This is a genomic window from Dokdonia pacifica (assembly GCF_900188275.1).
GTDB classification, from domain to species: Bacteria; Bacteroidota; Bacteroidia; order Flavobacteriales; family Flavobacteriaceae; genus Dokdonia; species Dokdonia pacifica.
Genome location: NZ_FZNY01000010.1, coordinates 57,672 through 115,342, shown reverse-complemented (window position 1 = coordinate 115,342; position 57,671 = coordinate 57,672). Strand labels below are relative to the sequence as shown.

General features: G+C 33.6%; 51 protein-coding genes (2 of these 51 cut by a window edge). 24 read left to right on the top strand and 27 right to left on the bottom strand.

Features of this window, described 5'->3' with window-relative positions:
- The 3 genes in view from CHB80_RS22275 to CHB80_RS22265 are tightly spaced (at most 56 nt apart) and all read left to right on the top strand, a layout consistent with a single transcriptional unit that may run on beyond the window.
- On the top strand, positions 1 to 2,045 hold the 3' portion of the coding sequence (locus tag CHB80_RS22275) for an acylase (RefSeq protein ID WP_089373736.1). It extends 145 nt beyond the left edge of the window; 2,045 of the gene's 2,190 nt are visible here — the last part of the coding sequence; the start codon falls outside the window, past its left edge; it ends in the stop codon at positions 2,043 to 2,045.
- 6 nt (positions 2,046 to 2,051) lie between these two features.
- On the top strand, positions 2,052 to 2,627 hold the full coding sequence (locus CHB80_RS22270) for a Crp/Fnr family transcriptional regulator (protein WP_089373735.1): 576 nt from the start codon (positions 2,052 to 2,054) through the stop codon (positions 2,625 to 2,627).
- Between the two features lie 56 nt (positions 2,628 to 2,683).
- Complete coding sequence (locus CHB80_RS22265; protein ID WP_089373734.1) at positions 2,684 to 3,076, top strand: hypothetical protein; 393 nt, start codon at positions 2,684 to 2,686, stop codon at positions 3,074 to 3,076.
- On the opposite strand, the gene CHB80_RS22260 is transcribed toward CHB80_RS22265, so the two are convergent.
- The gene (locus CHB80_RS22260; RefSeq protein ID WP_089373733.1) at positions 3,077 to 5,419 is read right to left on the bottom strand and encodes a choice-of-anchor L domain-containing protein; all 2,343 of its coding nucleotides are present in this window, start codon (positions 5,417 to 5,419) and stop codon (positions 3,077 to 3,079) included.
- A gap of 410 nt (positions 5,420 to 5,829) precedes the next feature.
- Between CHB80_RS22260 and CHB80_RS22255 the strand changes: the two genes are divergently transcribed.
- From CHB80_RS22255 to CHB80_RS22245, 3 genes are all read left to right on the top strand, one after another.
- On the top strand, positions 5,830 to 6,537 hold the full coding sequence (locus tag CHB80_RS22255; protein ID WP_143337224.1) for a hypothetical protein: 708 nt from the start codon (positions 5,830 to 5,832) through the stop codon (positions 6,535 to 6,537).
- A gap of 45 nt (positions 6,538 to 6,582) precedes the next feature.
- Positions 6,583 to 7,428 carry a 23S rRNA (adenine(1618)-N(6))-methyltransferase RlmF gene (gene rlmF / locus CHB80_RS22250; protein WP_089373731.1) on the top strand — a complete coding sequence of 282 codons (846 nt, stop codon included), beginning with the start codon at positions 6,583 to 6,585 and terminating at the stop codon, positions 7,426 to 7,428.
- 71 nt (positions 7,429 to 7,499) lie between these two features.
- On the top strand, positions 7,500 to 8,111 hold the full coding sequence (locus CHB80_RS22245) for a pseudouridine synthase (protein ID WP_089373730.1): 612 nt from the start codon (positions 7,500 to 7,502) through the stop codon (positions 8,109 to 8,111).
- Here CHB80_RS22245 and CHB80_RS22240 read toward each other — a convergent pair.
- The 3 genes from CHB80_RS22240 to CHB80_RS22230 form a co-directional block, all read right to left on the bottom strand.
- Positions 8,098 to 8,634: a DUF4251 domain-containing protein gene (locus CHB80_RS22240; protein ID WP_089373729.1), complete on the bottom strand. Its 537-nt coding sequence runs from the start codon at positions 8,632 to 8,634 to the stop codon at positions 8,098 to 8,100. The genes CHB80_RS22245 and CHB80_RS22240 overlap by 14 nt on opposite strands.
- A gap of 64 nt (positions 8,635 to 8,698) precedes the next feature.
- Positions 8,699 to 9,409, bottom strand: a complete 711-nt coding sequence (locus tag CHB80_RS22235) for a LytR/AlgR family response regulator transcription factor (RefSeq protein WP_089373728.1) — start codon at positions 9,407 to 9,409, stop codon at positions 8,699 to 8,701.
- On the bottom strand, positions 9,406 to 10,446 hold the full coding sequence (locus CHB80_RS22230; protein ID WP_089373727.1) for a sensor histidine kinase: 1,041 nt from the start codon (positions 10,444 to 10,446) through the stop codon (positions 9,406 to 9,408). Before CHB80_RS22230 ends, CHB80_RS22235 begins: the two co-directional genes overlap by 4 nt.
- A 200-nt stretch (positions 10,447 to 10,646) precedes the next feature.
- On the opposite strand from CHB80_RS22230, the gene CHB80_RS22225 reads away from it, so the two are divergent.
- The 3 genes from CHB80_RS22225 (at position 10,647) to CHB80_RS22215 (ending at position 13,467) form a co-directional block, all read left to right on the top strand.
- Positions 10,647 to 11,933 carry a hypothetical protein gene (locus CHB80_RS22225; protein ID WP_089373726.1) on the top strand — a complete coding sequence of 429 codons (1,287 nt, stop codon included), beginning with the start codon at positions 10,647 to 10,649 and terminating at the stop codon, positions 11,931 to 11,933.
- Between the two features lie 23 nt (positions 11,934 to 11,956).
- Complete coding sequence (locus CHB80_RS22220; protein WP_089373725.1) at positions 11,957 to 12,673, top strand: hypothetical protein; 717 nt, start codon at positions 11,957 to 11,959, stop codon at positions 12,671 to 12,673.
- A gap of 74 nt (positions 12,674 to 12,747) precedes the next feature.
- Positions 12,748 to 13,467 carry a head GIN domain-containing protein gene (locus tag CHB80_RS22215; RefSeq protein ID WP_089373724.1) on the top strand — a complete coding sequence of 240 codons (720 nt, stop codon included), beginning with the start codon at positions 12,748 to 12,750 and terminating at the stop codon, positions 13,465 to 13,467.
- Between the two features lie 63 nt (positions 13,468 to 13,530).
- Here CHB80_RS22215 and CHB80_RS22210 read toward each other — a convergent pair whose 3' ends face one another.
- The 5 genes from CHB80_RS22210 to CHB80_RS22190 form a co-directional block, all read right to left on the bottom strand.
- Positions 13,531 to 14,601: a serine hydrolase domain-containing protein gene (locus tag CHB80_RS22210; RefSeq protein WP_089373723.1), complete on the bottom strand. Its 1,071-nt coding sequence runs from the start codon at positions 14,599 to 14,601 to the stop codon at positions 13,531 to 13,533.
- A 112-nt stretch (positions 14,602 to 14,713) separates the two neighbouring features.
- Positions 14,714 to 15,466: a LytR/AlgR family response regulator transcription factor gene (locus CHB80_RS22205; protein ID WP_089373722.1), complete on the bottom strand. Its 753-nt coding sequence runs from the start codon at positions 15,464 to 15,466 to the stop codon at positions 14,714 to 14,716.
- Positions 15,466 to 16,449, bottom strand: coding sequence for a sensor histidine kinase (locus tag CHB80_RS22200; protein WP_089373721.1), 984 nt, complete (start codon positions 16,447 to 16,449; stop codon positions 15,466 to 15,468). The genes CHB80_RS22205 and CHB80_RS22200 overlap by 1 nt, the downstream gene beginning before the upstream one ends.
- A 166-nt stretch (positions 16,450 to 16,615) precedes the next feature.
- Positions 16,616 to 17,107, bottom strand: a complete 492-nt coding sequence (locus CHB80_RS22195) for a hypothetical protein (protein WP_143337223.1) — start codon at positions 17,105 to 17,107, stop codon at positions 16,616 to 16,618.
- Between the two features lie 188 nt (positions 17,108 to 17,295).
- Entirely contained in the window at positions 17,296 to 20,115 is a 2,820-nt protein-coding gene (locus CHB80_RS22190; RefSeq protein WP_089373719.1) for a VIT domain-containing protein, read from the bottom strand.
- A gap of 282 nt (positions 20,116 to 20,397) precedes the next feature.
- On the opposite strand from CHB80_RS22190, the gene CHB80_RS22185 reads away from it, so the two are divergent.
- Positions 20,398 to 21,495, top strand: coding sequence for a hypothetical protein (locus CHB80_RS22185; protein ID WP_089373718.1), 1,098 nt, complete (start codon positions 20,398 to 20,400; stop codon positions 21,493 to 21,495).
- Between the two features lie 59 nt (positions 21,496 to 21,554).
- On the top strand, positions 21,555 to 22,559 hold the full coding sequence (locus CHB80_RS22180) for an Ig-like domain-containing protein (protein WP_143337222.1): 1,005 nt from the start codon (positions 21,555 to 21,557) through the stop codon (positions 22,557 to 22,559).
- A gap of 29 nt (positions 22,560 to 22,588) precedes the next feature.
- Here the strand turns inward: CHB80_RS22180 and CHB80_RS22175 are convergent, their stop codons facing one another.
- Complete coding sequence (locus CHB80_RS22175; protein ID WP_179218248.1) at positions 22,589 to 23,731, bottom strand: serine hydrolase domain-containing protein; 1,143 nt, start codon at positions 23,729 to 23,731, stop codon at positions 22,589 to 22,591.
- Between the two features lie 56 nt (positions 23,732 to 23,787).
- Positions 23,788 to 24,597: an AraC family transcriptional regulator gene (locus CHB80_RS22170; protein ID WP_089373715.1), complete on the bottom strand. Its 810-nt coding sequence runs from the start codon at positions 24,595 to 24,597 to the stop codon at positions 23,788 to 23,790.
- Between the two features lie 213 nt (positions 24,598 to 24,810).
- Between CHB80_RS22170 and CHB80_RS22165 the strand changes: the two genes are divergently transcribed.
- The 5 genes from CHB80_RS22165 to CHB80_RS22145 all read left to right on the top strand — a co-directional run bounded on the left by CHB80_RS22165 (position 24,811) and on the right by CHB80_RS22145 (position 28,862).
- Positions 24,811 to 27,270, top strand: coding sequence for a zinc metalloprotease (locus CHB80_RS22165; RefSeq protein ID WP_089373714.1), 2,460 nt, complete (start codon positions 24,811 to 24,813; stop codon positions 27,268 to 27,270).
- Positions 27,271 to 27,314: 44 nt separating this feature from the next.
- Complete coding sequence (locus CHB80_RS22160) at positions 27,315 to 27,659, top strand: hypothetical protein (RefSeq protein WP_089373713.1); 345 nt, start codon at positions 27,315 to 27,317, stop codon at positions 27,657 to 27,659.
- A gap of 189 nt (positions 27,660 to 27,848) precedes the next feature.
- Positions 27,849 to 28,037 carry a hypothetical protein gene (locus CHB80_RS22155; RefSeq protein ID WP_089373712.1) on the top strand — a complete coding sequence of 63 codons (189 nt, stop codon included), beginning with the start codon at positions 27,849 to 27,851 and terminating at the stop codon, positions 28,035 to 28,037.
- Between the two features lie 37 nt (positions 28,038 to 28,074).
- The gene (locus CHB80_RS22150; protein WP_089373711.1) at positions 28,075 to 28,287 is read left to right on the top strand and encodes a hypothetical protein; all 213 of its coding nucleotides are present in this window, start codon (positions 28,075 to 28,077) and stop codon (positions 28,285 to 28,287) included.
- Between the two features lie 53 nt (positions 28,288 to 28,340).
- On the top strand, positions 28,341 to 28,862 hold the full coding sequence (locus tag CHB80_RS22145; RefSeq protein WP_089373710.1) for a DinB family protein: 522 nt from the start codon (positions 28,341 to 28,343) through the stop codon (positions 28,860 to 28,862).
- 484 nt (positions 28,863 to 29,346) lie between these two features.
- Here CHB80_RS22145 and CHB80_RS22135 read toward each other — a convergent pair whose 3' ends face one another.
- From CHB80_RS22135 to CHB80_RS22125, 3 genes are all read right to left on the bottom strand, one after another.
- Entirely contained in the window at positions 29,347 to 31,125 is a 1,779-nt protein-coding gene (locus CHB80_RS22135) for an ABC transporter ATP-binding protein (RefSeq protein ID WP_089373708.1), read from the bottom strand.
- A 73-nt stretch (positions 31,126 to 31,198) separates the two neighbouring features.
- Positions 31,199 to 31,927 carry a LytR/AlgR family response regulator transcription factor gene (locus tag CHB80_RS22130; protein ID WP_089373707.1) on the bottom strand — a complete coding sequence of 243 codons (729 nt, stop codon included), beginning with the start codon at positions 31,925 to 31,927 and terminating at the stop codon, positions 31,199 to 31,201.
- Positions 31,924 to 33,021 (bottom strand): sensor histidine kinase, encoded by a 1,098-nt coding sequence (locus tag CHB80_RS22125; protein ID WP_179218247.1) that lies wholly within the window; start codon positions 33,019 to 33,021, stop codon positions 31,924 to 31,926. Before CHB80_RS22125 ends, CHB80_RS22130 begins: the two co-directional genes overlap by 4 nt.
- A gap of 251 nt (positions 33,022 to 33,272) precedes the next feature.
- Between CHB80_RS22125 and CHB80_RS22120 the strand changes: the two genes are divergently transcribed.
- Positions 33,273 to 35,705 carry a TonB-dependent receptor domain-containing protein gene (locus CHB80_RS22120; protein WP_089373705.1) on the top strand — a complete coding sequence of 811 codons (2,433 nt, stop codon included), beginning with the start codon at positions 33,273 to 33,275 and terminating at the stop codon, positions 35,703 to 35,705.
- 5 nt (positions 35,706 to 35,710) lie between these two features.
- On the opposite strand, the gene CHB80_RS22115 is transcribed toward CHB80_RS22120, so the two are convergent.
- Entirely contained in the window at positions 35,711 to 38,146 is a 2,436-nt protein-coding gene (locus CHB80_RS22115) for a family 20 glycosylhydrolase (RefSeq protein ID WP_089373704.1), read from the bottom strand.
- 163 nt (positions 38,147 to 38,309) lie between these two features.
- On the opposite strand from CHB80_RS22115, the gene CHB80_RS22110 reads away from it, so the two are divergent.
- Both CHB80_RS22110 and CHB80_RS22105 read left to right on the top strand, forming a co-directional pair.
- Positions 38,310 to 38,735 carry an SRPBCC family protein gene (locus tag CHB80_RS22110; RefSeq protein ID WP_089373703.1) on the top strand — a complete coding sequence of 142 codons (426 nt, stop codon included), beginning with the start codon at positions 38,310 to 38,312 and terminating at the stop codon, positions 38,733 to 38,735.
- Positions 38,725 to 39,048, top strand: coding sequence for an ArsR/SmtB family transcription factor (locus tag CHB80_RS22105; RefSeq protein ID WP_089373702.1), 324 nt, complete (start codon positions 38,725 to 38,727; stop codon positions 39,046 to 39,048). Before CHB80_RS22110 ends, CHB80_RS22105 begins: the two co-directional genes overlap by 11 nt.
- Before the next feature lie 4 nt (positions 39,049 to 39,052).
- Here the strand turns inward: CHB80_RS22105 and CHB80_RS22100 are convergent, their stop codons facing one another.
- Together CHB80_RS22100 and CHB80_RS22095 are read right to left on the bottom strand one after the other, a co-directional pair.
- A complete protein-coding gene (locus CHB80_RS22100) occupies positions 39,053 to 39,583 on the bottom strand; it encodes a GNAT family N-acetyltransferase (protein ID WP_179218246.1) in 531 nt (176 codons plus the stop codon).
- Between the two features lie 15 nt (positions 39,584 to 39,598).
- Entirely contained in the window at positions 39,599 to 40,300 is a 702-nt protein-coding gene (locus CHB80_RS22095) for a leucine-rich repeat domain-containing protein (protein WP_143337220.1), read from the bottom strand.
- Positions 40,301 to 40,466: 166 nt separating this feature from the next.
- On the opposite strand from CHB80_RS22095, the gene CHB80_RS22090 reads away from it, so the two are divergent.
- Positions 40,467 to 41,717, top strand: a complete 1,251-nt coding sequence (locus CHB80_RS22090; protein ID WP_089373699.1) for a mechanosensitive ion channel family protein — start codon at positions 40,467 to 40,469, stop codon at positions 41,715 to 41,717.
- Positions 41,718 to 41,725: 8 nt separating this feature from the next.
- On the opposite strand, the gene CHB80_RS22085 is transcribed toward CHB80_RS22090, so the two are convergent.
- Both CHB80_RS22085 and CHB80_RS22080 read right to left on the bottom strand, forming a co-directional pair.
- Complete coding sequence (locus tag CHB80_RS22085) at positions 41,726 to 42,313, bottom strand: hypothetical protein (protein ID WP_143337219.1); 588 nt, start codon at positions 42,311 to 42,313, stop codon at positions 41,726 to 41,728.
- Between the two features lie 112 nt (positions 42,314 to 42,425).
- Positions 42,426 to 43,127 (bottom strand): hypothetical protein, encoded by a 702-nt coding sequence (locus tag CHB80_RS22080; protein WP_089373697.1) that lies wholly within the window; start codon positions 43,125 to 43,127, stop codon positions 42,426 to 42,428.
- A gap of 208 nt (positions 43,128 to 43,335) precedes the next feature.
- Here CHB80_RS22080 and CHB80_RS22075 point away from each other — a divergent pair, with 208 nt between their 5' ends.
- From CHB80_RS22075 to CHB80_RS22065, 3 genes are all read left to right on the top strand, one after another.
- A complete protein-coding gene (locus CHB80_RS22075) occupies positions 43,336 to 44,391 on the top strand; it encodes a VWA domain-containing protein (RefSeq protein ID WP_089373696.1) in 1,056 nt (351 codons plus the stop codon).
- Positions 44,392 to 44,501: 110 nt separating this feature from the next.
- A complete protein-coding gene (locus CHB80_RS22070; RefSeq protein WP_089373695.1) occupies positions 44,502 to 44,933 on the top strand; it encodes a hypothetical protein in 432 nt (143 codons plus the stop codon).
- Between the two features lie 143 nt (positions 44,934 to 45,076).
- Positions 45,077 to 45,478, top strand: coding sequence for a hypothetical protein (locus CHB80_RS22065; RefSeq protein WP_089373694.1), 402 nt, complete (start codon positions 45,077 to 45,079; stop codon positions 45,476 to 45,478).
- A gap of 8 nt (positions 45,479 to 45,486) precedes the next feature.
- Here CHB80_RS22065 and CHB80_RS22060 read toward each other — a convergent pair whose 3' ends face one another.
- The 3 genes from CHB80_RS22060 to CHB80_RS22050 are packed head-to-tail and all read right to left on the bottom strand — an operon-like array spanning position 45,487 to position 50,397.
- Complete coding sequence (locus CHB80_RS22060) at positions 45,487 to 47,040, bottom strand: family 20 glycosylhydrolase (protein WP_089373693.1); 1,554 nt, start codon at positions 47,038 to 47,040, stop codon at positions 45,487 to 45,489.
- A gap of 17 nt (positions 47,041 to 47,057) precedes the next feature.
- On the bottom strand, positions 47,058 to 48,269 hold the full coding sequence (locus CHB80_RS22055) for a class I SAM-dependent rRNA methyltransferase (RefSeq protein ID WP_089373692.1): 1,212 nt from the start codon (positions 48,267 to 48,269) through the stop codon (positions 47,058 to 47,060).
- Between the two features lie 34 nt (positions 48,270 to 48,303).
- A complete protein-coding gene (locus CHB80_RS22050; protein WP_089373691.1) occupies positions 48,304 to 50,397 on the bottom strand; it encodes a M48 family metallopeptidase in 2,094 nt (697 codons plus the stop codon).
- Positions 50,398 to 50,486: 89 nt separating this feature from the next.
- On the opposite strand from CHB80_RS22050, the gene CHB80_RS22045 reads away from it, so the two are divergent.
- Entirely contained in the window at positions 50,487 to 51,101 is a 615-nt protein-coding gene (locus CHB80_RS22045; protein ID WP_089373690.1) for a M15 family metallopeptidase, read from the top strand.
- A 70-nt stretch (positions 51,102 to 51,171) separates the two neighbouring features.
- On the opposite strand, the gene CHB80_RS22040 is transcribed toward CHB80_RS22045, so the two are convergent.
- From CHB80_RS22040 to CHB80_RS22020, 5 genes are all read right to left on the bottom strand, one after another.
- Entirely contained in the window at positions 51,172 to 53,673 is a 2,502-nt protein-coding gene (locus tag CHB80_RS22040) for a zinc-dependent metalloprotease (protein WP_089373689.1), read from the bottom strand.
- A gap of 105 nt (positions 53,674 to 53,778) precedes the next feature.
- The gene (locus tag CHB80_RS22035) at positions 53,779 to 54,726 is read right to left on the bottom strand and encodes a hypothetical protein (RefSeq protein WP_089373688.1); all 948 of its coding nucleotides are present in this window, start codon (positions 54,724 to 54,726) and stop codon (positions 53,779 to 53,781) included.
- A 9-nt stretch (positions 54,727 to 54,735) separates the two neighbouring features.
- Positions 54,736 to 55,695 (bottom strand): hypothetical protein, encoded by a 960-nt coding sequence (locus tag CHB80_RS22030; protein WP_089373687.1) that lies wholly within the window; start codon positions 55,693 to 55,695, stop codon positions 54,736 to 54,738.
- Positions 55,696 to 55,713: 18 nt separating this feature from the next.
- Positions 55,714 to 56,676: a hypothetical protein gene (locus CHB80_RS22025; RefSeq protein ID WP_089373686.1), complete on the bottom strand. Its 963-nt coding sequence runs from the start codon at positions 56,674 to 56,676 to the stop codon at positions 55,714 to 55,716.
- Between the two features lie 121 nt (positions 56,677 to 56,797).
- Positions 56,798 to 57,671, bottom strand: the 3' portion of a protein-coding gene (locus CHB80_RS22020) for a hypothetical protein (RefSeq protein WP_089373685.1). The gene runs 125 nt beyond the window's last position; 874 of the gene's 999 nt are visible here — the last part of the coding sequence; the start codon falls outside the window, past its right edge — the gene reads right to left on this strand; it ends in the stop codon at positions 56,798 to 56,800.

Genomic DNA, 57,671 nt, shown 5'->3' with positions numbered 1-57,671 from the left:
ATGTCTATGGAAAAACGGATGCCGATGCTGTTTTTGGATTACTCTATGCGCAAAGCGAAGATGATTTTAATCGTGTAGAACAAAACTATATTTGGGCGACAGGACGTCTTGCAGAAGTTGAAGGAGAAGAAGCTATCTATAGTGATGTACGTGCTAAATTGTATATGACACAAGAAGAAGCTATTGCCAATTATGAGCGTAGTCCTGAATGGTTAAAGAAATTATGTATTGCTTTTGCAGATGGGATTAATTACTACTTAGAAACACATCCCGAAGTGACGCCTAGAGTAATTACGCATTTTGAACCTTGGATGCCTATGTATTTTAGTGAAGGGTCTATAGGTGGTGATATAGAACGTGTTGCTACGAGAAAAATCAAAGCAATGTATGAAAGTGGTATGGAAATTCCGAAAGCATTAGAAGTGGCTATGATTCAAGAACAAGAAATGCAAGAACCACAAGGTTCTAATGGAATTGCGATTTCTGGAAAGCTTACCAAATCTGGAAATCCACTACTCCTAATTAATCCGCATACCTCTTTTTACTTTAGAGGGGAAGTACATGTTGTAAGTGAAGAAGGACTGAATGCTTATGGTGCGGTTACTTGGGGGCAGTTTTTTGTATATCAAGGATTTAATGAAAAAACAGGTTGGATGCATACCTCTACTTATACTGATGTGATAGATGAATTTGTCGAAACTGTAGAAAAAGATGAAAACGGAGCACTTGTTTATAAATACGGAGATGTATATCGACCTGTAGAACAGTACGAAATGACAATACGTTATAAGGATGGAGAAGAAATGAAAGAAAAAGTGCTTCCTGCTTATAGAACCCATCATGGTCCTATTACACATATGAAAGATGGTAAGTGGGTCGCTTCTGCACTCATGTGGGAACCTGTAAATGCATTAAAGCAATCTTATATTCGATCAAAACAAGATGGGTATAAAGGGTTTAGGGAAATGATGGATATCCGTACCAACTCTTCAAATAACACTGTCTATGCAGATGCCGAAGGGAATATTGCGTATTTCCATGGAAATTATATTCCGAAACGAGATACTTCTTTTGATTATACACAACCTGTAGATGGGAGTAATCCAAAAACAGATTGGCAAGGATTACATAGCGTAGATGAAACTATTATGCTTTTAAATCCTGAAAATGGATGGTTACAGAATTGTAATTCAACACCCTTTACAGCGGCTTTAGAGTTCAGTCCCAAAAAAGAAGACTATCCGAATTATATGTCTATAGACAGGGAGAATTTTAGAGGGGTACATGCGATTGAACTTTTAAAAGAAGGCAAAGACTATACACTAGAAAGCTTGATAGACTTAGGATATGATTCTTATCTACCCGCATTTGAGGCTTTAATTCCTGGACTGGTAGAAGCATATGACAAAATAGATCGCACCAAAGAGACGGGTGCTTATATAGAAGTACTTCGTAATTGGGATTATAGAACGTCTACAACATCTAAAGCGATGACACTAGCGCATTATTATGGTACAGCTTATTTTAGAAATGGAGAACGTCCAGAAGAGCGATTATCTGCTATGCACCTCCTCTCCTACTTTGGAAAAGAATCACCGCTAGAAGAACGTATGGAAATCTTTAAAACAGTCATTGATCAATTAGAAACTGATTTTGGAACGGCATTGATTCCTTGGGGAGACGTACATCGTTTTCAACGTATTAATGGAGATATTCGTCAACCCTTTAATGATGACCTTCCAAGTACGCCTGTTGGTTTAGCATCTGGTCGTTGGGGAGCACTTGCAGCCTATGGAGAGCGTTATAACAATGGTACTAAGAAAATATACGGTACTCGTGGGAATAGTTTTGTTGCCGTGGTTGAGTTTGGAGATAAAGTAAAAGCAAAAACTAGCCTTGCTGGTGGACAAAGTGGTGATCCAGATTCTCCTCACTTTGATGATCAAATAGAAGACTATGTAAATGGTGAATTTAAAGAAGTAGCGTATTACAAAGAAGATGTCTTAAAAAGAGCAAAGAAAACATACCATCCTGGGGAGAAATAATAGTGTATGCAGCAATTAAAAGATTGTATCACAAAACACGTATCAGTTCAAAACGAAACTCTTGAGACAATTGTATCATTCTTTGAACCAGTTACAGTATCTAAGGGAACATTTTTACTAGAGTCTGGGAGTATTTCAAATCAATTAATTTTTATTGCATCTGGTTATCTAAGAATGTATGACATTTCTGATGGGAAAGAAATTACGCTATGGATAGGAAGTCAAGGAAAGTTTATTACATCAGTATCTAGTTTTGTTTTTCAAACATCAAATTATTGGAATATTACGGCAATCACTAACGCCGAAGTATATATTCTAAGTAGAAAAGATCATTTTAATTTATGTCAAAGTCAACCAAAATGGTTAGAATTTGATAATCTATTATTAGCTAGTTCATTTGCGCTTTTAGAGCAAAAAATGTTTTCACATTTACATACTACGGCAAAACAACGATTTGAAAAACTATTCCAAGAAGAACCTTCACTTTTTAATCATGTACCATTACAATATATAGCCTCCATGCTAGGTATTACACCAGAATCATTAAGTAGATTAAGAAAAGGGTTAGGATCAAATTCTTGACAAATGTCAAGCGTTTTTATTTGTCTTAGAAATACTTTTGAATAAATTATTTTAAGATGAATAAATTACAAAAAGCATTAACTCTAAACGCTGTATTTTCCTCTTTATCAGGTCTCATTTTGATGATAGCAAATCAACGGATAGCACATGAATTTGGGACAGGAAATAATAGTGTATTTTGGATAATAGGTAGTTTACTATTATTTTTTTCGGCAACAATAACTTATGAAATATTCAAATTACGTAAGTCTGGTGTGATAGCTATTATCGTTCAAGATTTTTTATGGGTTTTAGGAAGTATTATACTCATCATTACAAATCCCTTTCATATAACGAATACAGGTATTTATAGCATTAGCATTGTTGCAATTATAGTATTAGGTATGGGGTTAAATCAGTATAAAGCTCTTATGCATTATACTAAAGAACATAAGAAAGGCATAGAATAATTACCCTCCTCTCTTAATCAAAGAAAAATGTCCTCTAAAGGTGCGTCCGTCTGTAAATGTAATGAGGTACCAATAATCATTAGAGGGCATAATTTTGCCTTGATAGGTACCATCCCACCCATTCCCCATACGACGACTTGAGAATAAGATTTTCCCATAACGGTCAAAAATCACAAATTGTTCTGTTGGGTTTAATGTATTGCTAGCTCCATCTATTTTCCAAGTATCATGGATACCATCACCATTAGGTGTAAAGAAAGTTGGAAAACCAATCACAGCCACTTCACCCGTTACAATCCCACATCCATTTCTATCTCTTACATATATGGTATGGAATCCAGAAGAAACATCTGTAAAAACAGGTGACTCCACATAAGGTCCAAATACATTATCTAATGCATATTCATAATCTCCTTCGCCAGAAACCGTCACTGTCACTGTAGTACTTTGGTTTTGATCATCTACTGTAATACTTTCTATAGTAGCTACATCTGAAGGTTGTACCGAAATACTGCGCGTTGCACTACACCCATTCGTATTGGATACAGTGACTACATAATTCCCAGGTTCATTAATAGCAATAGAAGATGTAGTTGCACCCAAAGTACTCCCATTAAATGTCCAACTATAGGACAGTCCGCTTGTATTTCCTAGAACACCACTATTAAGTATGATAGTACTAGGGAAATCATTTAAACAATACTGAAGTGATATATCTTCATCAAGTGCTGGTGTACTGAGTACTTCAAGCAGTACAGAGCTAATAGCAATACAATCAGTTTCACTAAAAACCCTAACAAAGATTTCTTGGTTATTTGCTAGTGTATTTATAAATGGAGTACTCAAACGATTTTCATCTAGAGAAGCATCATTCTGTGATTCATAATACTGTACAATGGCATCAGAAGGCAATTGACCATTAAAAGTGGTTGTAATCTCTGATAAAGAAAAACTAGCAAAACCATCTATAGGGATATCATCACATATCTGAAAAGGATCGATTTGTAAAGGTGTAACCGTAGTCGTTAAGGTAATTGTAACTTCAGCAATAGTAAAACACCCTGGTTGATTCTCTACTCTAGCAAACAATGTTTCACCAGGACTTGTGATCTCATAAGCAGTAGGTGTTTCTATTGGATCGATGTTTGACATAGCATCTGAAGCATCCTGAAAGAAGTTAGAAATAAAAATAGCGCTGTCATTATTAGTAACGGCATCATTCGTATCAAATAGATTATAGGTCAGGCTTCCATCTTGATCTATATCACACACCTCTACAGAAACATCTACTGCCATAGGTGTCTCTCCAAATTCAATAATAATTTCTCCAAAGGATTCACATCCATTTTGCAATGCAACCGTCACTTCATAAATACCTGGAGCATCTACTGTAAGCATTTCAGAAGTTTCTGAAGGCAATACAACCCCATCTCTAAACCAAGTATATCCTGTAGCATCTACTTCTGTAGCGTCTAAAACCAAGGTTTCATTTTCACACAAAGCATTTCCAGTACTTAATAATCTATTAGGGCCCAATTCTGTAGCCAACTCAAAACTTCCAGCTTCTAAGAACACTGCAGAGTCAAATCTAAAGTTTTGCTCATCGGCAATCACCAATTTCACTTCATAGGTAGTATTAGGAATAAGCTGTGCCGTGGCTTCTATAACTTTGGTCTGCCCATTAAAGTTAATAGGGACATTAGCACCATTAAAACTTTCAAAAAAGAATTCATTCTCCGCTGGGCATCCTCCAGGAATCTCTGGATGCACCGTTGTTACTTTTACAGGAGTTTGTGTATCTGGAACTAAGGCAATATTTTCATACTGTTCTTCTCCTAAAGGGCGTATTAAAAACCCAAAAAGATCAGAAAACTGGCATGTATTTGGGTTTCCTTCTTGATACTCTTCTGAAGCAAATATGTAACGAAAACTAATTTCTGAAGCCGATGAACTAAATTGAAATTCTAATATCGTAGCATTTGTAGTATTAGACTCATCAAGAACAATTTCTAAATCGGTATCTCCTATCCATCCAGGGGCATCATCATCACTTAAACTTGTATTCGGCCCTTGTGTATTTTGTAAACGTCCTGTACTAAGAACAATCCCTTCTTCAAATGGAAATGATGTATTGGTTGCATCAAAATATCCATAACTCTGATCATTCCCTCCAAAATCACCTCCTACTACATTTGTTACAACGACACTATCTATACAATTACTATCTATAAGAATATCTTCTATTAATTGTTGCGGAGTAAAGCTATTACTATCCACTTGTATACTTTGACCAAAGGCAAAGAGTGGGAAAAGAGAAAGTAAAAATAAAATTGGATGTTTCATTCTTTATAATAGCCCTGCAAAAATAAACAATCATACCCCTTTATATAGTATGAACTCCCATATTTTAATGTTAAGATATAGGTATACATTTATACTTTTTGATGTTTTAATATACGCTTTCGCGAAAGCGTATACTACTTTTTTACAATTTTAAAGACAAAATTGAGCACTATTTATCATTAAAAAATGTCACTTTTTACATAAAAAACCATCGTTTTCGCGATGGTAAAACCGTAACAAAAAGCAAAAAATACCATAAAATCGATGCGTTTTTTCCTTTTTTTGTAAGAATAATTAGCAAAAATTGTGGAGTTAAACGATTTTTTTCTTGCGGTTATCGAAAAGTGAAATAAAGATTAAAATTGAGCACTTTGTTTTCTCTAGTTTTGTCTCACCCAAATCTGATTAAAATGAAAAAGTCGCTTATATTAGTTATGCTAGCTGCTGCATCTTTTGCGCATGCTCAAATTGGAATTAACACAACAGATCCTACAAAAACACTTGATGTAAATGGTGAATTAAGAATTCGCAACACACCTGTCGAAGGATCTACACCAGCTACAACACTTGCTGTAGACAATAATGGAAATGTTGTAAAATCGAATAGATTATCGCTATACGATATTGCCACTACAGAAGCTGCAAATAGTATTAGAACTACACTTTCTGCTGGAACCAGTACTATAAATGATCTAGATATTGGATTATCTCAAACCATTACCATCCCTGCAAATTACGAAGCTGTAATCAAAGTGACATACTCTGTTCCTATGGGAGCTGAAGTAGAAGAAATACCACTAGGTACATACATGGGAATTCGTTTCTTAAAAAATGGTATAGAAGCTTCAGCTGGATCTAGAAAGTTTTCATTACCACTTCAAGGTGATGCCGCAGGGCATTCATCTCACATTGCAAAAATGAACACGCTTTCTGCATTATATACAGAAATACTTCCTGCCACTTCTTCAGATCGCACATTTACGTTTTCTTTAGATGGTTATATAGAACAAAATGCAGAAGTAGATGATATCACATACGTATTTAATAGATACGCTCAATCAGGAGCAAATTATAATTGGGGAAATGCAAATATGACGGTAGAGGTGTATATTAAATAATCTCATAGGTTATTGAGTATCTTGCACAAATAAAACACATCTATTTTGCATCCTAATAACCTTCATAACACTGCATATAATTTTGAAATATTACAAAAGCATACTCCCCTTTTAAAAGAGTTTGTTTTTGTAAATGAATATAACACTAAAACAATTGATTTTTCAAATGCGTTAGCTGTAAAAGCACTTAATAAAGCATTATTAAGTCATTATTATGATATCAAACATTGGGATATACCTGAAGGCTACCTCTGCCCTCCTATTCCTAATCGAGTTGATTACATACATTATATAGCAGACATTGTACATACAAAAGAATACTGTAGGGGGCTAGACATAGGGGTAGGTGCAAATTGTATCTATCCTTTACTAGCAACACAAATCTACAAATGGAATATGGTTGGGGCAGACATCAGTAAGTCTTCGGTTGCTATTGCAAAGCAAAATGCAACGGAGGCTTTCACTGATATCGAAATACGACTACAAGAGACACCAGCACATATTTTTAAAGGAATTATTCAAAGTGAAGAGTATTTTGATTTTACCATGTGTAATCCTCCATTTTATGCTTCGGCTCAAGATGCACAAAAAGCAAATACTCAAAAGAATAAAAAACTGCACCTATCAAAAACAATAGATAGAAATTTTGGAGGAGTGTCTAATGAGTTATGGTGTAATGGTGGCGAAGCATTATTTGTAAAGAGAATGATCAAACAAAGTCTTGATTTCAAAGATCAAGTTGGCGTTTTCACAACTTTAATTTCTAAAAAAGAAAACCTTCCAAAACTAGTAAAGCTATTAAAAAAACTCGCTGCTACTCATCAAATAATTGATATGCAACAAGGACATAAGAAAAGTAGGATACTCACTTGGAGTTTTAATGCGTACTAAAATTATAGATTTTAAAGTATTTAATAAATTAAAATACGTATACTTCTTTTTAATTTGCGATTCCAATCTATATGACAGAGCATTTCCATTTCAAACTCTATAAACCCTACGGTTACATTAGCCAAATGATGAGTAATGATAAGCGCCAAGCTCGGAAAAAGAAGTTCTTACGTACATTATACGATTTCCCGAAAGGGATTATGGCTATAGGACGTCTTGATGAAAAATCTGAAGGATTGTTATTACTTACTACTGATGGAAAATTAAGTGATACCATCAACCGATCTGGTATCGAAAAAGAATATTACGCACAAGTAGATGGCGCTATTACTCAAGAAGCTATTGAACAATTATCACATGGTGTTGTAATAGGATTTGACGGCAGAAAATATAAAACAAAGCCCTGTATTGTTTCAATACTAGATAGAGTTCCGGAACTTCCAGAGCGCTCAAAAAAACTACGTGATGATAGACATGGCCCTACTACTTGGATACGAGTTATTCTTCGAGAAGGAAAATTTAGACAGGTACGCAAAATGACTTCTGCGGTAGGATATCCTACCCTTAGACTTGTACGAGTACGTGTAGGTAATATAACTTTAGATGGATTGCAGCCCTCTGAAGTGAAAACAATCACTACAACCGATATGAACTCTCAGGTGATAGCTGTTAGCTCTTTGTAAGTAACGTTTCATCTATATATGCCATTGTTCCTCGATATCGAATTCCATCTCTCTTGGTACTATTTACAAAAATAGATGCATTCCCATTACTAAATACAGTCATACTTATATCGTATGTTTCGGAGGGTGATTTTGCTATAAATGTAATCACAGATGAGCGTTTTTTATCATTATGAACAACCTTAAAATCAGATACAGCTCCTTGATGCTGGATAGCTGTAGATTGGTTAAACCCTCCTCCTATTCGTACCACTCCAAAATATGGTAAATGTATTTTTACAGAATCGGCAGATGTAAATCTAATAATCCCAGGGTTATTAATTAAGTTGATTTGATTCATTGACCGAGGATATACCCAATCTGCATTAAAGAAAAAGGCGCCATCATCTAGTAATGACTTTACCTTTTCATACGCTTTGGTTTCTACTTCTATTTTTAGTGCTTTTTTTTCTGATCGTGATTGTGACCATCCTACTTGAGAAATGGTTAACAAAAAACTAATGGCAAGCAAATACGTTTTCATAAGCAATAAATTTATTCAAATTAATAATCAAAAATCATTCCTTAGTTATAAAATGAATTATTCTTTATAATTTATAGCTTTCTATTTTTTCAAAAAAGTTCTTTTTATAAGTATCACCTATAGGAAGTGCTTTCTCTTTTATATACACTGTTATAGAATCTGTTTTAATAATATGTTTTATTGCAACAATATATGATTTATGCACTTTTACAAAATGAGAATTCCCTAAAGACTCTTCAATATGCTTTAATGTATTATATGTAATCACTACTTTATCAAGTAGATGAACTGCTACATAATTCTTTAACCCCTCTATATAACAGATTTCGTTTTGATATACTTTTTCATAATTATTTTTCCCATCTGTTTTTACAAATAAAAAGGTGTCATTTGTGGTTACTTCTTTAGGAGTTTCATTTTTTCTAATCTTAAGAACAGCTTCGTAAAAACGCTCAAACTCAGAAGGCTTCAAAAGGTAATCTATAGCATGAAGATCATAACTTTCTATAGCAAATTGAGGGTATGCTGTTGTAAAAATAATTTTAGTTTTTCCTTTAACTATTTTAGAAACTTGTATTCCTGAGAGCTCTGGCATTTGAATATCCAAAAAAACTAAATCTATCTCTTGTGATTCAATAATCTGTAACGCTTCTAAAGCACTTGTTGTACTCCCTACCTTTTCTAGAAAAGAAACTTTTGAAATATAATTTTCTAAGAGTCTAATCGCCGGAGGTTCGTCATCTACAATGAGACACCTATATTTTTTAGTATTCATAATGGCATTTGTAATGAAGCTTCAAATATTGAAACTTCTTGTTTATTATTTAATACATATGACTCTTCAAATAACATATCTAATCTACGTTTTAAACTAGTATGTCCTATTCCGGATTCAGTATAATTTTCTGAAGTATTGATTTTATTCTTTGTATATATTTTAATAGTATCTATATCAACTTTAATTTTAATTTCTGCACGAACAGATGCATCATGGAGTATCCCATGCTTAAATACATTTTCTACAAAATGAATTAACATCATAGAAGGTACTTTTTGATTGGTTACTTCACCAGAGACTGTATAATCAACAAAAAAGTTTGTTTCAAATCGTTTTCTGAAGAAATAAATATAATCCTCGATAAATTTTAGATCTTTCTCTAATGATACAAAGTCTTCCTGTGAATCATAGGTTACAAATCGCAACAAATCAGATAATCGGTGAATGTCTTTTGCTATTTTAGGCTGATCTTCAATTAATTCCGAATAAAAACTATTAAGTGTATTAAATAAAAAATGAGGTTCTAATTGAGATTTCAAAAACCGTAATTCGGTCTTCTTATTTTCTAATTGTAATTGGAATAATTTTGTTTGATTCTCTATAAATCGAAATAGTAAAAATAAGGTCGTACTAAATAATATTGCTTTAATTGAATAATATGAGTTATCAAATATATAGTAATCAAACACCCTAGTACGATCTGCATAATTATGATTGCCAGTGATTGAAAAAATAATTACTTCTTCTAAAACATAACGTATGCCTGCAAATAAAAAAGTAAGTCCAATTGCTCCAATGATATAGGCAACATATTTTTTCTTAATAAGCGTATAAGGCGATAACCATGTGAAATTTATAAAATAAATAGAGAAAAAAGTAATGTACATTGAGCACACATATAAAAATCCTGGATATAGAAAGTTATTTAAAAAACCAGGTTTGTTTAGATATACATAATCACCATATAAATCTAATGCTATTACTAAGAATATTAATAATAGATGATATCTCCATTTCTGTTGTACAGGCTTCATAAAACAAATCTAGGTATTTGTAGGCTATGACAATAAATAGATCGTATTAATACTGAATTTCTTTATATCAAACCCTTAAAATACACAACCAATGTATTGATATAGTAGTTTTCTTAGTTGGTCAGATGAAATATCTGTTTGATGTAATCTCAAATATAAAAAGAAGACATCCATATAGATTTGTGTAAAACACATCTATTATGAAGTCAATTATCTATATTCTAAGTATTATATTTTTAATTTCTTGTAATCATAAAGAAACAGTAATAAATAAAGAAACTTTAGAACTTCCTATTCAACTTAGTGAAGCATACATCTCACAAAAAGCCGCATATTTCACTATTAACAATGGAACTATAAAAGGTGACGGACTTAACGTATGGAAAGAACTAATAACACAATCTCAATTTGTGGCACTTGGAGAACGGCATGATTCTGAAGCCACATCTCAACTAGTAGATGCAATACTTCCAATATTAGATACTACAGGTTATCATCATTTTGCAATAGAAGTTGGGCCTCATTCTGCAAAAAAACTCAAACAATTAAGTACCCCTATTGAAGATACAGAAAAGAATCTTACTGAGTTTATTGCAAAGTATGCCGGTAATGAAAGTTATTCTATACCTATTCCATTCTTCAGGGCTATTTCTGATGCAAAATTTTTAAAAACTGCAAGAAGCCACCATATGAACTTATGGGGATTAGATCAAGAATACTATTCTTCTAGTGAATATTTTATGGATGAATTACTCGTATACGCAACAGATCATCCAAAGTATGAAGAGATTAAAATGACCCACCAAAAAGTAAAAGCAATTATAAAAAAATGGTCCGATATTGATGATGATGAAAGTAGAGAGATAGATTTATTTGAAGAAATTCAGAAGGATACCACGGTACAGAGTTATCTATCTCATTTTCGAAAGATGGAAAATACACGTGAGATTATCAATGATTTAGAGATAAGTTGGGATATTTATTCTCGTTGGCGTGATGATTCTCATGCAGATCGTATTAGTTATATGCGTACAAACTTTATGAATGCATATACAAAAGCTTTAGAAAAAGAAAGCGAACCTAAAGTGTTATTAAAGTTTGGAAGTTTACACACTTCTAAAATTCTAACAGGTAATTGTTATGATCTAGGGGATTTAGTCACACAATTAGCCCTGAAGAATGGAACGCAAGCAACAACTATTAATTCTTGGAATAGATACTATATAGATGATGATGGCACTGAAATAGACTATCTAGAAAAATACAGCAATTATTATAACAGACTACAATCTTTTATGTCTCTTGCTAAAAAAGATCAATGGGTCATCATTAATTTAAAGAGTATACGTGATGACATCATTAACGGAAAAGTCATACTACCAAAAAATGGAGATTATCATCGAATAAAAGCACTGATAGACGGTTATGATTACCAATTAATTCTACCATTAGATCAAAAATCTAAAGGACTCGTAGAAAATTATTAAAAATCCATACTTAATTTACGATTATGAATGCAACTATCCAAGATGTTCGCACTACCAAAAGTGAACTAAAATTAACACTAAAAAACAGTATTGCATTTTTAGCATTACTATTCATGATGCATGAGGCGCATGAAATTGCCCATACAGCTATAGGGCGCTTATTATGTGGGTGTTGGGGTGAACGTGACTTTAATGTTTGGGGGTTATGTAATACGTGTGCTGTATCACAAGATTTAGGGTTTATTGCAACATTAGCAGGTCCTCTATTCTCCTTTCTCATGATGTGGTGGGGTGCTTCTTTATTAAAAAACACAAATACAACATCTCAAAAATCCATTGGGTATGCGCTCATATTTGCAAATATGCCATTTGCACGTTTATTAACGGCTATAGCTATGGGAGGCGGTGATGAAGTATATACCTTAAAGCACTTTATGGAAAATGACACTCTAGCATGGATTATTGGATCTATAATTATACTATGCATTTGTATATATCCATTATATAAAGCCTATACAGCAATTTCAAAAAGAAGATTATTATGGTTTTTACTATTTTTTATTGCCCCTACATTTATTGATGTTTTAATAGTTCTTGGAGGGATGAATACATTACTTACTAATGGTGTATTGGATACGTATTGGATTCTTGGATCTCCTATCCTAGTTACTGTTTGGACAGCAATTGTAATTCTTCTTTTTACGCTTTCGCGAAAGCATATATACACGCTTTTAAGATAAAACTGTAACATTCCACTTTTCTTAAGGTCTCTACTACAAACAAACACAAAACATCAATCTTAAAATTTATAGTTATGACTTTCAAATCAATTATCACCATCGTTCTCGTAAGTTTTTTAAGTATGCAAGCATTTGCACAGAAGCCTGTAAAACTTTCTTCAGACACTACAACAAAATCTTTTGATTACTCAGGGTATACACAATTAGATGTCGCTAGTGATTTTCATGTGAATGTTTCTTTGGGACAGCAAGATGCAATTACAGTAAATGCAAATAGTAATCTTATGGAATATGTAAATATCTATAAAGAAGGAAACACGTTATTTCTAAGATTAAAGAAGAATACTTGGTTTAAAGGAAAAATGATTTTAGACGTACAACTTTCTACAAATATGATTACAGATTATAACGCATCTTCTGATGCGATAGTAATACTAAATACACCGCTTACATCAGATACAGTGCGTATAAATTGTAAAGGAGATGCTGTATTTAAAGGAAACATTACTGCCGACACATTACTCGTTAATGCAAAATCTGATGCAGAAATAAAAATAACAGGATCTGCAAAAAAAATGACTGCAAATTTAAAGTCAGATAGTGAGTTTAAAAATAGAGATTTTAAAGTACAAGATTTAAAAATTGTATTGAATGGTGATAGTGAAGCCGTTGTTACTGTAACCAATACATTAGATGCTATAGCTAGCGGAGATAGCGAATTACGCTATGCTGGAAATCCTTCAAAGGTAAAGCAAATTGCTAAAGGTGATTCTGATATCACTGCTATAAAATAGAAACACTTCCACTATATATAGAAAGAGCCATATATCTAGCGATATACGGCTCTTTCACTTTTTTTAATTTCCTACTGAAAGAATGTATTGAAAAAACTCAATACCCATTTGTTCTCCGAAACCTGAATTTGTAAATAAAACAGCTCCCCATTTACTTTCTGGGATAAAGAAAAATAATGATGTAAATCGTTTGTTATTATTACCTCCGTGTCCATACACATCACCAAAAGGGAATGTTCCATTATAAAAACCTAGCGTAAGATGAGAAATACCTGAGGCTCTGTTTGGATTATCATCTGGGAGTGCTGTTTGTTTTTTAAATAACTCTGCATATCCATCATTGCTTAAGCCCTCTTTATTCATCCAAGCAATAATAAGTTTTGCCCAATCTTTTGCTTCAGAATTCACTCCATATGCAGCTCCAAATTCGTCTTTTCCTTGATTAGTAATTGGAAGCCACTCATTATTCTTAAAGGGTTGTGCTTTATTTTTTTGGTTTTTGGTATTGGGAATATATCGAGTTACATCAAGACCAAAGGGTTTTGCTATTTGTTTATGAAAACGTTTTTGAAGTCCTTTTGGGTCAGTTTTTAATAATTCTTGTAATACTAAAGCTAGATATTGATACCCTTCTCCTGAGTATTGAAATTGTGTGCCTGGTTCAAAATCTATGGTAAGTCCCGTTCTTCCATTTTCATTTCGCCAGTTAGGAAAGCCTGTTGTATGAGATAATACCATACGTGCTGTTATTTTTTTATAGCGTTCATCATGCGCAATATCCTTATAAGGAAGATAGGTGTACAAAGGTGTGTCTAAATCAAGTACACCATCTTCTACAAGTTGCATCACAAAAAAAGCAAACAGCGGTTTTGATAATGATGCTCCTTCAAAAATAGTCTTCGGACTTATAGGAGTATCAGGCGCACTGTAGCCTTTTACAGTATGATATACGATTTTTCCATCATTTATAATGGCTAAAGAAACTCCGGGAGTTCCTGTAGCTTCCATTTGTTTATCAAAAAAAGCGTTAATGTCTTCTACAGGAATATCCTGCCCTATTGGATTCTTAATAGTTTGACCAGATACAGAAAAGCTTATAAGCCCTATTATTGTCCATTTAATAAGTGTTGTCATAAGGTTGTTGATTTTTTGATTAATACACCAAAAATCAATAAATACATATTTATAGAAAAGTAAGAATAGATGAGTTAGGTTAAAAATAAGACAAAGTGGGGCAATCCAAATATTACCTATCTAGCCAAAGCCTAAAATTTGCAGTAGTTCCAGAGCTTGTCATCACTTTATCTTTCAAACCTTTCATGCTTAATACTAATCTATTTTTAAAGTGGCTTTCCATTTTAAGAATATAAGATAACTGTATCACTTGACTTCTATTGATTCTGAAAAACTGATGCGGATCTAGCACTGCATAGATATTGCCAATATTTTGAGAATATAAATGTGTATGACCATCACAATCTATCAGCTTACAAAAATCGCCTTCAGCATGAATTAAAGCAATCTGTGCACTTTCTAAAATATGCAATCCTTTTTTACTTTTAATAACAAATCGCTTTTTATAAGTGTCTTTTACATCTGATAACGTATGTTTTATATCCGTATATACTTGAGGGTTGATCTGTTCTGTAAATAAGGAAGTATACTTACTAAACGCCTGATTAATATCTTCTTGGGTATAAGGTTTTAAAATATATGCGATACCATTACTTTTAAAAGCATCTAAAAGAAAGGCATCATATGCAGAACAAAAAATAATAGGCGTTTTAAGAGTGGTTTTTTCAAAAACTTCAAATGAGAGTCCATCTAATAATTGAATATCGGAAAAGATAATACTATATGAATGTGTTTCTAAAAAATGATGTGTCTCTGTAATAGACCTAGCCCAATCATAGGTGAAGTCTCCTTTCAAATAATGAGCTATATACAAACGCAATTTCTCAAAAGCAGGTATTTCGTCTTCTATAATAAGAATATGCATTAGTCTATATTTGTTAAAGTTACCAGTGGTAAACGTACTTGAAAATGAGTACTTGTGTCTGTTATTAAAATGGTTTTTCCAACCAATAACTCATAGCGTTCTTTTAAATTTTTAAGGCCTGTTCTAGTAGATTCGGCTGGTTCTTTTAGAGTTGTATTTCCTTTGATATTTGTAAGTATAATAGCATCTTCTGTAATTCTAAGGGCTGTATGTACAGAGACGCCGTCTTTAATTTTATTATGCTTAACAACGTTCTCAATGACCGTTTGAAGTGCTCCTGATGGTATATACGCTTTCGCGAAAGCGGACTCCTCTACCACTTCAAATGTATATGCATTGCCAAATCGTGTCTCTATTAAATAAAAATAATCTTTGGCCATTTTCAGTTCTTCCTGTAAAGGAACAATATCATCCTCTTTTGTCTTTATAAAATAACGATATAAAGAAGATAATCTAGCGATATATGTTTTTGCTTTTTGTGTATCTGAATCTATAAGTGCATCTACCGTATTGAGGTTATTAAATAAAAAATGAGGGCTTAATTGTGATCGAAGTAGTTTTAATTCTGTATCCTTTTGTTGCTCTTTTGTAATGGCAAGCGAAGTTTGGTTTTCAAAATACTTTTTAATCATAATGATTAGGAAAGGTACTGCAAGATCTGCCGAAGAATAATAAAAACTGTGTACAAGAATATACCCTGTAGATGGCAAATCGCTCCACGTACGCCCTGAACCTAAATAATCCCGTAACAGATCAACAAAACCCGTAATGGTAAGTGCTGCGATACTAAATAGTATAAACAGTACGTATTGTTGTCTTTCTACAAAAAACTTTTGTGCAATCCAACGTATAAGAAATAAAGCCGCAAGTGTTTTGAGAACAATAATGGGAATATCAAATAGTATTTGTCCTAATGAATAGTTTTCGGTATAAAACTTTAAAAACAACCATATTACCATAGTTATGGTAAAAATGAGTATCATTTTATAATCCGATTTATTAAACTTGAGCGAAATCACAGTTTAAAAATAAGGTACTATTTTTCATTTTACTACAAATCTACCATAGTAAAACGATGAATAGGGTTAAAAAAACGTTCAATAGAATAGAGTGATGTATAACTTCTCGCAAATACATTAAAAAAACACATCAATTTCTGGTGTCAAAAACTCCTGTATACCAGATCTGAATACCATTTGTGCTCTCAATTTTGAGTTTAGGTTTTTCACCAAAAGCAATCTCTGTTGTAAAAGAATAACGTATGCCATCAACTATTCCTTGATAAGAGGCAGTCATTTTCTGACCGTTATCTGAAGTAATTACATAGTAATTTAATACATCAAAATCTTTGTTTAAGCGTATTCTCTCTCCTATTGTTTTATACCATGACACCTCATCCAGTTGACCTTTGTCTCCTCTCACATATAAGATACCAGCAGCAAAATCACTTGTATTTACATTTGAAGAAAGTACCTTGCGTATGGCAAAACCAAACTGTCCAATTTCCATAGCTTTTTTTTGAGCTTTAAATTTTGCTTTTTTCTTTTCAAGTTTGATTTCTTTTTTAGACTTCTTTTCCTGAGCCACCGTAGTATTTACAAGAAAAGTAGCCATACAAAGCAAGAGTATTATTTTTTTCATAGTGATTGGTTTGTTGTCATGGTATCATAAAAATATATGATTACTATATACCAATGGTAATTTCCTATAAATATTTACCTGTGCATTTAAGTAGATCACTTTCAAAATGCTATACCATTACTGGATTTATGCATACGCTTTCGCGAAAGCGTATACAACTAAATCTTTAGTAAATAACACACGATCTATCAGAATGTAAGCTTCGCTATAATGTCTTCATTGTCGGCTTTAGTAAGACGTAAAAGCTGTGTTTCTTTGGTTTCCTTACGAGTTCCATAATACTTAAAGATGGTTACCTTCATAAAAGTAGGATTTTCTACTTTCTGATATCGATCTCCATAATATCGAATTTTAATAAAGTAATCTCCTTTTATAGCCTTCTGAACGGTATATTCTTCTGGGCCAAATCCTTGGGTCATATCTTGAGACATCCTTCCTCCTATCGCTGTTTTATTATGACTATAATAACACTCTTCAAGATTCGGGTCTATGATATGTAGATCGATATCTGTATCATTATGATTCCAATCTACCACCACACGAATATCCATAGGACTCATATCCTTAAGAGCATTAGGAATACTATCTAATTTAAGCTCTTCTTTATATTCGTTTACTAGATGTTTAATTTCATTTTCAGAAATGGTTTTTACACCTTCAAAATTACGTCGTTGGTTATTTTTATAGATACTTCCATCTACAATAGGGAGTAATAAATCTAATGCTTCTTGGCATTTTCCAATGTTTTCATAAGCTAAAGCTAAGTCTCTATAAGATTGTGAATCTTCAGGACGTAATTCTAGGATACGCTCAAAAATATAAGCAGCTATATCATGCGCATCTTCTAATTGCATTTGGTAACCAAACACTTTTAAGAGTTCATAATTATCGCCATCTATTTCTGGAATATTAGATACGATACGTCTAGCATATATGTGATGGTCAAATGTATGTTTAAAGAAATTGGCCACATCAATAAAATAAGCAGGCTCTTTCTGATACGAAGTACGTTGTATGAGATAATACTCATACGCTTTATCTACATCTTTGATCTCGCGTAATTCATTTAAATACGGCGTATTCACTGTTCTGTCTTTTACGATGAGTTTTCCTGTATACTTAGACTTAGCATTTGCATTTCCTTGAGGCGAAACCTCTAACAACGTTATTTCTTCAACGATCTCCTCATCTTCTACTACTTCTATACTTTCAGGAACAGCTGGCGATTCCATATTCAAATCAAATTCGGTCTCTCTATCTACAGAAACTCCTTGAGCAAAACCTCTAAATGTAGTATCTGCTCTTCGTTCTGATGCTGTATTATCGGTTATTTGCGCATCATCAATAATTACCTCTACTGCACCAACACTCTTTTTTTGTGAGAGGATTCGGTTGTATTCTTCTAATAATTCTTCAGGTGGTGTAATTTTATAACGTACGTAATCCATCACATCATCCAGTACAATAAGGGACGTATAATCTGTAACTAACTGATAGGTTGTCCCAAGTGTTGTTATAGCTTCTTTATTTTCTTTTACGTTTTGTGACAATTCTTGGAGTTTCTCCTTTGCCCAAAGGCGTTTTACAATATCGCTTTTCGCGAAAGCGTTAGTAATAACAATCTCGATTTCTTGAGTCACATTCCCATCATATCCAAATTGTAACGTAATACGATCTCCATTTTTTAGATTTTTTCCAGCCATTGAAAAATCATTCGTTACTGTTTGTGATGTGTTAGGATAGATTTCTGCTTCCGTATTGGTAGTAGTATAGCCTAAGAACTGAAAAGATTGCTCGGTAAGTGTAGCTAATCCTTCATTTGTGTCTGTATCAATAAGATTGATATATCCTCCATGTGTAGTAGTTGCTAGTTGACGTAAAACCTGATGATTTGCTTTCACCATACTATTTACAGTAAATACAGGTATATTACTATACATATCAAATTTACTTAAGGTATGCATCCCATCAGTAAACAATAAAATAGCATCTCCTTTTAATTTTTGATCGGCTAGTATTGAATAATTAGTTCCCCCATCATAGGTCGTATTTTCTAATGCATTTTTGAGCGCAGTCCATTGTTTATTTTTCACCTCATAGATAGCACTATTTCTAATTGTATTACTAAATGTAATAAGTGTTACTTCTACATCTGAAAGATTCTGAAAGTAAGCATCTAGAAGATTTAATTCTTTTTGAAGTTCTCTTTTTTTTATACTCAAAGAAGCGTCCCATAATAGTGTTATCATTTTTGGTTTTTTTCGAGCTCTTTTCTCTTGATCTACTATTGTATACACATATAAGTATTCTTCAGTACGTAACTGTTTACTAGCTATTTTTTCTAAAGGAATTTGAATACGTATAGGTGTATCGGGTTTATAGTTCTCTTTTTGTACTGAAGTTGTAAAGTTCTGTTTCCAAGGCGTAAATCCTAAACCGTTGATCGTCCCTTTTTCTATAATAGGTTTTGTTTTTTGATCAAATACAGTGATGGTAAGATCAAAAGTTTCTAACTCGTTTTGAAACGCCAATGGTAAATCATAGTAATGCTTACCATCTGTAAGTTTTAATTCTTGTTCATAAGCCAGTACAATGCGTTTATATCCTTTGGCAGGTATTGGATAAATACGTGCTTTATAATTATTACCTGTTCCCTTTTCTAATAATGCCGGATCTACACGTCTTCGTACGACAGCCTCAAAAGCGACACGCCCTAATTCTTTATCTACAACAACAGCTTCTCTTAGCTTTCCATTAATATCAAGTGCAAATCGAGATACAGAAAATCCATCACCTAATGGAAAATCTAATGTTCCTTCTAAAACAGCATTGGTAGGGTTATAGAATTGCATATCGTAGGTTGTCGTAGCGATATTACCTGTAACAACAACATCTATTTTTAAAGAAGAAAGTCCTAGAGGTTTATCATCTACTGTAACAACAGGGATTTTTTGAGCATGGGAAATAGAATAGAGACATAATAGTCCTAAAAGAATCGCTTTTTTCATAATTGATGGTTTAAAATGAAGCTTTGGATGATTGTTCACCATTAAATCAAGTATTGTGCCATGACAAAATAGATACTACTTTCAATAGGATATAAAATTACACGTCAATATTTACATATAAAATCTATAATGAGGGAATACTACTTTTTGATGAGGGAACAGGAGTTGTAAATTACACAATATCAAGTAAATTACTCACAAACAACATGTTGTAAAACACTTAACATTTCTTTCACGCAAGTATACCTGCATTTTAATTACTTTTATCATAAAACCACCAAAATGAGAAAGATACTTTTTACAATAGTGTTAGGTGTACTATGTACTCCCTTATTTGCAAACACTTCACTTACAGATGGATTTAATATTGGAAATCCTGAAATAGGCTCTATAAATGCGATGACCTTTGGTCCGGAGAGCATTTTATTTATAGGTGATAGTCAAGGAGCTCAAGTAGTTGCTATTGACTTAAGCACGGCTCCAACTGCTACTAATGAAAAATTAAATATTCCTGACGTAGAATTGCTTTTAAGCGAACTTTTAGGAGCAGATAGCGACCAATTACAGATTGTAGATATGGTTGTAAATCCTGCAAATCAAAACATTTATATTGGAGCACAACACAGTTCTGGAAAATCATTCCTCTTTTTAGTGAATAACAATTCATTAGAAATGGTGCCTTTGCAATCGGTTTCATATAGTAACACAGCAGTTTCTAATGCAATTGCTACAGAAGCAAAGGATCGTCGAGGAAGACCATTACGCAAATGGGCCATCTCTGATATAAAATATGCAAACGGACAAGTTATGGTTTCGGGATTAAGTAATGCTGAATTTGCATCTACTTTTAGATCCATTCCATTTCCTTTTACTCAAAAACAAGAAGAAAGCTCTTTAGAGATTTATCATGCTGCACATGGGCAATACGAAACTGCATCACCTATCAAAGCTTTTACAACAACTCAAATCAATAATGAACCACATCTTATCGCTAGTTACACCTGCACGCCATTAGTAGTATTTCCTTTAAGCGAATTAAAATCAGGCGCACATACCAAAGGACGTACTGTTGCTGAGTTAGGTAATTGGAACACACCTTTGGATATTATTGAAATGGAAAAAGAAGGCGCTCGTTACATCTTAATGGCTAATACCAATAGAGCACTCATGAAAATTAAAGTCGCAGACATTGAATCTTTTGGAAATTCATTAACTACGCGGGTAGCTGAACGTGCTGATACTGCTGGCGTTGATTTTATTAATCTTCCATTTGTAAATGTGCAACAATTAGATAAATTAAATGCTACAGAGTTTGTATTTATTCAACGAGAAGCATCTGGAAAATTAGCACTGAAAACTAGTAGTAACCGTTGGTTATAAAATATCTATATAAAAAAAGAAGTATCGTTAGTATACTTCTAATAATCATAGCCTTGGAGATGAATGCTCAATCTCCAAGGTTTTCTTTTACTAGTGATACCGTAACTTTAAAAAAGCCTGATCATTCAAAAGAGTCACATTTTAAAGTATACAAAGGAGCATATACATCTATACATCAAACGTTAGATAAAAAAGCTATTCTAGGGAATTATGCGCAAAACAATGGGGAACTCTATTTTATTCCTATCCTCCCCTTTCAAAAAAACAACCGCTATACGGTAGTCTATGAAAATGAAGTATATCCATTTACAATAGATTTAGATGCGTCATACAAACATTTACAGATCACTGAAGTGTATCCTAATTCAGACACGCTACCATCTAACTTTTTAAAATGGTACATCCAATTTTCAAAACCTATAAGCCCATCAAAAATATACGATCATATTTCTCTTATCAATAATAGCGATAATACTACAGTAGATCGCGCATTATTACCATTAGAAACTCCTTTATTATCAGACGATGGGACATTACTCACCCTATGGATTGAACCTGGACGACAGAAAAGAGACTTAGGCCCCAATGAACGTTTAGGAGAAGTTCTTATACCTGGTGAATCTTATACATTAATCATTGATGAACATTTAAAAGATCGTCAAGGAATTTCTATGAAAATGAATTTTAAGCATTCCTTTAGTGTCAGTGATCCCGATAGAAAAAAACCATCTATCACATCTTGGAAATTACAACTACCATTAGCAAATACGAAAGATCCTATCATACTACAATATCAAGAACAATTAGACTATGGTAGTCTTCAAAACACCTTGCAAATTGTAGACACTTCTGGAAATAGAATAAAAGGAAAATTCATCATAGCAGCAAATCAAAAAAATATTTATTTCACACCATTAAACAATTGGAATAAAAATACTTACACATTAAAATGTAAACCTATTATTGAAGATCTTTCAGGTAATAATTTAGAACGATTATTTGATCAGGATATTACAGCCAAAAGAACACCACCAATCTTAGAACTTTCTTTCTCTATAGAATGAAGACCTTATGATGAGTAACAGTAAACCCATTATTGATTCTCAGCAAGCCATTGTACATAGTTTATTACTTTTTGTAAAGCGCCATTACTTTCGTCATTCGTATGATTTATCGCTATAGAACAATTATATGCTGGAAAATGTATAAATAATGTTCCCCAAAAGCCAGAATGTAAATAGGCTTCTATACCTGATTTTCCCTTAATATATCCAAAACCTAAGCGATACTCAGTCAATGGGTCTCCAGAAAATTCTGATTTTAATAGCATTACGGGTATGGTTTCAGATTGTTCATAAATCTTATCTGAAAATAATGCTTGTAAGTATACTGCCAAATCTCTTGTGGTAGACTGTAAGCCACCACCTCCATATAAATCTACAGAGTTATCCCAATCTGAAGCATCTAAGGTATCCATATATCTTCTTACTGATGTTGGTAATCCATTTGGACGATCTTCTAATGATTCTAACCATGTAGAAGACATGCCTAGTTCATCAAATTTTAGTAATTCTCGCATGCCTTGCGCAAGGCCTTTCCCAGTTTGTTTTTCTATAATTTCTCCCAGTAAAACATAGCCCGTATCACTATAATGATAATTTTCTCCTGGTGCTCCTTGTGGTTTTCCGTGATCCATCGCCCATTGTATCTGTTCTGTACGGGTCCAACGTTTATTGGGATCTTTAGAAGCTTCATTGATATAATCCATATTTCCTTCGGCATAGTCAAAAAGACCACTGGTATGCATCATACATTGTTTTACCGTTATTTTAGAAGGCGTATACCCGCCATTTTCTAAAATGGCAATATGTTCTTTAGAAATATAATTTGTAATCGGGTCATCTATGGTTACAAGTCCTTTTTCGCGTAAGCGTAAAATACTCGTAGCTACAAACGTTTTGGTTAAACTCGCTATTCGAAAAGGCTGGTCAGGAGTAAGTACATGATCTTTTATCATACTATCATATCCCGATGCTCCTGAGAAATCAATACCGAGTTGAGGAGAAATGACCGTAAGTGATACCCCAGCAACAGCGGCATCTGTAGATTGCACTTCTTCTTCTAGAATACCAGAAAGCACCTCATCAGGAGATCCTGTATAGTTTATAATTTCTTTTTGACTTTTGCAGCTCATGAGGCATAGCGCCAAGCCTAATATGTAATATCTAATTGTCATTATATTGTTTTTTACAAAGATTACGCTTTCGCGAAAGCTACCATTGTAAAAATTCGTCATGAATATTTTGGGCGAACTTGTATAAAGGCCGGCGTTTGCAATAATTGCGCAGGTGTAAATGAAGTGTACCGTTTAATTTCTTTGATAAAATGACTCTGATCATAATATCCATATGTATGTATATAATGTTGCCAATCTGCATTTTGAGTCGTATACAACTCACGAATGGCTTGCTTATAGCGCTGTAATGATTGGAATTTTTTGGGGGTTAATCCTGTATCTCTTTTAAAATGACGCTCTAATGTAGAGTAAGAATACTTTGTCGCTTCCATAATAGTTTTAAGGTCACAAGAAGCACTTATCTCTTGTGCCATTTCAACCACAAAGCCTTCACGTTCCTTCGTATAATGTGTAAACAACCACTGATCTAACTCTGCTGCCATCTCTGCTGTTGTAAGAGTTTGTAAATGTACTTTAAAACGCTCTATTTTAGAATCAAACACATCATCAATATATGCAATAGAATCCCTCATAAGGGCATCTGAATTGAGGTCTAAAAAAGGTTTTAAAGAAGAAAGACCTCTAGACTTAAACTTAATAATAATGCACGATTTGAGGTGTGTCAAATCCATCACAACTTCTTTATGAATAAAACTAAAGAGTTGACTCTTATTAGACTTGAGACGTTTGCCCATATAATCAATGGTGTAATATCCCTCCAATACAATAATCATATCCGGTGTAATTCCTGGGTAGGCATATAATTGATTATTCCCAAAAGACAACTGTGTAATATCTTCTACAATCCAATAATGATCGATGTGGCGTTGCAATTCTGGAATTTGAGGTTCAAATAACATAGGCATTCATTAGGTATACTAAGATAGACGCTTTTTGTAAAGTTTTGTGACATAAAAACACTTTTATTTCTAATTGAGTATTCCTGAAAACACATGTACAACAAGTGGATACACCTTATTAAAAAAGGGTTTTTATTATCTAATAATGAGCTATTTAACTTATAATTTACTGTAATTAAATATGGAGCTTTGTCTTGTATTATTTTAAACTATAAAGCAATGAAAGCGACATTTAAAGAGAATATTCTTGTGAAGTTACAAGGAAATCTTCAGGTAAATTCAGAAGAAGAAGGGAAAAGAAACTTTATTGAAGGAGAGATGAAACTCCAAATTGTAGAGAAACATGATAAAAGTGTTTGTATAAAACTAGCAAAACTAGGATGGTATGGCCTAGGCGTAGCATCAAAAGGAAAAAATACTGGTAAAATAAGCGGAATGGCTCATTTTGGTAAAAGTACTATAAAACGAGAGAAAGAAGGGCTCTCATTTACGATACAAACTACCTCAGACATTGTTTACAAAGCTATTGAGGACGAATTAGGAGTAAACTGGATTAGTGATCATGTAACAACTGTAGAATCTGAAATTTTTGAGACTATCGTTTCTGGAAAATTTGATGTTTCTTCTGATAATGAAGGTAAATATCAATTAAGAGACCTTACGATTACTATGCGCTATAAAAATGGAGGTATTCGTTTAGTAGATAGCTTATACCTATATCAAAAACGTCCTTCTACATTCCTTTTAGCGGGCTCTACATTTGGTGATATTGGCAATATAGGAAATTGTCATCCTGATCTTGAAGTCAATGAGCGTACACTTACGATCCAACCTGTAGGATATAGAAGCAGCACTGCCGATACATCTCCAACGGGACAATCATTAGCGGTTCAGATGGCATCTGCAACCAACATATGGGGTAAATGCTGTATTAATTTTAATGTACTACCTATTCACATCATTACGGATGCAACCCTTAAAACAAGTAGTAATATTACAAATATCCGAGCTTCATATGCATCTCCAAATGCTAATGCTATTGAAGTATTTTTTGTAGACAATAATTTACCTTCTATAGGAGGTGGTGTTGCCAATGCCTGCAACTCTATATTAGGAAATGTAGTAATGAGTGATAACAATGCTGGAAACCCACAATTATTGTCACATGAATTAGGACATATTCTAGGCTTAGGGCATCCAGGAGCAACGTTTACTGGTTGTACAGAACCAGACGATAATACGGTGATGACACCATCTAATTCACCTAATAATCCAAACTCAACAAATAATACTCATTGGAATTGTATTAATGTTGCAAATCCTGCATTGAGTACATCTACAAATACGTGTTGTTTAATGCATGATATTCCAGATACTGTATTAAAAGATTTTCCAGAAGATACGGGTACCGAATCTAATCCTGGATTTCCTGGTAGAAACTTCTACTCCATGTCAAATGTATGGAACCGTCAAGCCAATGCAGCAGGAGGTTTAAATGCCGATGGAACTCCAGATCATGAAAACCCTGCAAAATTTGAAATGGATGGTGTCACTTTACACACCAATTATTTGTTTGCTAAAGTTGATGTGTTAGAAAACCTACGTGTAAGAGATGCCGAAGTTCGTTTTTACTTAAAACATCCTGGTGCAGGTGGCGGAGCCGCTAATCTTCAACTATTAGGAGCTGCCCCAATTACAGGAACACTTACTCCAGGAACTACACAAACAGTATCACTTCCTTGGACAGTACCTAATGGCAGTCCAACACATAGTTGTGTATTTGCAGTGGTACATACTCCAGCTGAGCCTAGTGAAGATATCACAGCGCTTAACTGGAATCAAACCGAACAACTAGTTCGTGATGATAATGATTGGGCTCAAAGAAACTTAACTATTGAAAGTACACTTATGAATTTTGGTAATATCGCCGAAGAGCAACTTTCATTTCAGCCTATTATTATTGACTATCCAGACGAAAAAGGATTAAAAACTGTGCCCTTACAAATAGAGGCAACAATTGCTGAAAACAAAGCTATTGACGCTGTTGAATTGGTATTCCCTAGTATGGATAAATGTATCATGGTAAAACCTGGAGAAAATCTTACTGTTGAAATAACAGATTCCTTACGCCCAGGTACTAAAGTATTGATGATCGCCAGAGCAAAAATGAACAAAGCCAGTGTTGATATCGGTAATGTACAAGAAGCGGTAGGGATAACACCTATCCTAGGTGATACCAAAATTGTAGGTTATGGCTTTAGCTTAAAAACTGGTAAAAACTCAAATGCAATATCGCAACTCATAGATAGAATACAAGGTGCTTTTGCTGACTTTGGTGAAATTGCTGGTCCGTCAAATTGGGACTGTCTATGTAAAGAATTACAAGAAATACGAAGAAATGGATGTTCCTCTTCTACTACATTGACAATGCTATTCAGAGATAAAGTAGATAGTCTAAAAAAATTACAAGAGACGTTACTAAAGAATGCAGAAGAAGCCTATCTATTTGCAGATATGGATTATGCATATGAAAAGCTATATCGTACTATCGAAAATCAAGAGTCAGATGCGCATTCATTTGATGCCATTAGAGATCTTATAAATAGGTTTGAAACACTTAATTGGTGTCTTTATCTATCCTATAGAGAAACGCCATTACTACAAGATGAAGCTTGTTAAATCAAACCTTATAACAATACATATTAATTCTAAAAATTTATATCATGGCAAATTGTAACGAACAACAATGTAAACAGATTCTTAAAGAACTAGCGAGGTCTAATGCAAGAGTTAAACGACGTAAAGAAAGAAGAGATAAGGTAGGTAATGCATTAGGAATAACTGCAGGACTATCAACAGCCGCAATCATTGTATGGATCTCTAAAAAAGCCGCAGTAAACGCTATTCCAGTAATAGGTTGGGTGATTGGTGGATCTACAGTGGCGCTTTTAGCAACATATATCGTATTATTTAGACTGCATCAAACAGAGATAAATAAAAGGGATAAAATATGCCAACGCGCACATGACGTCTGTGACAATGAATGTTTACCTGGTTATTGTAGATAAGGTAATCATACCGCTTAACATTAAAAAAGCTATACGTTTAGAACGTATAGCTTTTCTATTTTAAATGAATAGAGATCTGAATTCATGAATACAATGATACTCGTTGTAAACCATTATCGGGTTTTACTTTTTTTACATGAAATATGCTGAATATTAAACAATTACATATAACCTTTTAATTTTATCACAATGAAAAAAAGAAACCTTAATGACCTGAAACTTAAAAAAGAAATTATCTCTAAACCCATTAGTAAAAAAATCAAAGGAGGGTCTGCTGGATGTGGCCCTGGAAACATACAAATTGAAGAACCATTACCATCATTTGATCTCGAATGCTATTGGTCTAAGGGCTCGGAAGATATTACTAACCTATGCTAATAGTATTTAAAATAGTAACCTATAAATAGATATCACAATGAAAAATAAGAATCTTAATGAATTAAAACTTAAAAAAGAAACAATTTCAAAACTTGCAAGTGACACTATAAAAGGTGGAGGTACATCATTTACATCATGTATTGCATGTGATGCACCTAAACCAGGTGGACAAGAATCATTTGCAAATGAGTGTTATTGGTCTCAAGGCCAAGCAGACGCTTCTAATGCAGATTTATGTTTAGGTAATTAATCTAAAAAGCATGCATGGTCTTATTGATAGGCCATGCGTGCTTAAAACTTAAAATGAAAATGCATATAATTTCCAAAAAAGGGTTTGATTTTCAGATAGGAATCTTAGTTTCCGAGATGGAATATGTGAGAAATGAAACCTATAGATTATTAAAAACACAAAAATTAGCCACCAGTGAACTAGATTTTAATTTTGATGCATATAGTAATAGTATTGGAACTCTATTATTACATATTGCTTGCCATGAATTCAAATTTCAATTAAACAATTTTTATAAGAGAAATATAACGGAAGATGAATTCAAATTGTATCGTCATGCTATGCCATCTACTATGAATAAACGAGGTATCTATGGAAACGATTTAGATTTCTATTTAAAAGAATTAGAGTCGGTTAGAGAAAATACATTGTCGTATTTAAAAAATCTTAAAGATGAATGGCTCTTTGAAGAAATAATCCTTTCCAATGGTAAAAATATAGGGAATTACTATTATCACATAAGACACATCATAGATGATGAAATTAATCATCAAGGACAGATGAAGATTACGCTAAAAAGATTGAGCTTTTTATAAATATTCATAAAGACTTTTATATCTGGCACTATACTTTTTACGCTTTCGCGAAAGCGTATACATGTCGATCAAGAGTCGTTCATTCGATTCGTACTTCTCTCCAAAAATGTTATATAAGCTTGTGCAACTTTAGTAATAGGTAACACTTGAAGTAATGAGGTTAATAGTTTTCTTATTGCATTTATTTTAGTGTTAGGCATAATCCATAATAAAACCACCAACACCACAGAAAAAATCATCCACATTAAAAGATCTATATTCATAATAATCAACTCTTTATTGTTAAGACTGCATATTATGAAATAATTCAACATGTTTTGTAATCTAAATACTATTGAAGTTCCACATTACATTAACAATTCAAATGTTAATATCATTTAAAAGTTGTTAATAGAAACACTTAATTTATTTATTATCAATTGTTTAATTCTAAACAAAGAGAATATAAATACTGGATAAGTTATTAAGCAATGAAATATTACTTCTATATCTTCGCCTGATAGGTATATAAATCAAAGTATCTTCCCTCTTGCGCTATAAGTTCATCATGAGTCCCTTGTTCAGCAATACGCCCAGCTTCTATCACTAGAATTTGATCAGCTTTTTTTATGGTACTTAAGCGATGCGCAATCACAATCGTTGTTCTATCTTTTACAAGTTCAGCTAGTGACTTCTGAATCAAGGCTTCACTTTCTGTATCTAAGTTAGAAGTTGCTTCATCAAGAATGATAATTTTAGGGTCTGCAAGAATCGCTCTAGCAATAGCGATACGTTGTCGTTGTCCTCCAGAAAGCTTAACACCACGCTCTCCTATCAAAGTGTCTAATCCCTCTTCAAAACGATCTGTAAACTCATTGACATAGCCTGCTTTTACAGCTTGCTGTAATTGTTCTTCGCTAGCATTCGGTCTAGGAAACAAAATGTTTTCACGTATAGTGCCTTCAAATAAAAACTCATCTTGTAACACAACGCCTAAATGCTTTCTAAAGCTACTCAATTTCACTTTAGACAAATCCTGACTATCAATAGAAATTGTTCCTGAATCTGGATTTAAGAAGGTAGCACTCAGTCCTGCGATAGTGGATTTTCCAGAACCAGAACTTCCTACCAGCGCAATCACAGAACCCGCAGGGGCTTTAAAGCTTATATCATGTATCACTTCTTTCCCTTCTTCATAGGCAAATGACACCTTATCAAAACTCAAATTACCTTTAAAGTCTGTTAATTCAACAGTACGATCTCCAACCTCATCTTCAGGAGTCATATTCATCAGTTCTTCTGTACGATCTAACCCTGCAAGCGCTTCTGTCAACTGGCTTCCTATATTACTCATCTGTACAATAGGAGCTATCATCAATCCTAGATATAATGTAAACGATAAGAATTGACCCGTAGACATTTCATCTTGAATCATAAAATACCCTCCAATCCCCATAATTCCAACAGAAGCAAGCCCTAGTAAAAATGTAGAAGAACTCGACATTACAGCAGTGGCTGTCAAACTTTTCTTTACATTCTGGAATAGTAAATCCACTCCTTTTTCAAATGATTTATTTTCTTGATCTTCTGCATTAAATCCCTTAATAACTCGAACCCCAGCCAATGTTTCTGTTAATCTACCCTTTACCTCTGCATTGATTTTTCCTCTATTTCTAAAAATAGGGCGGATATATTTAAAAGCACGTAATGCCACATACCCAAAAATACCAACAGGCAAAAACACAAAAAGTGTCATCCACGGATTAATTTGTATTAATAACACAATAGAAACTACTGCCGTAATCGTCCCTCCTACCAATTGTACCAATCCTGTACCAATAAGATTTCGCACACCTTCTACATCACTCATAATACGTGATACCAAAGCACCTGATTTTTCATTATCAAAAAAACTAATAGGAAGAGACAATACCTTTTTTTGTACTTGAGCACGCAGTTCTGATATCACATATTGTGCTTGTACACTTAAAATACGTGTTAGTAAAAAAGAAGTAATTGCTTGTATTAATAACGCCGCTCCAACAAGCCACAAAACATTATCTAGCCTATCCATATATTTACAGAATACAATCTCATCAATTAATACTTGCGTTTGCCATGGCAATACTAAGCTAGCTAATCGGCTAATAGCAATAAGAATCAATCCTATAAAAACCAAGTTACGGCGTGGCCAAATAATTGTTTTAAATGCTTTTCCTATAGTAATTCTAGACCTTTCTTGATTTTTAGCGTTTTTGGGAGGAGTTTGTGCAAATTCTTTCATGAATACATAAATACATAGAGTACCTCAAAGATAGGTCAAAGTATAAACCCTATTCTTAAAATAATCTCATTTTTTACTTTGCATCATTCCAAAGTTTATTACCTATAATAATAGGCATCACTTCCTTTTTATAATTTCTACTTAGTGGGATTTTAAAATCCTTAACATGAATCTCATGAGATTCTATCGTATCTATTTTTGAGATAGCAACCACATAGGATTTATGCACTCGTATAAAAGCATTTTTATCTAGTTTTTCTATCACATTTTTAAGAAAAAGTAAGGTGATATAACGTCTTTCCGTCGTTTGAATAATGACATAATTTTGCATGGCTTGTACAAAAAGAATAGCATTTACATGTATCTTTTCGTACTTCCCATCGCATTTAATAAAAAAACAATCTTGCTCTTCTTGAAGAGTTTCGGTATCCTCTATAGATTGTTTTAAAACATATTGGGTTTTTGCTTTAGAAACCGCAGCAAAAAAACGATTAAACGAAATAGGTTTTAATAAATAATCCAACACATTCAGTTCAAACCCTTCTATGGCATAGTTAGGAAATGCCGTCGTAAGGATAGTTATAGGAGGGTTTTTGGTCATCTTCAAAAAATCCAACCCATTAATAACAGGCATTTGAATATCTAAAAATAATACATCGATATCTTCTATATTCAGCGACGAATTCATTTCTAGAACCGTACTAAAACTCCCCATACAACTAAGAAAATCAATTTCTTGAATATAATTGGTAATACACTCTCTTGCTAAAGGCTCATCATCTATAACAATACACTTTATCATGCCGTTACTTTTTGAAGTTGAACATGTGCTTGCGTTGTTAACAGTAAAGAAAGCTGTACAGTATATCGATCTTTATTTTCTGTAACCACCAATGTATATGTATCTGGATATAATAAATCAAGGCGACGCTTTACATTTTTAAGCCCTAATCCCTTGTAAGAAGCATCTTCTAAGGTATGTGTCTGAATTTGAAAGTTAGCACTATTGGCTATAAAAAGTGTCAATGTATTTTCTTGTAAACTTAAATCAAATTGAATCCATTTCTTTAATTGATGATCTTCTGCCAAATGTTTAAATGCATTTTCTATAAAAGGAATTAAAATAAAAGGAGCTATCATCACATTGGTCGATACCGTTTCCGGATACGATTCTTTTAAAGAAAAATTAGCATTCTGACGTAAGCTTTCTAATTCAATAAAACTCTTAATGTACTGTATTTCATTACTTAATTGAATCGTAGGAGTATTGCATTCATATAATTGATAACGTAGTAAACTAGAAAACTTCACAAGAGATTCTGAAGCCATTTCTGTATTCTTATTAATCAGAACAAAAATAGAATTAATCGTGTTGAACAAGAAGTGAGGATTAAACTGTGATTTCAAAAACTTAAGCTCTGTCTCTAGTTTTTCCTTTTCTAAAAGTTGTTGTTTTTTTTGAGATAACAACCAATTCTTAGCCAATTTAATACTCATCCCTAATGTCATCGCTGCAACACAAGAAGGAAATGCATTATTCTTAAAGATAGTGACAGGAGATGCTGGGACAATTTTAAATAATTCATAAGGAGAAGTTCCCGCAATAGCACCCGCTATATAATAATTACATGTGATGAGGGTTGCAGTAACTACTATTGTAGCAATAAGAGCGCCAAAAAAGGGGATGTATCTGTGTTTTTCTAAAAACCTAGGAATCAGTACGTGTACACAGAAATAAACGCTAAGAGTATGAAAGCTCACATAACTAAAGTACTTCACAATATTATGTGGTTCTTGCAATGTTTCAAAAATGCCAAAAACACTTCCTTCATAAACAGACCACCACACAAAATTGTATAAAGCCCATAAAGCAACATGGTGGAGTTTGTACCGCATTAGTTGAGAAAGTATCAAATGTAACTTCTTAGTCATCCCATAAAAATACAATAAGCCATGAGTAATTACTAAACATTACTTGACAAGAAGTAAGAAATAATTGACGAGTGGTAATTTGCAAAAAATCATACACTACAAATGCCTCTTTACACGATGATACACCGCTTATAAAGAATCTTCTACATCTCAGCAATCCTATTTTCTTTCTACGTATTCTCTATGGTTATTGCGACACAAACAATCCTAAAATTATGAGAATTCGTATTCTATTTATCCTGCTAATGACCACATATGTAAGCTATAGTCAAATAAGTGGCCAAGTTATAGATGCCAATAACACCCCTATTCCATTTGCCAATGTGATACTCTATAATGACCTCACAAAAGAACTTACAAAAGGTGTCATCACTAGTGAAACTGGTGCTTTTTATATAGATGATATCCCAGATGGACATTATACCGTACAAATACATTTGATTTCATATCAAACATGGAATTCAGAGTCGTTCGCTTTCGCGAAAGCGGATACAAAAACATTCCCAAACATCATACTATTAGAGGAAGCAACCGCACTGGACGAAGTGGCTATTGTCGCCAAAAAGAAACTCATAGAACGCACTCAAGAAGGGAGTGTGATTAATGTGCAAAGTAGTATTTTGACCAAGGGAAGCTCTGCTTTACAAGTATTAGAACGTTCACCAGGAGTCATTTTAGATCAGCGAAACAATAGTTTTTCTCTAAATGGAAAGAGTGGCACTACCATTATGATTAACGGAAAAACACAACGCATCCCTACTTCAGACCTTATTACACTGTTACAAGGAATGAGTGCCGACAATATTCAGAAAATAGAATTACTCATCAATCCCTCTGCTCGCTATGATGCCGATGGGAATGCAGGTATTATCAATATTGTTATGACTAAAAATGAAGCATTAGGTACACGTGGTAATGCTACCGTTTCTGCAGGATATGGAGAAGGAGTAAAACAAACATCAAGTGTATCGCTTAATTACGGTAGCGAAAAAACAACGCTATATGGTTATTATTCATTCTCATATGACGATACCTATAGTACTTGGAATGGCCTTGGGAGTACCAATATTCCCGTATTTGGGGGAGAAACATTTATTGATTTTACCAGTGAAACCTCCCAACTCAATAGAAATCATAACCTAACATCGGGTATCGAATATCAACTCAATAAAGCCTCGCTTTTTGGAGCGAGTATCACCTACAATCAATCAAATCCATCTATTCAAACAGATAACCGTGGCTTGTATAATTTCCCTATCAATCCTTTTCTGGATGCACGTATCAATCTTAGAGCTAATGGCCAATGGAAAAATTACAATACCTCTGCTTTCTATGAAACTAAAAATGACAATCATACTTTTGGTATTACGGCAGATTATATAAACTATAAGAATGATACCCCAAACAACGTACAAAGCATATATCTTGATGAAAATGGTATTCCTTTTCAACCCGAAGGTGAGATTTATAATAATGGAAATCGAGGAACAAATAGCACTTCTATAGATGTAGGTGTTTTAAAAATAGATTATAGTAGACCTATCAATGAAAAGCTCACGCTAGAAGGAGGTATAAAAGGCTCTCTTTCAAAAACAACCAACAATGCACGCATTGAGATACAAGAAGGCGATACGTTTATTACAGATCCTAGATTTGTAAATATCAATGAAAATACAGAGCAAATTGGTGCTGTTTATGGAATAGCAAATTACACACTTAGCAATTCTATAAATGCACAATTAGGTGTACGCTATGAATATTGGAATCAAGAGTTTGATGATGCTAGCTTAGATCGTAGTTTTGGACAATTATTTCCGTCTGTATTTCTCACCAAGACACTTTCAGATACAAAAAGCTGGAACCTCGCTTACAACCGCCGAATTACACGACCAAGCTATAATGATCTTGCTTCTTTTTTAAGTTACAATAGCCCCACCTCTGTTTTTAGTGGAAATCCGCAACTCTCACCTGCTATTACCAATAGCCTCACAATTACCTATGCGTATAAAGCCTATAGTTTTTCTGTAATAGCAACACAGGAAGATAATCCATTAGCGCGTTTTCAGGTTACTGAAGATGACCGAAGTGATCTTGCTATTATTGCTCCACAAAACTTGAAATATCAGAATAGCATAGACTTCCAATCTAATATTCCTGTCAAAATAAATAATTGGTGGCAATTAAATCTAAATGGAACCATTGGTGTACGACAATTTAAATTACTCCATACAAGAGAGCAACTCACGCATGATTATGTGCATTATAATTTTAATGGAAGCCAGACTATACAATTTCCATCAAAAATATCTTTAGAAATTTCAGGGTGGTATACATCAAAACATTTTAATGGAAGTGCCACTGTGCAAGGGTTTGGAACTGTAAATGCAGGACTTAAAAAAGAATTTAAAAATGGAAGTAGTTTACAACTAAGTGTCACCGATATCTTTAAAAGCATTGATATTAAGTCACAAGTAGGTGATCTTACACGAGAAGCCTATGATAATGTATTTGATGTGCGTTTTTTACCAGAATCTGCAGTATCAAGTATCTGGCGACTCAGTTTCTCCTATCCGTTTGGAAATACAAAAGTAAAAGAAGGAAATAGTAGATCTAGCGCCGATAGTGAAAAGGCTAGAATCCAAAATTAGTCCATTTAATCCGCAAACGCTTGAAATTCGACTAGATGCAATCCTGGATTAGCACTATTACGAATCAGGTTAAGACGAACATATCGAGCTTTTGTGGGTTTTATAATATCTTCTTGTCCTTCAGGGACTGATAATTTTCTGTTCTCACTTTGATCTACTGCTTGTTTCCATGATGTACCGTCTAATGATACATCAATCGTATATTCATAATACCGATACCCATCCCAAAAGGTATAGGTTTTAAAACGTGTAAGTTCATGAGCTTGTTCTAAGTCTATGATCACCCAATTATCACCATTGGTATGTGTTCCCCAATGATCCCAACGGGCAATCTCTCCATTATTGATAAGGGAAGGAACACCTAACTCATTATCACCATGACAGGTACTCACTGGTTTCCCTGTAGTTAAACTCGTTTCTAATCCTAATTGTACGTATTCTTCATACCAAGAAGCACCTATCTGATCACCAGCCGTATCAAACAAGCCAACCTTTATTGTTTTAGAATCCTTAAGTACGATAGGATCTGTATATATACTGCTTATCGCTGTAGGTGTACTTCCATCTGTAGTATATCGTAAAACCCCATCACGTTTTGAAGAAAAATGAAAGGTTGCTGTATCTGCAAACTTATGATTCTCCCAACTATGAGGAGATAAATCATTAACAAGTCCTGTAACCTTAGCCTGAATAGGTGCTAAGAAATACTTCTTTTCTAACGTTTGTCCGATAGGCGTACCATTTCTAAAAGCTTGAAAAGAAACCAGTCCCGATTCTTTTAATATAATAGGTAAAGAATACATACGATCCGTATTTGTGGGGATACGTCCATCTTGGGTATAACGAACCGCTATGTCATTGTGAGCCGACTTAATGTGCAATGACAATAGATCTTCAAATTCAAAATTCTCATAACGATTTGCATCGTCCCAATCACCTTGAGTTAATCCACTTTCAGTCAGTGTAAAAGGAAATAAAATCGCTTCTAACTGTTGGTCAGATTTTTGATTTCTAGAAGCATATGTAGCATAATCAGTGGCATTTGTATTCCATAAACGTTCGCTCATAGCTGCTAAACGTTTTCGTAAAGTGATTAATTCTTTATACTGTCCTTGTTCCCAAGCACACATGCTTCCTCCAATAATCATAGATGCACTGTCTTTAACGCGATGCCCTGGTAATTCTTTAGGCGTTTGATCACTTTTCCATTGGTTGGGTGACCAATCATAGATCGTTTCTGGAGACCATTTACGATTATTAACAACATATAGAGGTTGCCAAGAAGCATTAATGACAGTATACCCATCTTGTGCCAATTTTTGAGGAGTATAATCGGTCATATTCCACGCCATAATTACAAAATCCTTCGGAATCTTCACCTCACTTTCCAATTCAAAACCTGTCCAGATCATCGGAGTTTTTCCGATAGCTTTCACTTGTGTTCCTACACGAACAATAAAATGATGGTATAGATCTGTCAATGATTCTAATTCGTGTGCTTTCATATACGCCTGTACTTGTGTGTCATTCTCAAACCCACCCATATATACCTCATCACCTCCAATATGGATATACGGACTCTCTGGAAAAGCTTCAGCTACTTCTTCTAATAAGGTTTGGATCCCTTCATACACCTGCTCACTTCCCATATTTAACGTATAGTAGTTTTCTTTACTATTTTCAATGCCCCAACGTTGCGCATCGGCGCGAATAAAAGCACTTGAATGTCCAGGCATATCAATTTCTGGAATTAAGGTGACTCCATACGCTTTCGCGAAAGCGTTTAAAACCATCAAATCTTCTTTAGAATAATGCTTCTCAGTACGTAACTCTGGAAATGCATCACTAGAAAAAGTAAATAAACCATCATCGGTGAGATGTAAATGCACATATTTTACCTTATAAAATCCAGCTAAAACAATAAGCTGTTTCAAGGTATTTACCGAATGCCAATTACGAGATAAGTCAATCATTACTGAACGGTACTCATAATCTGGTTGGTCCTTAATGCTACCTACTGGAACCGTACCTTGTTCCGTAATAAGCTGAGATAAGGTCATAATACCAAACCGAACAGCACGGTCGCTTCCGGCTTGTATACGTATAGATTCTTCAGAAATATCAAGTTGATACGCTTCTTCAGGCATCGCAATATCAATGGAAAGTTCTAATCTGCTTGACAATTGACTTTCTAAATTAGGAGTTGAAGCATTTGGATTAAAAATAACTTGGTCCAATATATACTGATAATCTCCAAACTTTTTTACAGTGGTAGGTTGATCGCTAAGTGGTTTTAAAAGATTTATAAAGGCACCCGTAAGAGTAACTTCTTGTGGTACAGGCACAATAGAATATTCATAAGTATCGATACGCGCTTGCTCAGTACAACTTACAATAGAGATATATAAACAAAATACAATGAGCCTATAAAAAATATTCATATCGATAAAGTATTAAAACCACTCCCCTTCTATCTAAAAATGAAAAGGCTACAACGAAGCTACTAAAATAACACATCACAATAAGCAACCAAAAAGTTGCATATTAAAATAGTTTTTGTATTTTAGCAACCAATTAGTTGCATTAATCAAAAAATCAATACCAATGAAAGACATTATTTCAAAAGAACAGTTATTTAATCATCCCATTCAGAAAGTATGGGATGCAATTACCAATCAAGAGCAAATCTCAACGTGGTTTATTCCAGCTACATTTAAAGCAGAAAAAGGATTTCAATACTCATTTAATGCGGCTGGAGGAGAATGCTCTCCTATACGTGGTGAAGTATTAGAAGCAACTCCTTACACACTTATCTATTCTTGGATTGTTACAGAAAACCCTATGGAAACTATTGTAAAATGGGTATTAGAAGAAGTAGAGGGTGGCACAAAATTATATTTGGAACATTCTGGGATTTCAAACTATCATGGAGAGACCGCTATTGAAATGTTTCAAAGTTTTAATGGAGGTTGGGATAATTGTTTAACAGGACTTAGCGGTTATTTAAAAGATATCGTACATGCAGGATAATATTACAAAAATATTAAAAGCGATTTCTGATCCTACAAGGCGTGAATTATTTCACGCCTTAGTGATCGCAGCTACAGCATTGCCTATTACACAGGTTTCTGCACAGTTTAATATTACAAGACAAGGGATTACAAAACATTTAAAAACATTAGAAAATGCAGGCTTAATTACCATTACTACCTCTGGTAGAGAACGTTTTTGTAAAGCAGAAGCTGCTCCTTTACAAGAGGTGAAAAATTGGGTAAGTTTTTACGAGAAATTCTGGGATACAAAACTAGATCAATTAGGAGATTTTTTAGATCAAAAAGAATAACTTTTTAAGGGGCTTCTTTTTTGTATACAATATTATGAGGGAGACCTACATCTTTCATATCTGTGAGCATAAAACCATGCTGTTCTAATAACCGTTTAGAGGGAAGATTCTCTATATGTGTATATGCGAGAATAGTTTCTATTTGAAGAAGGTTATAGCCAAAATTCATCACAGCAGTTAATGCTTCACTCATATATCCTTTTCCTTGATAATCTGGATGTAAATCATATCCTACCTCTGCTGTTTTTCTATCCTTAGAAAAATTCCAAAGCGATATGGCGCCTATATATTGATCTTGATGTTCTTTTAATGTGAGTACCCAATAAATACTCGCTCCTACTTGTCTATCATGTAAACGATCTTTAATAAAAAGGTCTATTTGTTGTAACGACGTTGGAGGTACACGTTGGATATATGCATTTACTTCAGGAGCAGAACGCATATAAAAAATTGCTTCTCTATCTCCTATCCTTGGCGCACGAATGTATAACCGTTCTGTTTGTAAAGGCGCAAAATCTGAAAAGTTTTTAGGCATATAAATCATAGTTTATTAATTGCATGTACGTCCTAAAATTTGATGTTCATCTTTTTGAAAATTTGATAATTCCAGTCCATCCTCTACAAGAATACATTGAAGTTTCTCTGTACCTTCTACTCTAAGGGTTGAGAGGTTTTTATTATTTAAAAGGTTAAGGTATTCTAAATCATTATTATAGCCACAGTATATCGTATGCACTTTTGTAAGCATACTTAGGTCTAGGCGTTTAATAGAATTCAATTTACAATCTAATATTTTTAAATTTAGGTTTTTACTAAAATTCAATTCTTGCAAATTATTAAATGAACAGGATAGCCAATATAGATTACTAAGTTTTTCTAATTGGAGTTCTTTTAAATCATTACCTCTTACATCTAAGATTTCTAAATACTTATTTTTACTTAAATCAATTGTTGTTAGATCATTTATAGCAACATTCAAGTACATTAAATGTTTAAAATGCGCTATTCCCTGTAATGATTTTATATGTTTACCAGAAACAGTAAGTTTTAAAATTTTTAAAGCCTCTTCTTCTTGTATTTTTCCGTCACCATTTTTATCTATAATTGTATTACCAAGTAGCGTGTCATCACTTTCTTCTGTACCAGCTATCAATAAAGCATTTAAAAAATTCTTATCTGGAATATCAATATCCTGAGAAAAAACGCTAAAGACTTGAAGAAACAAACATATGTGAACTACCTTTTTGAACATTTCAATGTATAGACTATTAAAAAAAATAAATATACTAAAACTAAGCACGCTTGATCAAAGTCATTTCAATTTTCTAAATAATATATAGATATAATGCATCAAATCAATTAATGACAATAAACTACGTATAATTAGTAGTATTTTTGTGCAAATTGTACGATTCAAGATGAAAAAAATAAGCCATTGGTTATATGATTTTTTGATAAAGAAAGAGTTTTCTGAAACGATGGCCACCTATCTCAATGTTATTGTTTTATGTATCCTTTTAGTTGCTGTATTATTAGTTATAGATATGCTTTCGCGAAAAATTTTACGCAAAGTATCTAGCGGGATTGCTACCGCTTCAAAAACAAAACTCGATGATTTACTCATAGAAAATAGAGTTCCCAGACGCGTAGGTCATTTAATTCCATTTATGATTGCTTATTGGACAGTTCCTCATATTTTTCAGGACTTTCCTCAAACCCAAAAAGCAGCCATTATCTTTTTAAAATTACTGGCTATTGTATTGGTATTACGAATAGCACGTGCTTTTTTAAACTCATTAAAAAGTTACTTTAAAACCAAACCAAGGCTCAAGGATAAACCTATAGACAGTTATATTCAGGTCTTTATGATTTTTGCTTGGTTTGCTGGTGTATTTCTAGCTCTTGCAGTAGTTGCAGATATTGATTTATGGAAATTTTTAGCAGGATTGGGGACCATCTCTGCTGTGATTATTTTAGTATTTAGAGATACCATATTAGGATTTGTAGCAAGTATTCAAGTAGCAACCAATGATATTGTACGCATAGGTGACTGGATTACATTTGATAAATATGGCGCCGATGGAGATGTGATAGAAATTAATCTTGCTACTGTAAAAGTTCAAAACTTTGATAAAACCATCACAACCATTCCTACATATGCACTAATTTCTGACAGTTTTAAGAACTGGCGAGGCATGAATGATTCTGATGGAAGACGTATTAAAAGAGCTATTTATATCAAACAAGAGAGTATAAAGTTTTTAACTTCTGATGCTATTGAACAGCTTAAAAAAATCGAACTCATTACTACATACCTCTCCGATCGTCAGGAAAAAATAGATGCTTCAAATACTTCATTAGGAATTTCTAGAGAGCTTCAAGTGAATGGGCGTAATCTTACTAATATTGGGGTATTTAGAAAATATATGGAAACTTATATCTCACAACACTCTGCGGTTAATAAAGATATGATGATTATGGCTAGGCAACTGGCTCCTACTTCTCAAGGAGTTCCCTTAGAAATATATTGCTTTAGTAGTGATAAACGATGGCAAAACTATGAATATATCATGGCAGATATTTTTGACCACTTTCTAGCATCTGTATCTTATTTTGATTTAGAATTATTTGAACTACCAAGTACAGGCGTATACGTACCTAAAAATTAAGGATATACTTATTTACAATCTACTGAAAGCGTGATCCCATCTAGTGTTTTCCAAACTGTATGGTCATATGCTTGAGGGGAAAATGTAAATAAAACAGTGTACTTCTTTGTATCCGCACAGTAATCGGCAACTGCTTTTACTTGTAGTGTTTGAATAGATTTTGTGAAAAATGCATCAAATACTTTTACTTTTCCAATATAGGTTGTTGTTGTATTTGTTATTTCTTTTTTCACAAAAACAACTGTTGTTTCTGGAATATCAGTAACACCATTGCCTTTTCCAACCACATCCATAAGTCCATCAAAATACGCTGCGATATCTTTTTCCAATTTTTGCTCAGTGAGTTTTGGATCTTCATCCAGGTACCATAAAAAAGCATACGTCCAGAATTCTTCACTTTCTGGTTTTCCCCATCCTTTTGCAAAGCGTACTTCTTCTATTCCTTTATAATCTAAGGATGGTGCAAATGCAATAGGAAATGTTAATTGCTCGCTACGCCACGGTTCATCTATTTGCAAGAGTAGTGTTTCTTCTTGAGCAAACGTAGAAGATGTCATAAATGCACATAAAAACAAGAATAGTAGGGTTGATTTCATAAATAATAAGTGGTGTATGGTGGGTTTACGCTTTAACGCTACACTCTCCCTTTGGTCGTGAATCTCACAAGCTCGATTTCGCGAAAGCGTATAAAGAATTTCTATAAAAAAATTAATCTTTTACGATAATCACAGTGGCTTTTACACCCGTGGCAAGATTCCATATATTGGAAGAAATAACCTGTCTATTATCATCGTACATCACAAATTGAGCAGTATTAGGCCCTGAAGTACCTTGGTTTAAAGCAGTGATGTCTATTTTATTAAAACCTGTTTTAAGATCTATATAGAAGCCTTGAAACTCTCCAGCTAGATGAATATTAGGATGTATTATTGTGTCATTTACAGCTACACTTACTCTATCTCCATCTACATACTCATGATCTCTATATAAAAAACGTACAAATTTAGAACCGCTTTTAAAATCACCAAAATGTTGATCATTATAATATTCGGGTTTTAAACCAGCATCTTTTGTATAATTATTCTTGTTGTTAAGCTTATTTTCTAGGGCAGTATAATCTTTTTTAGCAAACTCCTCCCCTTCCATAAAACGGACTTCTCGTTTTTTTGTGCCGCTTTCTGGTTGTCCTAAACGAACCTTACTTTTTACACTTACCGTTTCTGATGAAATACTAGAAGAAGCATTTTCTGGAGAAACCAAAATAGGCTTAGGTGCTTCATTATTCTGTTTCCCTTCAATCTTAATAGATTTACGAGGCGCATCTATTTGTGCATACCCTATACTCACACAGAATAGTGCAATCCAAAATAAGGAGCTTTGTAAAATAGATGTCTTAGGTGTAGTTTTCAAAATAATTATTTGATGAGTAAAGATAGTAAATGCGTATTAATAATAAATGAAACTTAACATATCCATTAACAAGTTTTGTACCAAAATCATGCTTAAATGGGCTTAAACTTTTACTTAGGTCGTAAAATTATGTATCTCTTAACACAATGTACTTAAAATAAAAAAGGAATGATGTGCGTTATGCTAGCATCAATCAAATCGAACCTTTATGAAAATCAACGTTTTTTATTTTTTAGCATTTCTAGTATGTATAACCACTGCATGCAGTACACGTGATGATGACGGGAATTCAACTAGTGGTATTGAGTGCCTTAATTTAGGAGCACAAGAATTAACACTTACGATAGAAGATTCTTTTACGACACTTCCATCTAAGGTTTCTGTGTTTTTTAGAGTTACCGATCTAGATGGCAATGGAGTGCCCGGATTAAATCCATCTGATTTTAGAATTTTTGAACAAGGGCGTAATGATGCGTGCTTTAATGAAATATCAAGTTCTGAGTCTTCTGCAGAAATCTCACCTAATTCGCAAATTTTTGTAAATAATACCATCCTAGTCCTTGACTTAAGTAATAGTGTATTGAGTTCTAGTTTACAAGAATTAAAAGATGCATCTATTAGTTTTATTACAAATGTGGTCCCATCTATACCTACAAATTCTTTCCAAATGGGTATTTATTGGTTTGATGGTGAAGATGTATTACATGAGTTACAACCTCCTACATCTAGTGCTACTGTATTACAGGATGCCATAAATAGCATCACACCAGATATAAGCAATGATCCTTCTACAGATTTATATGGTGCTGTTATTAAATCGACGCAAGTGGCAGAAGACCTCATCACAAATGCAGAAGCGCAGGATATTTTTGGTGCTGCTTCTATTGTTATTTTTACAGATGGTACAGATCAAGCAGCTCGTTTTACGGAACAGGAAGCGTTAACCGCCGTAAATAATGCCGATGAAAATATCTCATTTTTCACCATTGGATTGGGTGATGAAATAGATGAAAATACACTTTCTCAAATAGGGACTTCTGGAAGTGTTTTTGCAACAGATAGTTCAGAATTAGAAACGGTATTTAATCAAGTTTCAAATAATGTTGCAAATCAAGCAAACAGCTTTTATTTATTTGAATACTGTAGCCCTAAAAGAGATGGTAGTGGAATGAATAATCTTGTCATACAAGCCATTTCAAACACAAGAACTGGTGTAGTTGAAGCTACTTTTGACGCTACAGGATTTAGCAGCGGATGTCAATAAACAACTCTAATTTGTGTATTTTATCGATTATTTAATGCTTTTTGTCTTTAATGTTTTAAAAAAAGGTATTTTCCATAAATCTAATCAGAGAACATCTGTAGATTTATACTATGCTAGTTGCTGAATCAAATTTAAAATATGAATTGGAAGATGTATACATCTTATCTACAGGTGTATTCTATTTCTTCGAAGATTTCATTATCTCAGAGATTAATGAAGGGGTTCACTTTAATTGGGAAGCCGCACAGGATATTATAGAACTAGCATTAAATCATTACGGTAGTGGGTCTAAAATATCTTATATCTCAAATAGGATTCACTCCTACTCTATTGAAGCACAAGATTGGTTAAAGTTTTTTAAACAAAGACATACGTTAAGATCATTTGCTGTTGTGACTTATTCTAAGAGTGGTTTAATTAATGTAATGATGGAAAAAATATTTTTCAAATCAAAAATAAAGACGTTTGAAAATTTATACGATGCTGCAGCATGGGTAAGTACTCACAAACCAACCATTAGAGATAAGTCTATGGTTAGCTAATTTTTTTTCAAAAAAATCACATTACAAACTATTTCATTAAGACATCATGTATTTTAACTATACAAAAATGTCATTAATCTAGAATTGTATTTGCTTTCCTCATCAATGTACATATAAAACAATACTAATTGTATTTTACATATATGAAAACATTTGACTACAAAGCCTTACCCCACTTTGAACAAACGTATATTTTACAGTGTGGCACATTTCATTTTTACAAAGATTTTATTATATCTCATATAAATGAAGGAGAGTATATTACTTGGGATAGCGCTCAAGAACTTATAGACATTGCCATAGGTCATTACGGGAAAAAAATAAACATCTCTTTAATATCAAATAGATATAATACCTATGAGATAAAATATGACGATTGGAGAAAGTTTTACAAAGAAGGTTTTCAGCTAAAAGCATTAGCTATTGTTACGTATAATAAAAGTGGGCTCATTAATTTTATGAGTGAAAAGAAAATGTTCCGTCATAAAATCCGAAATTTTTATTCATTAGAAAATGCTATAAAATGGGTTACCTCTTTAAAGTAAAAGAGGTATCATTCTAAAAGCGGAGATTTATAATAATCTACTTCTTTGATATCTAGTCTGTTTATATGCATTTTAAGGCGTTCTAGGTAGGAATCCCATCCTAGATTGTCTTCTCTAGACCAACCCAGTTCTGCGTGCCCTATAAGCCTTGGGAATACCAAATACTCAATGGCATCCATATCTTTTACGGTCTCTGTCCATAAAGGAGATTCTATTCCAATAATTTGTGAAGAAGGCACATCTTTTAAGAGCGTACGAGGATTCCAAATATAGGCACTATCAATAGGCGTTAAACCTGCCCAAGTAAGACCTATTTTAGTGTCTTTCGTATATTTCATATCCAGATACGTTTTTGGTGCTGGAGATAATACAACAGAAGCTCCTTGTTTAGCTCCTTTTGTGGCAATGTCATTATTTGTCCAATGTTGCACGATCGTTTCATCAGAAATACCGGCACTTTGAATATCTTCCCAACCCATTACATTCTTGCCGTATTTTTTAACGATAGCTTGCGCTTTTGTCAAAAACAGATTATAATCTTCTTTAGGAGTAACGTGGGACTCATCACCTCCTAAATGAATATAATCACCATCGGTAAGTGAAGCCAACTCTCTAATAACATCGTCAAGAAAAGTATAAGTGATTTCGCTATCTACACATAGTGTACTAAATCCTACTTTCATTCCTGTATATAAATCTCTTGCCTTTCCATCACAATTTAGTTCTGGATAAGATGCTAAGGCTGCATTGGTATGTCCTGGCATATCAATCTCAGGTATAATAGTAATCTGGTGTAATTTCGCGTAAGCTACAATATCTCTATACTGAGCTTGTGTATAAAATCCTCCTTGATCTCCACCTACCGCACTAGTGCTTCCAATTTCTGTAAGTTTTGGCCATGATTTTATTTCTATACGCCATCCTTGATCATCAGTAAGGTGTAAGTGTAGTTTATTGATTTTATAACTAGCTATTAGATCGATATATCGTTTTACATCTTCTACAGAAAAGAAATGCCTTGCTACATCTAGCATAGCTCCCCTGTAAGCATATGAAGGAGCGTCTTCTATAGTGACGCCTGGAACGGCCCAAATCATATCTGGCGTTAAAGTCTTGTTTTCAATTTCATCAGGGAGTAATTGATATAATGTTTGAACCCCCATATGTAACCCAACCATTGTACGTGCTCTGATAATGATACGGTCCTTAGATGTTTTAAGTATATAGCCTTCATCATTAGAAATTTCACTAGCACTCGCATCAATAACAAAGTGAATACTATTTGTGGCTAGTTTACTTTCATTTTTTGTGGCTAATATAAACCCGCTTGGTACCCTAAAACGATTAGAAAACCCTTGAGCTACTGCTTGACTTTCTAGATTTGTGCCTGCATAAATAACCGTTGTTGCATCAATAAGAAACCCTTCTTCATGTGTAACTATTTCATTTGGATATGGAATGAGCGAACGTTCAGATAGAGGCACAAGAACTTGGGCTTTTTCTGGAGTACAGCTTAAACAAACGTATAACACTGTTACTATAATATATATATGCTTTTTCATCTATAAAAAATACTAAATTATGATTCTAATCGATAATACCCACATTTAAGATAGGCTCCTTCTGGAAATCCAATAGGATGATCGCTATCATGAAATGTCTTCTCTATGACTTTATAAGAACGTTTACTTTTTACAATTGCTTGTTCAGAAATATCAAAAAATTGCTGTGCTGTTATTCTAGATGAGCAAGATGCTAGTACTAAAATTCCATTTTTAGCAACCAATTGTGTTCCCAAAACGGCTAACCTATTATAACTGTGTTTAGCACTTTCAATTTCTCTTGCGCTCTTTGCAAAACTTGGAGGATCAATTACAACAATATCAAATTTTTTATGATCATCGATAAGCTGTTGTAATCCTACAAATGCATCTATAGCCATGATTTTATGTTGTCCAGTACTAGGATTCAATTTTCCATTCTCAAGAGCTACTTCTAAAGCTTGTGCGCTTATATCTAGACTCAATACTTCTGTTGCACCACCGGCAAGAGCATGTACAGAAAACCCTCCTGCATAGCTAAAAACATCTAATACTTTTTTTCCTTTAGACATTTCTCCTACACGTTTTCTATTATGTCTATGATCTAAGAAATAACCAGTTTTATGTCCATGTATTACATTAGCAGAAAAGCGAATCCCATGTTCTTTAAAGTAAATAACTTCAGATGATAATGTACCATGAATAACTTGACCATCCTTAAATTCATGCAAAGCCGATTTCTGTAAATTACGACTCAACCGAACAACTACTGTTGCAACTTTAGAAATAGCAACCAATTCTGGTAGGATCATCTCTATATATGGAAACCATATGCCTGTATAAAACTTAACAACTAAAACATCTTTATAAACATCGGCTATTAAGCCTGGAAATCCATCATTCTCACCAAATAGTAGACGGTAACTATCGGTATCTGTTTTTAATAACTGATTTCTCTTTGAGAAAGCAACATGTATTTTTTCTTTAAAGAAAGCATTGTCAGGAGTTGCTGGAACAGGGCTAATTACTTTAATTCTAATAGGAGAATCTGGGTCATAAAGACCAATAGCAAACACCTTATCCTTACGCTGATCAAATAGAATCGCAATATCGCCTGTATTTCCATCTTTATTTTGTTTAGCAATACTATCTTCAAAAATCCAAGGATGTCCTTGTTTCACAAGTTTCTCCGCTGTAGCCTTTAATTTTATGGCTAAACGTTGTGTTTTAATATGTGGAAATTTGATCATGTAGGATGCTAGTAAGAAATGTTGGCTATTTTTTTTAAGACAATGCTTCTAAAGGAACTAAAACATCTGACGTCAATTTAAAAATAATGCGATTATAATGAAATATAATGGAGTCTATTGAATTAATAAATGTACTAAACCCTTCACCTTTAAAAGAGTTTTGACTGAGTCTATATAATGTATTAGAATGCACCAAAACAGATAATAACTCTTCTTTAGTTTCTATATTTGGTAAAGGTACAAAAGGAACCTCTTCAAGACGTTGTTTCGCAGCTTCAAAAATCTTTATCATCTCATTAGATCGATTTGCAAAGGCATTAATATCGCCTTCAGTAACATCTCCAGAATCTACCAGCACCTGATATTCAGAAATAATAGTATTGTTTTTTGCAACAAAGCTTTCAAGATTTAGCTGTAATATTTCTAATAGTTTAAAACGATCTAATTGTGTTTTTCGAGATTCTTGAGCAGTAGCGATATAACTTAAGTGAAATAAAGTCTTGTCCCAATCTTTGAAAGAATCTTTAAAATAATGTAATTTTTCTTGTTGGATACGATCTCCTGCGTGTTGAAAATTTTTCTTCTTATAAACCGTACCTTCATATTCAAATACTTTTGCTTTAATAGCACCTGTACTAATATCAACAAGCTTTTTATATTGCTCATCCATAATTTTAACAGGAGCCATGAGCGTCACTAATTGTTCCTTAATTAGTTTTTCAAACTGTTGCTTTATTTCTGAGACATCTACGTTTAGAAAAAGGTTTTTATCTCTTACTTCTTCAGCACTTGGAATAGAAAAATAACGTTGTTGAAAATTATCTAAATACTCTTTCCCAAATATTTGTTCGGTTTGCTTCTCATCATTAATAAACGAACGCATCTTTTCTAATGAAGGTGTATACACATCTTCCTTTAACCCCATACCATGTATATATAGATTTTTAGTAAGAGTCGTCTGAATTTCATTAGCGTTATTAAAAAGACCCCACGGGCTTGAGTGATCTTCTATCCCATCTACAAAAGGGTTTTTAGCATTTTGCTCTCTATCCATATTTGATGGATGACTAGCATACATATTTAAAGAAGAGAATGTTTCTTTTTCCTTAAACACTATAGCACGCCCATTTGAATCTACCTCTCGTTCTTGAATGGATGCATTCATTTCTTCTTTGAGACCCTCTAATAACTCTGCTTGATGCGTAAATAAATTTGTAGTATATACTTTTTGTTGCGAAGCAGTTCCTGTATAACCAAGTGTTTTATTCCATGATTCAAAAGCTTTTTCTAGTTTCCATAATGAATTAATGATAGCATTACTTCCTGTAAGACTTACTGCCACTTTATCGGCATGGAATTCCATCTCTCTAGATAGCGATGCATGCAGTATATTTAAGAGTTTGTATAATAAAAAAAGGAGTTGGCGTATGAGCCATACAAAAGGGGTGATTATCCATGCTATAAAAGAGATACGTATATCAATACTTCTCCATATCTCTAGAGCTCTATCCCAATAATCACGCTCAAATATCATGTTATGAATAATGGTATTGGTCATGTATACATAACTACCTACACGCATACTAGATTGAGAAAAGTGACCAAACTCATGTGCCATTACTGCTTTAAATTCGGTTAGGTTTAATCCATTTACAAGTGCAAGTCCTATTCTTAAATTTTTCTTTCCAGGATAGAAAAGGCTTAAAAAAGTACTGTGAAAAGATACCGATGCATTTACATCGTGATCAATGATTATTTTATTGGGTTTAGGAGCTTTTGCATCATCTGCAATACGATGAATAAATTTATAAAGTTCGGGTTCATCCTTAGGTTTTACAACCACACTAATTTTATCTTTATGTTTATTCCTTCTAAAAATAAATTTAAGTGTAAATAAGAATAACATAAAAGCGCCTACAGCAGCAGCAAGGTTAAACACATCACCATCAATGGTCTTAAATTCTTCAAATTGCCAATAGGTAAGCATCGCAAATCCAATGACCATCCCAAAATATAATAAGAAGAACAATAACAATCCAGAAATAGCCATAATTACCTTATTGACATAACTATTCTGTACACTTGTAAAGTCGTCGGATAGATTTCCTGGGTTATCTGGATATTTCATATATAGTATTTAATAAAACAAGATTAAGCAATTATACGCTTTCGCGAAAGCGTATACAACTTCACCGTCATTTTTTGTACATTAACGCTATGAAGATATATCATTTTTTAATAGCCTTTTTGTTGTTTTCTTATGTAAGTAGTGCACAAGACTCTCCTCTTGTAAATATCGAAACTTATGGAGGAAACTATGCCTATGATGTCAAATATGCGACCGATGACAATTTTTTAAAAACAACGGTATACGATTGTGTCCAATGCTTGCTTTTACCAGAAGTTGCTGAAGCCATTGCTGCTGCCAATCATGATTTTTGCGAATTAGGATATAAAATCCAATTTTTTGATTGTTACAGACCGCTATCTGTTCAAAAGAAAATGTGGGCTATTTTTCCAAATCCTTCATATGTAGGAAATCCTTATAAGAGTGGTTCTATCCATAATAGAGGAGCCGCTATTGATATGACTATTGTAAAATTGGATGGAACCCCTTTGGATATGGGAAGTGATTATGATCATTTTGGAAAAGAGGCGCACATAGATCACCCTCATCATAGTGATACTGTAAAGGCGAATCGGAAATTATTATGGGACGTTATGAAAAAAAATGGTTTTTCTGTGATTAGAACAGAATGGTGGCATTTTAATTACGATGCAAAAAATTACGGATTAAAGGTGCTAGATATTGATTTTGATTGTACGAATTAGTATCTACATATAGAACATAAAAAAAGCGTTTACAGAAGGTTCTGTAAGCGCTTTTATATGTAGTTTATTGTTATTTAGGATCTAATAAAGCATCTATTCTAGCAATAACATCCTGATAATGATATTTGGTAATTCTATTTACATTTCCATTTTTAGCGTTTCTAAGTATAGAACGTAAGGTTGTAAGCTCGCCACGCACTAGTGACTTAATATCTGACGTATTTGTATCATATACAAACGTACTTTCAAAACCAGGCCTTCCTCTTCTTCTTGGAGGTCCATCGTCTGTCATTAAAAACTGCATTCTATCTACATACGACTTCTGTAAGTTACGTCTATAAATGTCTACACTTTGACCACGCGAAGCTTCAGACCATAATCCCTTACGTAATTGAGATAACATCTCATAAGCACTGTAATACTCTTGATTAATGGTTTCGGCATCTATTAATCGTCCTATACGATCAAAACTTAAAAGACCATTTAAATAGCGAGATTGTACCCTACGCATACGTTCAAAGTAACCAGCATGGTCTATGTTCTGCAATATTGAAGCATCAGCTAGCCAATCCTGAGTTTTAAATAGATTTTCTTGTAACCATTGCATAGATTCTTGCTGTGCATTTTTGTCTAAGTGTGTATACACAACTCCAGATTGATCAGGGTTTTTAAGGTTTTCATATACCCCTCCTATATTGGTTACAACATGACCTACATACCTACTATACACCCCTAGTAATTCTCCATATAGTTCTTCTAAATCTTGATAGTTATTGGTTTGATCAGAAGTCCAAGCTGGTAAATTTTGAGCTACATATCTTAAGTTTTTAAGTCCATATGTACTTGCTTTAATAGGATCATTCCCTATCCCTTCTGTTTGTGATTGTGGATCAAAACGACTAGACTGACGACCGTATTTATAGACAGGATTATCTGCTTTTTCTACAATCCACTTATTGAGTGTAGCTAGTTCTGCTTCTGGTGTTTTAGCATTAGGTAACCATCTATATCCCCAATTTACTGCATAATGATCATAAGGCCCCATTTGACGAACAAAGCGAATGTTTTGATCTCCTGGCTGTGCAATGTAATTATATCGTGCATAATCCATTAAACTTGCGGCAATTCCATTTTCTTGAGTAAAAGCCCCATCTCTATAGGATTCTACATCATAGGCATAACTAGCAGCCATATTATGAGGGAATCCGAGGGCATGTCCAACCTCATGTGCAATTACCATACGCATCATCTCTCCTATTTCTTCATCAGGAGTATTTAAAGTACGAGCGCTTGGGTTTGCTGCTCCTGTTTCTAATAGATACCGATTTCTATAACTACGCAAGTGGTTATGATACCATATAATATCACTTTCTATAATCTCGCCACTACGTGGATCAGAAACACTAGGTCCTACTGCATTACGTGTAGTACTTGCTACATAACGTACAACAGAATACCGTATATCTTCAGGACTAAATTCAGGATCTTCTTCTGGCGAAGGAGCATCTTTTGCTATAATTGCATTTTTAAATCCAGCAGTTTCAAAAGGTTTTTGCCAATCTTCAATACCTTGTTTGATATACTTTTGTAAATTTTCAGGAGTACCAGGGTCTAAATAATATACAATAGGTTTTACTGGTTCTACAAGCTCTCCTCTCGCATATGCTTCTGGATCTTTAGGCTCTAAACGCCATCTTTCTATATACGTCTTCTCATCAGCTTTTAAAGCATCACTCCCATAGTCATATTGACTTACTGTAAAAAACCCTACACGTGGATCTGAAATCCTAGGTTGCATAGGCTCTTCAGGTAATAGAATCATAGATTGATTCATTTGAAGACTAATAGACTCTGTACTTCGAGCTGTAGGTGGTTCTGAAGCATCATAGGTAAAGTCTTGTTTTACTTCTATATTCAATGGATAGCTTTTTACACTATTAATAAAACTACGAGAAGCATCTAATCGCTTTACTTTATATTGTTTACGTAAGAATGAAGGTAACCCACTAATGGCTTTTACATCTGTAGAAAACAGTTTTGTAACATCTACAACCACAGCCGTAGAATCTTCATTAAAGGCTTTAATATCAAAAGCATATAGAGTAGGTTCGTAATTATTAACACGTACAGAATTACTAATTGCCTTTGTACTATCTGCTACATTTCTATATGATTTTACTTTCAGTAAAATTTTATTTTGAAAACGTTGCCAGTGAACTACTTGTTCATTTGTTTTGGTACCAGCATTAAAGAAACCTCCTCCTAATCCAGAAGGAATTTGCGCTATACGACTTACCCAAAGCATGTCTTTTTCTAAGACATTAAAAGGAATTTCATAGAGATATGTTTTTTTGACACGATGTACCTGAAAGAGACCACTATCAGTAACAGCTTCTTTAGTGACTACATCTTTATAGTCTTTGATGTCCTTTTTATCCTTTTTTTCTTTGTTTTCGGTTTTTTCTACTTTTTCAGGAACTCCTTTCTTTTTTCTTTTGTTCCTTTTCTGAGCATGTGTAGTACTAGTAACGCAGAATACACATAGTAAGCAAAGTGCTAAAATTCTCTTCATTGATAAACGTATTGGTTGATGATATTATGCACCACACAAAATAAGAATAACAAAATACTTAACAATAACTTAGAAGAACATTAACATTTTAATAAGTTTTTAGGGCTATTGTTTAGAAAAACGAAAACGATATGACTGAGGGGTTGTAAGGTCGCCGCTTCCTCCCCAACCTTCATAAGCAAAAACTAAATCTAATTCAAAAACAGTATCATCTGCAAGATCTACGATTCCAAAATTTTCTTCATCTGGTCCTGTTAACGCATTAAATGCAGAGTCTCGACAAAAGAGATTTACAGATTGGTATATTTTTGGATACACATTTGTACCAGCTATTGTAAATTCTAGACCTTCTGCTATAAGTCCAGTATTTCTTACGTTAGGTGTATTTCCTGCTGTGATAGATACAATTCCCTGCTCTCCTAAATTAAAAAAAGAGCCATTTGGTCCTGAAATGATTTCATAAGAATAGGTTCCCGTATATAAATCATTATCAATAGTGTCTATCACATTAATAACATATCTATAAGGTGATTTAAAGAAACAAGCATCCGTAAGTATAGAGGAACTTCCATTTTCAGTACTAAAAGTACGCCCATCTGTAAGATGTATTTCTGCTCTTAATTCAAATTGATCTCCCGCCAAAATGGAATTTGAATCAAGATTAAATGCATCTATCGCATCTTGATATATGACTTCAATAGTACCTACAGGCAATCCATTACCGCCTGGTTGAAAATCGGAGCTAGGAACATCTTTCAATACAATCTCAGCCTGACTATTATTTCCGTTACTTGGGGTTCTATCTAAATATTGGAGATACAATCTTACAAAATCAAAAATCCCCCCTTCTTCAAGATCTTGTTCTTCTAGAACCACTGTAAAAGCACTTTGAAGCTCTGTACGTTCAAAATTTGGAGAAACTCTGTCTATATTACGTAATATAGCACCGCGTTCTATTTGTTCTACCACTGTATCTATTGCTTTATCATCTTCACTACAAGACATAGTAAACATAAATACTGCTACAAATGCCAATCGATATAATTTTATCATAGTTCTATTTTATTGTTTAGTAAATTTAAATGTATATAATGTAGAAACACCAATAGCGTCATCTCCATTATCTAATGTCCCGTCCCATCCTTCAAATCCAATATCGATATCTAAGAAAAAAACGGTATCGTCATTAAGATCAATAGTGCCAAAATTTGTATCATTAGGTCCCGATAAAATATGAGGTCCCGATTCTATACAAAAGAGGTTTACTGATTGATAAATCTTTGGATACACATACGCTCCTGCTATTGTAAACTCTAGTCCCTCTCCTATAATTCCAGTAGTTCTAACATTAGGAAGATCACCTGCCATTATTGATACAATACCCTCCTCTTGAATTCCAAAACTAGGATTAATTACATCTGACACTATTTCATAAGAATACGTTCCTGTAAATAAATCTTCTGGAATAACTTCTATCACGTTTATTTCATATCTAAATGGAGACTTAAAAAAACAAGCATCTGTAAGCACAGAAGCACTCGTATCTAGCGTACTAAAAATACGACCATCAGTAAGATGAGTTTCCAAACGTAAACCAAATTGATCACCAGGTTCAATAAGTCCCGTATTTATAGCAAGAGCATCTACAACCTCTTGATAGCTCACTAGAATGGTCGTTCTTGGAAAAGCATCTGGTCCAATTATAAATGCATTAGAAGGGATATCTTTTAAAATAACTTCCTGTGTACTATTGTCACTACCATCAATTGTACGATCTCTAAACTCTATATGCAAACGAACAAAATCAAGAAGATTTCCACCTTCTATATCTTGTTCTTCTATTTCAAGTTCAAAAACACTTTCAAAATCAGTATGTATAAAGTCCTTACTTACCCTATTAATATTACGCAATATAGTACCGCGTTCTGTCTCTGCAAATACTTCTTCAATAGCTTTGTCTCCATCAGTACAAGAAACTATAGAAATAAAAAACAGTGTAGATAATACTCTTGATAATCTCATCCTATTAATAGTTTATGTTTACTGTTTAGAAAATCTAACTTTAGATGGAAAATTTGCATAATCACAAAATGCATCAAACCCCTCAAAAGCTTCTAGGAAATGTAGCTCAAAAACAGTATCATCATTAGGATCAATAGTTGCTGGTATTATATCTGGTCCTATTAATACACGATCACTAGGATCTGCAAACGCATTGGCTCCTGTACAGGTAAATGCTAATTTTTGATAACGAGTAACGACTGCGGCGTCACACACTATACTAAATTCAATCAAAACCCTATTTACACCGGATCCAAATTCAAATTGGCGAAAGTTATTAGAATGTCCATTAACAATAGTAAACAATCTATCTGGTCCAAAACTAGGGCCAAAGAGACCATCTTCTATACTTGTATATTGATAAACACCTGTAAATTTATCTGATGATATAGGTTCTACTATATTAATTAAGTAGGTAAAAGGTGATTTAAAAAAGCCCGTTGTATTTACAACCGTACCGGCAGAGTTTGTAACATTAAAAGTTAACCCGTCAGATAAATTTAAATCTAAATCTAAACGAAATTGATCTTTACAATTTGTTTGATCAATGGTTAAGCCTGTCGCATCTAAAAGTTCTGCATACGTATAATCTAATGTAATTGCTGGTAAAGAAAAATCACTCGTTGCAAAGTCTTCTGGAGTAAGCGTTTCTAATAATATTCTTTGAGTGGAAACTGAATTTCCTGCTGGAGTATTATCTATAAAAGTCACAAAAACATCAACGGTACTTAATAACCTTCCTTCTTCGATATCTTGTTCTTCTATATCGATACTAAAAACACTCGATGGGTTATTTATTTCAAATTCTCCATTATTAAATTGCAAGGTTCGTAATACGGCGCCTCTATCTACTTCTACGAGAACTGTTTCAATTGCTTTCTCTTCATCATCACAAGCAATACATAGAAAGAGACTAAGGATAATTATTGTAATTTTTTTCATGAGATATACATTGTTGGTTAGTTTAGTAATGAACAGGTCTGCTATTTAATTATCGCATATATGCTCTAAAAAATAAGATAACAACCTATTTATATTCTTTATACGCTTTCGCGAAAGCGTACTATTGCTTAGAAAAACGATATCTAGAAGGTGCTGTTTGATATCCACATTCACCATCAAAGCCTAAATACCCTTCTACAAACCATAATTCAAAAACAGTATCGTCATTAATATTTGCAGGGCCAGATACTGTATCTGGTCCTAATAACGTAGGTGCAGCATTAAAAGAGCAATATCCTTCTGGGGAAGATAATTGGTTTTTACCCATAACTATACGATCATCTACCACTGTGAATTCCCAACGTCTTGGTTGCTCTAAACCTACATGATGTAAGTTATGGAATGCTCTGAATTCTCTTGTGTTTGATGAATGTCCCTTTACAACCTCAATGATAGTCCCATCTGGAAAAGGTTGTCTAAACTCATCTACAAATGTTTGTCCATTGGGTCCATCTAATATAGATTCCATAAGGTACATTCCTGTAAAAAGATCTTCTGCTATAGGTTCTACCATATTAATGGTGTAACAAAATGGAGAGCTAAAGAAGGTGTCAAATGCAATTATAATTGAACTAGCATTAAACGCATTAAAAACACGCCCATCTGTAAGTTTTAAATTAAGGTTTATTAAAAATTGATCTTTAACCGCAACTTCTGCTGTAGTTAGTCCAGTAGCCGTTAAAAGCTCTTCATAACTATAAACAAAAGAGGTTCGAGGTAATCCTTCTGGTGCAGGCCCAACTGACCATTCTTCGGCAGGAATAATAGCTAGCATTGTATTAGGGACTGAGCTATTACCATTACTAGGCGTATTATCTTTAAACTGTACTAAGATTTCAACTTCATCTAGTAAATCTCCTTCTTCAATATCCATCTCTTCTACATTAATAGTAAAGGTACTTTGAAGGTCATTAATGTCAAAATCGACATTACTA

Bases quoted from the DNA above. Each gene is read 5' to 3' on its own strand.
- CHB80_RS22070 (WP_089373695.1), top strand. From the start codon at position 44,502: ATGCTAGTTGCTGAATCAAATTTAAAATATGAATTGGAAGATGTATAC.
- CHB80_RS22245 (WP_089373730.1), top strand. From the start codon at position 7,500: ATGACAGAGCATTTCCATTTCAAACTCTATAAACCCTACGGTTACATT.
- CHB80_RS22145 (WP_089373710.1), top strand. From the start codon at position 28,341: ATGAAAATGCATATAATTTCCAAAAAAGGGTTTGATTTTCAGATAGGA.
- CHB80_RS22045 (WP_089373690.1), top strand. From the start codon at position 50,487: ATGAAGATATATCATTTTTTAATAGCCTTTTTGTTGTTTTCTTATGTA.
- CHB80_RS22085 (WP_143337219.1), bottom strand. From the start codon at position 42,313: ATGAAATCAACCCTACTATTCTTGTTTTTATGTGCATTTATGACATCT.
- CHB80_RS22130 (WP_089373707.1), bottom strand. From the start codon at position 31,927: ATGATAAAGTGTATTGTTATAGATGATGAGCCTTTAGCAAGAGAGTGT.
- CHB80_RS22200 (WP_089373721.1), bottom strand. From the start codon at position 16,449: ATGATACTCATTTTTACCATAACTATGGTAATATGGTTGTTTTTAAAG.
- CHB80_RS22125 (WP_179218247.1), bottom strand. From the start codon at position 33,021: ATGCGGTACAAACTCCACCATGTTGCTTTATGGGCTTTATACAATTTT.
- CHB80_RS22025 (WP_089373686.1), bottom strand. From the start codon at position 56,676: ATGAAAAAAATTACAATAATTATCCTTAGTCTCTTTCTATGTATTGCT.
- CHB80_RS22230 (WP_089373727.1), bottom strand. From the start codon at position 10,446: ATGAAGCCTGTACAACAGAAATGGAGATATCATCTATTATTAATATTC.
- CHB80_RS22100 (WP_179218246.1), bottom strand. From the start codon at position 39,583: ATGCCTAAAAACTTTTCAGATTTTGCGCCTTTACAAACAGAACGGTTA.
- CHB80_RS22235 (WP_089373728.1), bottom strand. From the start codon at position 9,409: ATGAATACTAAAAAATATAGGTGTCTCATTGTAGATGACGAACCTCCG.
- CHB80_RS22030 (WP_089373687.1), bottom strand. From the start codon at position 55,695: ATGAGATTATCAAGAGTATTATCTACACTGTTTTTTATTTCTATAGTT.
- CHB80_RS22255 (WP_143337224.1), top strand. From the start codon at position 5,830: ATGAAAAAGTCGCTTATATTAGTTATGCTAGCTGCTGCATCTTTTGCG.
- CHB80_RS22040 (WP_089373689.1), bottom strand. From the start codon at position 53,673: ATGAAGAGAATTTTAGCACTTTGCTTACTATGTGTATTCTGCGTTACT.
- CHB80_RS22095 (WP_143337220.1), bottom strand. From the start codon at position 40,300: ATGTTCAAAAAGGTAGTTCACATATGTTTGTTTCTTCAAGTCTTTAGC.
- CHB80_RS22165 (WP_089373714.1), top strand. From the start codon at position 24,811: ATGAAAGCGACATTTAAAGAGAATATTCTTGTGAAGTTACAAGGAAAT.
- CHB80_RS22150 (WP_089373711.1), top strand. From the start codon at position 28,075: ATGAAAAATAAGAATCTTAATGAATTAAAACTTAAAAAAGAAACAATT.
- CHB80_RS22180 (WP_143337222.1), top strand. From the start codon at position 21,555: ATGAATGCTCAATCTCCAAGGTTTTCTTTTACTAGTGATACCGTAACT.
- CHB80_RS22270 (WP_089373735.1), top strand. From the start codon at position 2,052: ATGCAGCAATTAAAAGATTGTATCACAAAACACGTATCAGTTCAAAAC.
- CHB80_RS22050 (WP_089373691.1), bottom strand. From the start codon at position 50,397: ATGAAATATCCAGATAACCCAGGAAATCTATCCGACGACTTTACAAGT.
- CHB80_RS22075 (WP_089373696.1), top strand. From the start codon at position 43,336: ATGAAAATCAACGTTTTTTATTTTTTAGCATTTCTAGTATGTATAACC.
- CHB80_RS22115 (WP_089373704.1), bottom strand. From the start codon at position 38,146: ATGAATATTTTTTATAGGCTCATTGTATTTTGTTTATATATCTCTATT.
- CHB80_RS22185 (WP_089373718.1), top strand. From the start codon at position 20,398: ATGAGAAAGATACTTTTTACAATAGTGTTAGGTGTACTATGTACTCCC.
- CHB80_RS22170 (WP_089373715.1), bottom strand. From the start codon at position 24,597: ATGCCTATGTTATTTGAACCTCAAATTCCAGAATTGCAACGCCACATC.
- CHB80_RS22225 (WP_089373726.1), top strand. From the start codon at position 10,647: ATGAAGTCAATTATCTATATTCTAAGTATTATATTTTTAATTTCTTGT.
- CHB80_RS22055 (WP_089373692.1), bottom strand. From the start codon at position 48,269: ATGATCAAATTTCCACATATTAAAACACAACGTTTAGCCATAAAATTA.
- CHB80_RS22065 (WP_089373694.1), top strand. From the start codon at position 45,077: ATGAAAACATTTGACTACAAAGCCTTACCCCACTTTGAACAAACGTAT.
- CHB80_RS22240 (WP_089373729.1), bottom strand. From the start codon at position 8,634: ATGAAAACGTATTTGCTTGCCATTAGTTTTTTGTTAACCATTTCTCAA.
- CHB80_RS22190 (WP_089373719.1), bottom strand. From the start codon at position 20,115: ATGAAAAAAGCGATTCTTTTAGGACTATTATGTCTCTATTCTATTTCC.
- CHB80_RS22060 (WP_089373693.1), bottom strand. From the start codon at position 47,040: ATGAAAAAGCATATATATATTATAGTAACAGTGTTATACGTTTGTTTA.
- CHB80_RS22175 (WP_179218248.1), bottom strand. From the start codon at position 23,731: ATGACAATTAGATATTACATATTAGGCTTGGCGCTATGCCTCATGAGC.
- CHB80_RS22105 (WP_089373702.1), top strand. From the start codon at position 38,725: ATGCAGGATAATATTACAAAAATATTAAAAGCGATTTCTGATCCTACA.
- CHB80_RS22260 (WP_089373733.1), bottom strand. From the start codon at position 5,419: ATGAAACATCCAATTTTATTTTTACTTTCTCTTTTCCCACTCTTTGCC.
- CHB80_RS22155 (WP_089373712.1), top strand. From the start codon at position 27,849: ATGAAAAAAAGAAACCTTAATGACCTGAAACTTAAAAAAGAAATTATC.
- CHB80_RS22220 (WP_089373725.1), top strand. From the start codon at position 11,957: ATGAATGCAACTATCCAAGATGTTCGCACTACCAAAAGTGAACTAAAA.
- CHB80_RS22195 (WP_143337223.1), bottom strand. From the start codon at position 17,107: ATGAAAAAAATAATACTCTTGCTTTGTATGGCTACTTTTCTTGTAAAT.
- CHB80_RS22035 (WP_089373688.1), bottom strand. From the start codon at position 54,726: ATGATAAAATTATATCGATTGGCATTTGTAGCAGTATTTATGTTTACT.
- CHB80_RS22205 (WP_089373722.1), bottom strand. From the start codon at position 15,466: ATGCATATTCTTATTATAGAAGACGAAATACCTGCTTTTGAGAAATTG.
- CHB80_RS22135 (WP_089373708.1), bottom strand. From the start codon at position 31,125: ATGAAAGAATTTGCACAAACTCCTCCCAAAAACGCTAAAAATCAAGAA.
- CHB80_RS22120 (WP_089373705.1), top strand. From the start codon at position 33,273: ATGAGAATTCGTATTCTATTTATCCTGCTAATGACCACATATGTAAGC.
- CHB80_RS22265 (WP_089373734.1), top strand. From the start codon at position 2,684: ATGAATAAATTACAAAAAGCATTAACTCTAAACGCTGTATTTTCCTCT.
- CHB80_RS22160 (WP_089373713.1), top strand. From the start codon at position 27,315: ATGGCAAATTGTAACGAACAACAATGTAAACAGATTCTTAAAGAACTA.
- CHB80_RS22090 (WP_089373699.1), top strand. From the start codon at position 40,467: ATGAAAAAAATAAGCCATTGGTTATATGATTTTTTGATAAAGAAAGAG.
- CHB80_RS22210 (WP_089373723.1), bottom strand. From the start codon at position 14,601: ATGACAACACTTATTAAATGGACAATAATAGGGCTTATAAGCTTTTCT.
- CHB80_RS22110 (WP_089373703.1), top strand. From the start codon at position 38,310: ATGAAAGACATTATTTCAAAAGAACAGTTATTTAATCATCCCATTCAG.
- CHB80_RS22215 (WP_089373724.1), top strand. From the start codon at position 12,748: ATGACTTTCAAATCAATTATCACCATCGTTCTCGTAAGTTTTTTAAGT.